Below are 55,090 nucleotides of genomic sequence, written 5' to 3' on the forward strand. Positions count from 1 at the left end.
TGCTGGCGGTCGCGTTCGTCGCCAAACTCTATCTTGCGGCGCGTGATGCGCGTGAGGCGATCGTCGAGGTTTCATGAAACTCAATGTGGCAGGCATCCTTCGCGATGCCTGGGCGATGGCCAAGCGGGATTCCGAACTGCTGCTCGGTATAGCGGGCGTCTTCTTGTTCATTCCCGATCTGGCAGGGGCCATTTATGTCGCTCCCGCGCCCGCTCCACCGGCGGTCGTGGATCAGACGTCGGCGGATCTCTGGCTCAAGCAACTTGGCGTATGGGGCCAGCAATATGAGTTGCTGGTGATCGTGCTCAGCCTGCTGTCGCTGTTCGGGGTGCTGGCGCTGTTCGTCGTGTATATCGACCGAGCGCGCCCGACCGTGAGCGGCGCGCTCGGCCAGGCGGGCGCGTTATTGCCGCACTATCTCTTGCTGGCGCTGGTTGTTAGCGTGCCGGTCAGCATCGGCTCGATCTTGGTCTTTCCAGGGCTGTATCTCAAGGGACGGTTGCTGCCGGTTTCGCCCGTCTTCGTCGGGGAGCGACCGATCGGCGTGTTCGCGGCGTGGCGGCGCAGCTTTGCGCTGACGCAGGGCAATGGCTTGGTGCTGATGGGCCTGGCGTTTGTACCGTTGCTGGGGGGGCGCTTGATCGCGCTGCCCTTCGAGCTGCTTGGCACTGCGCTCGATGGCGCGCCGATGGCCAATCCGGTGGTGGCTGCCGTGCTCGATGCAGGAATCGCCGGGGGGCATACGCTCGGCACCGTTGCGGCGGTGCTGATCGAGATCGCGCTTTATCGGCGGTTGAGCAGCGGAATCTGAGGCGCGCTATCGGGCGGCAGATGCCCAGTGATGCGGGGATCGGGAAAGGTCTCGATCGTCCGCTTGATCGCGACGAATCCTTGCGCGCGATAGAAGTTGAGCGCTGAGGGATGGTCGAGCGTGCAGGTGTGGACCCACACTCGATCGATCCCCTTGCGCCATCCGCGTGCCAGCGCTTCCGCCATCAGCCAGCGACCGAGCCCTTTGCCCGCCAGTTCGGGCACCAGCGCGAAATAGGAAATCTCGCATTGGCCGGCTTCGCGAAAATCGAGTTCGAGCATCCCGACCTCGATTCCGCTGCGGTCGACCACGGCATGGATCGCGACGTTGGGGTCGGCGAGAATCGCGCCGAGCGTCCGATCGTCCATCACCAGCCGCGAGAACCACAGCCACGGTGCCCCGACACGCCGGAACAACGTGCGATAGGCGTCTAAGCTCGGCGCTTCCCATGCGACCAGCCGCATCGGGGAGGCGGGCAGCGGGCGTAGCGGCGGGCGCTGCCGCATTTCCAGCGTGGTGACGATGGTCGCCACCTCATCGTCGCGAACCGCGATCAACCCCATCTTAGCGCCCCGTCATCAGGACCATGTCGCGAGCGGCGGCAAGCTCATCAGGATCGCATCGATATTGCCGCCGGTCTTCAGCCCGAACAGCGTGCCGCGATCGTACACCAGGTTGAACTCGGCATAACGCCCGCGCCATTCGAGCATTTGCGCGGTATCGGCGGCGTTGAAGGGCGTGTTCATCCGGCGTCGCACGATTTGCGGATATACGTCCAGAAAGGCGCGCCCAATGTCCTGGATAAAGGCGAAGTTCGCGGCGAAATCCCCCTCCAGATGGTCGCAGAAAATGCCGCCGACCCCGCGATGCACCTTGCGGTGCGGGATGTAGAAATACTCCTCGGCCCATTTCGAATAGCGCGCATAATAATCGTCGCCATGCGCATCGCACGCCGCGCGCATCGAGGCGTGGAATTCGGCGGTGTCCTCGGCATAGGGAATCGGCGGGTTGAGATCGGCTCCGCCGCCAAACCAGCGCTTGGTCGTGACCAGGAAGCGCGTGTTCATGTGGACGGCGGGCACGTGCGGGTTCGCCATGTGGGCGACCAGGCTGATCCCCGTGGCAAAGAAGCTCGGGTCTTCGGCGGCACCGTGGATCGATTTGGCGAACTCGCCCTCGAATGCTCCGCCCACGGTCGAGACGTTGACGCCGACCTTTTCGAACACCTTGCCCTTCATCACCCCGCGCACGCCGCCACCGCCATCGCCGCCATTGGGGTCGGCGCGGTCCCACTGGGTGTAGTCGAAGCTCGCCTCCGATCCGGCTTCCCGTTCGATCGCGACGAATTCCGCACAGATCAGGTCGCGCAAATGCTCGAACCAGTGGCGGGCGGCGGTTTGTTCTTGGTCCAGGTCCATGGGGGATGTTGTGGCGAGGGATGGCGGCCAAGTCGAGATGCGAAAATCCTCCCCGCGACGGGGAGGATCAAGCAGGCCAGCCGTTGGTCTGCCGTAGTGCCTCGGCCAGCGCGATGCCTGTCGCCACCGCAATGTTGAGCGACCGCATCCCCTCGGCCAAGGGGATGCGGACGGCCATGTCAGCGCGCGCATGCACCGCATCCGGCACGCCGCTGCCTTCGGACCCCATCAGCAAAACGTCGTTCGGCTGAAAAACGGCGGTGTCGAGGCGCACCCCGCCGCGCGTCGTCAGCAGCACGATTCGCCCGGGCACCTGGCGTTCGAACGTCGCCCAGTCGAGGTGGCGGTGGACGTCCACGACCCCGGCATAATCCATGCCCGAGCGGGCGAGGGCCTTCTCGCTCCAGGTAAAGCCGGTTGGCTCGATGACGTCGACCGGCGTTCCCAGACAGGCACCAAGGCGCAGAATGGCACCGACATTTCCGGCGATTTCGGGCTGGTAGAGAGCAATACGCATAACCAGCGTCCCTACTCCGAAAATGCTGTTGGCAAAACACCGTCGCGCCGTCTAACAGAACGCTCAAGCTTCCCCAGCAGAGGGAGGGCGTTCAGGCGTGACCCACACGTCGTTCTTGTGAGGGTGGCGTTGTCGGATTTTTCGTCGTGCCGTGTTTCGACACGGTGCGCGAAGTACAAGGGCAAGTGAATGGCAAGCGGAAACACCCTGGAAGTTCCCCGGCAGGATGAACCCCATCATGACGGCGAACCACGCCGCCGCGACTTTCTGAACATCGCGGCCGTTGCGGCTGCGGGTGTCGGCGGGATCGCGATCGTGGTGCCGCTGATCAACCAGATGAACCCCTCGGCCGACGTGCTGGCGCAATCCACCACCGACGTCGATCTGTCGAAGATCGAAGCGGGGCAGGGCATCGTTACCTCCTTCCGCAAGCAGCCGCTGTTCGTCCGCAACCTGACCCCGGCCGAAATCGCCGAGGCCGACAAGGTCGACATCAAGACGCTGCGCGACCCCGAAACGCTCGCACAACGCACGCGCGGCCAGAAGAACTGGCTGATCACGCTGGGCGTTTGCACGCATCTCGGCTGTATTCCGCAGGGCATTACCAGCGGCGAGGATCGCGGCCAGTTCGGTGGCTATTTCTGCCCCTGCCACGGTTCGCAATACGACACGGCGGCGCGCATCCGCAAAGGACCGGCACCGAAGAACCTGTTCGTGCCGGAGTATAAATTCACGTCGCCAACGACGGTTACGGTGGGTTGAGGATAGAGATATGAGCTTCCCCTGGGCCAAGCAGTACGAGCCGAAATCGGGCTTCACCAAGTGGATCGATGAGCGGCTGCCGCTTCCCCGGTTCGTTTATGGCGCGGTCGGCGCGGGCTATCCCGTGCCGCGCAACCTCAATTATTTCTGGAACTTCGGCGTGCTCGCGGGCGCGGCACTCGCCATCCAGATCGTCACCGGCATCGTGCTGGCGATGCACTATGCCGCCAATGGCGGCGTGGCGTTCGACTCGGTCGAACATATCATGCGCGACGTGAATGGCGGCTGGTTCCTGCGTTATGCGCATGCCAACGGCGCCTCGATGTTCTTCGTCGTGGTCTATATCCACATCTTCCGCGGGCTGTTCTACGGATCGTACAAGGCCCCGCGCGAGATGATCTGGTTGCTCGGCGTGGTCATTTTCCTGCTGATGATGGCGACGGCGTTCATGGGTTATGTGCTCCCCTGGGGGCAGATGAGCTTCTGGGGTGCGCAGGTTATCACCGGCTTCTTCTCGGCGATCCCGGTGGTGGGCGACACCATCCGCATCTGGCTTCTGGGGGGATATGCCCCCGATGACGCTGCGCTCAACCGCTTCTTCTCGCTGCATTACCTGCTGCCGTTCGTGATCGCTGCGGTCATCATCCTGCACATCTGGGCGCTGCACATTCCGGGTTCGAACAACCCGACCGGCGTCGACGTGAAGGGCGAACAGGACACCGTTCCGTTCCACCCTTATTACACCGCCAAGGACGGCTTCGGGCTCGGCGTGTTCCTGTTCATCTTTGCCGCACTCCTGTTCTTCGCGCCCAACAGCCTTGGCCACCCGGACAATTATATCCCGGCCAACGCGCTGCAGACCCCGGCGCACATCGTGCCCGAATGGTATTTCTGGCCGTTCTACGCGATCCTGCGCGCCTTCACGGTCGATTTCATCGGCATTCCGGCAAAGCTGCTCGGCGTGCTGGCGATGTTCGGGTCGATCCTGCTGCTGTTCTTCCTGCCCTGGCTGGATTCGTCGCCGGTGCGCTCGGCCAATTATCGTCCGCTCTATCGCATCTTCTTCTGGGTGCTGGTGGCCGATGTGCTGGTGCTCGGCTGGTGTGGCGGTTCGCCTGCGACGCCGCTTTATGTCATCATCAGCCAGATCAGCGCGGCCTATTATTTCGCGCACTTCCTGATCATCATCCCGATCATCTCGCGGGCAGAACGCCCGACGCCGCTGCCAAACTCGATCACCGAGGCGGTGCTGGCGAAGAAGGGTGGCACGTCACCGGCGCATACCGCACTCAGCGGTAGCGCGGTCCCGGCCGAATAAGGGGCATTACGAGCAATGGTTCGCGCAATCGCAATTCTCATCGGTGCCGGCTTCGTTGCCGTACTGTCCTGGGCGCTGTTCTGGTCGATCCAGGGGGTCGTCACCGATCCCCCGGCTCCGACGGCGGTCGACGAATTCCATCTCCACCCCAAGGAGGTCGAGCTCGCATCGAACGGCTTCTTTGGCACCTATGACCAGCGCCAGCTCCAGCGCGGGCTGCAGGTGTATAAGGAAGTCTGCGCCAACTGCCATTCGCTGAAACATGTCGCTTTCCGCGACCTGACTCAGCTCGGCTATACGCCCGCGCAAGTGAAGAAGTTCGCGGCGGACTGGTCGGTCAAGGCCAAGCAGTTCGATCCGAAATCGGGCGACACCACCGAGCGCCCGAACCTGCCATCGGATTATTTCCCGACCGTTTATTATCCCGGCACCGGCAATCCGCCAGATTTGTCGCTGATCACCAAGGCGCGGCATGACGGCCCGGCCTATGTCTATTCATTGCTGACCGGCTATGGACCGCAACCGGCCGCTTTGTTGAAGAAATTCCCCGATGCCAAGCTGCCGGACGGGCTGTACTTCAACCCGTATTTCGCGAACCTCAACATCGCGATGCCGCCGCCGCTGTCGCAGGATGGGCAAGTCACCTATCTCGACGGCACCAAATCGACCGTCGATCAGAATGCCAAGGACGTCGCGGCATTCCTGACCTGGGCTGCCGAGCCAAACCTGCCGACGCGGCACGCTTACGGTCTGGCGGTGCTCGGCTTCCTGCTGTTCTTCTGCATCCTGGCGTACGGCGCGTATCAAAACATCTGGCGCGATATCAAGCACTGAGCCATGGACGTCGCCCCGGCCCTGGTGTCGGGGCGGCTCCGCGCGGTGCGGGGCGGCGGTTCCCACCCGGGCCGAGCGGCTCCGGGGCGACGAGGATGCTATGGCCGAGAATGACGATCTGAAGGCGCTGATCCGCACCATCCCGGATTTCCCAAAGCCCGGCATCCAGTTTCGCGACATCACCACTTTGCTGCTTGATGCTGCGGGTTTTGCCAGCGCGATCACGCGGATGGCAGCGGCCACGCGCGGCCCGGTCGATCTGGTCGCCGGGATCGAGGCACGCGGCTTCATTTTTGCAGCAGCTCTCGCCGCGCCGCTGAACGCCGGCGTGCTGTTGATCCGTAAGGACGGCAAGCTGCCCGGCGCAACCATCGCCGAGGATTATGCGCTCGAATATGGCACCGATCGCATTGCCCTGCATGAAGACGCGCTCGTGCCGGGGCAGCGTGTATTGCTGGTCGATGACCTGATCGCCACCGGCGGAACTGCGCGTGCAGCGGTACGGCTATTGCGCAAGGCGGGCGCGGTGGTCGAGCAGACCCAGTTTCTGGTCGATCTGCCCGATCTGGGCGGTGCGGATGCGCTGCGCGGCGATGGGATCATGGTCGATTCGCTGATCGCCTTCCCCGGCCACTGAGCGCGGGCGAAAGGAACCAAAGGCGGGCGATCGGGTTGATTGGGTAACGCCGCGCCAGCCAGAAGGGCGCGTCCTCGATCAAGGACTCGCTTCCATGTCCCTCATGAAACTCTCGCTCGCCGCTGCCGCCCTCGTTTCGCTGGGGGGCCTTTCGGCCTGTGCCGATGATTACGGCTATTCGGGGGTCTCGGTCGGCTACGGCGCGAGCGCATGGGACCCCTATTATGGTGGTTATCGCGCCGATCCCTATTGGGGTTGGTATGGCGATTATTATTATCCGGGCTCGGGCTATTATGTCTACGATCGCCAGAATGTCCGCCATCGCTGGAACCCCGAGCAACGCGGTTATTGGCAAAGCCGCAATCAGCGTTGGCATAACGACCATCGCGAGATCCGTCCGATGTGGCGCGACTACGGGGTTCCGGGTCGTCCTGGCGGCGGTGGACGCGGCGGCCGTGGGGGACACGGCGGGCATCGCTGAACCCCGGCGCGTGATTGCGTGAACGCTATACAGTCGGACGCGTACGGATCAGCCCGATCGAAGTGAAGGTCATCACCGGCACGTCATGCTGGTTGAACACCGTCATCTTGCTGCGGAAGCTGCCCATTTCGGGGCGGCTTTGCGAGGCACGCTTGTCGATAATTTCGGTCTCGCAACGCAGCGTGTCGCCGGGATAGACCGGTTTCAGCCAGCGCAATTCGTCGATGCCGGGCGACCCCAGCCCGGCCTGATCGTTGGCCTTCAGGTTTTCGACGACCATCGCCATCGTCATCGCGCAGGTGTGCCAGCCGCTCGCCGACAACCGCCCGAAATGGGTTTGGGCAGCGGCCTCGTCGGACAAGTGGAACGGTTGCGGATCATAGGCCTTGGCAAAGGCCGTAACTTCGTCGCGCGTGACGTCGTACCGGCCGAACGACGCCTTGCTGCCGACGACAATGTCTTCAAAATATTGCATGCCGACAGTGTCTAGCGCGCCGCCGGAGATGGCAAGCCCTTACTTGGTGGCAGCGGTCTGCAACGCGGCATGGAACGGCGCGTCATCTCCGTCCAGGCCCGTGTCGGCCGGCAGCCCGAGCAAATCGCGCATGAGGGGCGCGATGTCGACATTGTCGAAGGCGGGCAAAGAGCCGAGCGGCCTGATCGCCGGTCCGCTCGCCACGAACAACGCCGCCATTTCAGGTGCTGCATTGTCATAGCCGTGCGTTCCGCCGTCGGGAGCGTCCTTGGTTGCCGCAGTCTTGTTGAGCAGCCAGCCGGTTTCCGCCAGGCAAAAATAGGGCGGGATGCGCGGGTTCGTGCCATAATGCAGCCGCGCCGGGATCTCGCTTTTGCGCCAGCAGTCATAATGCGCGTGGTGGCCGAGCAGCGCCTTTTCCAGTGCGACCTCATGGCCGGGCACGGGGTAGAAACTGGCGAACGGACCGGCCTCGAACTGGCGATAATCGGCGGGGTTGGCGACGGTGTCCATCGCGATGGTGCGTCTTGCACTGGTCCCGGCCATGCCATGGTCCGCGACGACGACGATGTTGGCAGGTTGGCCGAGGGTTTTCAGTCCGGAGACCAGCGCGCCGATCTGCGCATCGACCTTTGCGACCGCCGCAGTCGTTTCGGCGGCATCCGGACCATAAGTGTGCCCCGCACTGTCTACAGTATCGAAATAGAGCGTCAGGAAGCGCGGACGCGTTGCTGCGGGACGTCGAAGCCAGTCGAGCACGCCCGCGACGCGCTGCTCGCCAGGCACCGCCATGTCGAACGGCCACCAATCCTCAGGCCGGACGCCGCCGGTCGGGTCGCCATGGCCACCTTTCGTCGTGCCGCCCCAGGCGACGTTCGAACCCGGCCAGAACAGCGTCGCGCTGCGCACTCCGCTGCGCTCGGCTGTGACCCACAAGGGCTCGGCTTCGTTCCACCAGAACGGGTCCTTGGAATTTTCCATCGTGAAGGTCACGCCCGGCCGCGCGACATCCTCCATCGAATTCGACACGATGCCGTTGCGATCGGGCCGCAGCCCGGTGACGAGCGTCCAGTGATTGGGGAAAGTCTTGGACGGGAAGGACGGGCGCATCGCCGCGCTGATGCCGCTTGCCGCCAGCGCATCGAGATTGGGCGTCACCCCGCGCGCACGGTAATCGGGGCGGAAACCGTCGATCGAGATGAGAATGGTGACCGGCGCGCGCGTTTCCGTCTGCGCGACGGTCGCTGGCTTGGGGCCTGAAATGGGGGCCGTGACGCATGCCTGCAGGGCGGCGCACAAGGCGGCGGCGAAGATCCGGGTTGTCCAGCGCATGTGCATCCCCTGCGATAGAATTGCGTCGGCGCTATGACAGCACATAGCGCCTGGGCATAGGGTGGCCCTGCACCCCGCCCACGAGGCCCCGGACATGCTTTGTCACAATGCGGACAGCGGGTGGCAAGGTGGGTTCCCTAAATATTTCCTCATCCGCCTGACGCTTTGAGGAATTTGCCATGTCTTTGCTGAAATATGCCGCGCTTGCGATGACGCTTGCCGCTGCTCCCGCCGCCGCGCAGTCGCTTTCCGATACGCATGAAATGCGTTGGGCACCCGTGGGCAAAATCCCGGCGGTAACCTACCACCCGATCAAGCGCGGGTGCGAGCAGCGCACCGCCCCGATCCATCTCTCGGGCAAGACGCAACTGGCTCCGGCACCAGCGGCCGAAGGCTGCGTCCAGGTGATCGCCAGCGCCGACCGCCGCGACCAGCGCAAGGCGATCGACTGACCCACTTGCCTGCAGCAAGGGCGAAGTGGCGGCACCGGGGAGCAGGGCTCTCCGGTGCCGCTTTCGCATTCAATGCCCGAGCGAGACCTTGGCGAACAGGCTGAAGCTCAGCGGGAAGCGGCCATAAGCCGCGTCCAGAATGGCAGGCTTGTCATAGATGCCGACCGCGCCGCCGAGCGCGAGATCGAACGGCCCCACAAAGCGCAGGCGATAAGCATAGCCGCTCTCGAGCTTGCTCACCCTGACCTTGCGATCGTGCAGCGGATCGAGCGGGTTCGGGAACAGCTCGTCATTCGCCACATTTTCCGCGCGGGCGAACAGCGTGTGGTGGCGGTCAATGTCCCAATTGGCCTCGGCCAGCCATGCCGTCAGCACGCGCCCGGGCAATTTATGCTTGTTGGAGAAAGCGAGCAGGGCGGACACGCCGTGTGCGGCATATTGCACGCTCGCCGTGGTGCGCGCTTCGTTGCGAAAGGCTTCCAACTGTTCGGGGCTTTTCAGCCAGCCATGGCTGACTTGCACCGCCCAGGCGGGAGAGGGTGTCCAGGTCGCGCGCACGCTCCACGAATCGAGACCCGGCTGCTCGATATTCCAGCGATATTGGTCGGGCTCACGCCCCCGAAAGCCTGACGCCTCGATCTGCCAGCGCGCCGTGCCATAGCCCGCCGTCACCACGCCGTAGCTGATATGCGTGCTGTCGAACCAATGGTGCGTGATCGGGCTGAGCGGCTGATATTGCGCGGAGGTGCGGTGCATGAAGGCCGATGGCCCGAGCGCCGGCTCGGCCACAGGGCCGCCATAGAGGAACAGGCTGCCGCGCGCGGTATCGACATCGAGCCGCGCCGCCAGTTCCATGAACAGATCGTGCGGGTGCTGGCGATCGGTCAATTGCGTGGTGCCGTTGGCGGTTTCGCCGGTGGCGAAGAGGTTGGGATAGCCCTTCGCCCCCATTGCGGGCTCCAGACTCATCATCGACCGCAATTGCAACCGCACGCCGCCGAAATCGCGTGTGCCGGTGAGCATCGCCATCGAACCGACGAACGTCTCCTGATCGCCGCGCGGGCCACCCTGGTTGGTGTACACGCCGAACGCATAACCGTGCAGCATCACCATCCAGTCGCCCGTCGCGAGATGCAGACCCTTCATCGCGCCGTCATTGCCGGGATTGCGCGCGGTGTCCGAGCCATCGGCATAGCTGTGGTCGGCTGGGCCCATTGCCATGCCGGGCATGTCGGGCATGGAATGACCGTGATCCCCTTGGGGCTGCGGGGCGGGGGGCATGGCCATCGGGGGTGCTGGAACGCTGTCGTCCGTCTTCCCCGGCGCAGGCCGGGGCCCAGTCTCGGAGGTGGTCATAGGAGAGGACAGCGCTTCCTTATCGGCCGCCCGCTCCTGGGCCCCGGCCTGCGCCGGGGAAGGTAGTGGGGGAGAAGGGGGCGTGGATTGTGCGGTAGGCGTGCGCACCGCCGGGTGCGCGTGTTTCACCACCGGCTTGGGTTTCGCCTTGGGCTTTGGCTTGGCGGGCATCGGCATATCCATCTTCATGCCGGGCATCATTTGCGCAAAAGCAGGTGCGGGCAGCAGCGCGGACAGCGCGCAGCCCGCGATCAACATCGATCGGGTCATCGGAAAATCCTCAACGGGGAAAGCATGATGGCGGGCGCAGGGGCCCGCCGGGTCACGCGTTCCGACGCGGAGGAGGAAGTGCGGGGGGTGAGCCGCTTTCTGGAGCGAAAGCGGTCGCCACGATGCGGCGCGGAACCGCCGCCATCACGCCGGGCGCATCAACGCCGCGCGAGGCGAGGCTGGCGGGGGGAATGCAGCCGATGCAGATATGCGGAGCGGTTGCGGGATCGCTCTGGCGCGGCATGTGGTGTGCGCCGTGCACCACCGGCGCGGCCACGCTTGCCTCATGGCACGACTGCCCATGCGCCACCGCCGGTACGGCAAAGGCTGCCAGCAGCAGCGCGAGGAGCAGGCGGACGAACATCGCGGTGACCCTAGGCCGCACGCCCGCCGCCCACAAGATCAGACGTTGAAGCGGAAATTCAGCACGTCGCCGTCATGGACGACATACTCTTTGCCCTCCTGGCGCAGCTTGCCGGCGTCGCGCGCACCGGTTTCGCCGCCGAGCGTGACATAATCGTCATAGGCGATCGTCTCGGCGCGGATGAAGCCGCGCTCGAAATCGGTGTGGATCTCGCCCGCTGCCTGCGGGGCCTTGGCACCGGCATGGACGGTCCAGGCTCGCGCTTCCTTGGGGCCGACGGTGAAGAAGGTCAGCAGCTTGAGCAACCGGTACCCCGCGACGATCACGCGCGACAGGCCGGTTTCGGTCAGCCCGAGTTCGGCGAGGAATTCGCCGCGTTCATCGGCCTCCATTGTGGCGATCTCGGCCTCGATCGCGGCGGAGACGACGACGGCTTCTGCCCCCTCGGCCTTGGCCTTCTCGAACACGCGCGCCGATTGCGCATTGCCGTTGGCGGCGCTCGCTTCCTCGACATTGCAGACATAGAGCACCGGCTTGGCGGTCAGCAATTGCGCTTGTTTGAAGGCGCGGGCTTCGTCTTCGTCCTTGGGCACGGTCAGCCGCGCGGGCTTGCCTTCGCGCAGCAGGTCGAGCGCTTGGCCCAGCACCGAGGCGGCGACCTTGGCCTCCTTGTCGCCCTGCGTCGCCTTTTTCAGCAAATTGGGGACGCGCTTTTCAAGGCTCTCCAGGTCGGACAGCATCAATTCGGTCTCGACCGTCTCGGCATCGGCGATCGGATCGACCTTGCCCTCGACATGGGTGACGTCGTCATCCTCGAAGCAGCGCAGCACATGCACGATCGCATCGACTTCGCGGATGTTGCCGAGGAACTGGTTGCCGAGGCCCTCGCCCTTGGAGGCGCCGCGCACCAGCCCGGCAATGTCGACAAAGCCCAATTGCGTTTCGATGATCTTCTGCGATCCCGCGACCGCGGCGAGCTTGTCGAGCCGGGGGTCGGGCACCGCGACGTTGCCGACGTTCGGCTCGATCGTGCAGAACGGATAGTTCGCCGCCTGCGCCGCCGCGGTCTGCGTCAGCGCATTGAACAGGGTGGACTTGCCGACATTGGGCAGCCCGACGATTCCACAGCGAAAACCCATGATGATCCTTGAAGCACGATATGTGTGATGCGCCGCCGATACGGCGTCCGGCGCCGGAATGCCAGAGCGACGCCCTTACCAGCGATAGTTGAAGCTGACGCTCACCCGCTCGCTCTTGGCGGTGCCTGGCGCGACTTCGTGGCGCAGCCAGCTTTCCCACAGGAACACGCTGCCCGCCTGCGGCTCGACATAGACGAAGGGTTTCAGCATTTCGGGCGCATCGTCGCGCCGCGTTGGGGCCGCCATCATCATCGGCAGACGCGGGTCTTCCAGTTTGAGCGCACCCGCGCCCTCCGGCACGACGATATAGACCGTGCCCGAAATCACGCTGTGCGGGTGGACATGCCCCGAATGCATCCCGCCTGGTTTCAGGACGTTCACCCACAAGCTGTCGAGTTTCAATTTGCGGTCGTTCAGGTCGAACGCGCAGTCTTCGGCGAACTTGGCGACATGCTTGTTGAGCAGCTTGACCAGATCGGCAAAGGCCGGGTCGCGCATCGGCAAATCGTTGAGCGAGGCGTAGGAGGTGTAGCCGCGATAGCCATGCGCCTTGGACCAGGCGCGCCCGGCACGGTCATCCTCAGCCAGCGCCTGGCACGAGCGATCGAGATCGGCGACCAGCGCGGCGTTCTTCAACTTGCCTTCGTAGAATGGCGTCGCGAACAGCGTGCGCACGGTCATTTGGAATCTCCCAGTCGCAGCGCGACATCGCTCATGAAACGGCCATCATCGCCCTTGGCCAGCCACGGGGCCTCCGCGCCGATCGCGCCGAGCAGATCGGCGAGCGGCTCCATCTCGGCCTTGGCGTAATTGCCGAGCACATAGGGGCTGACCTTGTCCTTATGGCCGGGGTGGCCGATGCCGATGCGCACGCGGCGGAATTCGTTGCCGATATGCGCCTCGGTCGAGCGCAAACCATTGTGCCCGGCGGTGCCGCCGCCGGTCTTCACTTTCACGCGAAACGGATCGAGGTCGAGCTCGTCATGGAAGACGGTGACGTCGCCGGTATCGAGCTTGTAGAAGCGCATCGCTTCGCCGACGCTGCGGCCGCTATCGTTCATGAAGGTCGCGGGTTTGAGCAGCAGGATTTTCTCGGAGCCGATCCGGCCCTCCTGCGTCCAGCCCTGAAACGCCTTTTTGACGGGGCCGAAGCTGTGCAGTTCGGCGATGATATCCACCGCCATGAAGCCGACATTGTGGCGGTTGAGCGCATATTGCGCGCCGGGATTGCCCAGGCCGACCCAGATTTGCATTCAAGACTCCCTCTCCCCTCCGGGGAGAGGGTAGGGGAGAGGAGCCGTCATCCGCGCTTGCGCGCGGTTCAGCCCCTCTCCCAACCCTCTCCCCGCCAGCGGGGAGAGGGCTTTGTCCTCCATTACTCGGCGGTGTCGCTCTCGGCGGCCTGCGCCTCAGCAACAGCTGCGTCCGCTTCTTCGTCGGCAACCGTCGGCACCGTCGGCGGCACGATCGTCGCGATGGTGAAGTCGCGGTCGGTGATCGCCGGGGTCACGCCCTTGGGCAGCTTCACGTTCGAGATGTGGATCGAATCGCCGATCTCGCGGCCAGCCAGCGAGATGGTGATGTCGTCGGGGATCTCGGCTGCGTCGCACACCAGTTCCAGCTCGTGCTGGATGATGTTGAGCACGCCCTTGCCGGTCTTGATGCCGGGGGCTTCTTCCTCATCGGTGAACACGACGGGGACGCTGACGTGCACGGTAGTGTGCGCGCCGATGCGCAGGAAGTCGGCATGGACCGGACGCTCGGTGACGGCGTCGAAGGATACGTCCTTCGGCAGGGTACGAACCTGCTGGCCATCGACTTCGATCATCACAACCGAATTCATGAAGTGACCCGTCATCAGGAGACGCATCAGCGCCTTTTCCTCGACGTGGATCGACTGGGGATCTTGCTTGTTGCCGTAGATCACGGCGGGGACGCGGCCTTCGCGACGAAGCAAACGGGAGGCTCCCTTGCCAACCTGTTCGCGCGTCTCGGCTGCGAGCTCCAATTGGTCGCTCATTGCATTACTCCGATATGCGTGTGTGTGGTTTTCGGCCAGGCCTCCAGGGATGACCCTGACCGAAGCGCGGCGCTATAGGGGAGGGCGGGGTAAAGCGCAATATGCTGGATATCATCTCCCTCTCCCACCGGGAGAGGGAAGGGGCCCGCGCCGAAGGCGTGGGAAGGGTGAGGGTGAGGATGAGGCGCGCGTTCGCCAAGTCACCCTCATCCGGCGCTACGCGCCACCTTCTCCCAACGGGAGAAGGATTTACTCCACCCGCTCGACCTTCAGCCCGCGGTTGCGCAGCAATTCCACGACCGATCCCGGCCCGACCAGATGCCCGGCGCCGACCGCCACGAACACGCGGCCCGGCCGCGCCATCCGTCGCACGATCAAGGTCGCCCAGCGCGCATTGCGGTCGGCGAGCAGCGCCTTGCCGATCGCCGGATCGCGCCGCAACGGGGCGATGGTCGCGGCGAGCGCGGCTTCATCGCCCGCCGCCCACGCCTTGAACAAGTGCGCATAGCCGCGCGCGGCATCCTGCGCATCGATCGCGGCCTGCACCAGCAGCACGCGCTGCGCCGCGCCGGGCAGACGATCGAACAGCCGCAATTGCCCGTCGCGCGTCTCCAGCGCGCCGATCGCCTTGCCAGCGAAACGCCGCGTGAGCACGGGCTCGACACCCTCGGCTGCGCTTGCTTGCTCGGCATGCCCTGCGCCCGCGGTGATCGTGAGGGCTGCCGCCCAGGTCTTGAGTCCGTCGAGATCCGCCGCCGATTGGCCCGCGACCGCCATGCCGCGCGCGAGCGTCGCACGGTCGGCCACGGGAACGCGCGCAGCGATCGGCGGCAAGCCCGGCTGCTCGGCCAGCGCAACGAAGTGCGCGCGCGCCGCCGCCGGGTCGGCAGGCGGCACTTCCAGGATCAGCGTGTCCGCCGCATCGATCGCGCGCGCGACGGCGGGCGTCTGCCAGTCGACGCCGGGCGGCAGCGCGTGGATCGTCCCGAACAGCCAGATCGTGGTGTCGGCATCGCCCACGCGCCACAGCGCCGGATGCGCCTTGGTCTCGGGCGCTCGCGCGCAGGTGCAAAGCCCCAGCGCCAGCCCGAGACCAAGCCATCGCCGCTTCAATAGCGGACTCGCTCGGCCACCAGATGATGCTTGGCGAGATAGGCCTGCACGCTGTCCTTGCCCGCCAAATGCCCCGCGCCGACCGCGATGAACACGGTGCCCGGCGTCTTCAGCCGGTTGTCGATCCAGTCGGCCCAGCGCGCGTTGCGATCCGCCAGCAGCACTTTGTAGAGATTGGGCTGGCTGCTCAAATCCTCGTTCATCAGCGCGCTCAAGCCCTCGGCATCGCCCGCCTTCCAGCGATCGAGCATGGCGTTGATCGTCGCATCGAACTTGTCGATTTCCTTTGCGCTCGAGATGAGGAAGGCGATCTGGTCGGCTTGCGGCAGAGTGTGGAAAAAGCCGAGCTGCTGCTCCAGCGTCTCCAGCCCCGAGACCGGTTTGCCCGATGCCGTAGCTGCAGCATTCAGCGCGACTTCCACCCCCTCGGCGGCGTTGAACCCGGATTTCTGCAATTCGATCTGCGCCAGCGTAACCGCGGCAAACCACGGCTCGAACCGGTCGAACGCGGTTTCGGGGAAGCCGAGCTTGGCCATCGCCGCAGCATAGACCTTGCGGTCCTCGGCGCTCAGTTTCTGCGTCAGCGGCTTGCCGGTCGCGTCCATCGCCAGCGGCTCGATCACCGCCTTGGCCTGTTCGGGGCTGGGCAGTGGAATTTCGAGCACCAATTGCCCGCTCGCATCGAACGCCTTGCGCACCGCCGAATCGAACCAGCTAAGCTGCGGCTTCAGTGCGTGGATCGTGCCGAACAGATAGATCGTCGTGTCCTTGTCCTTCACCACCCACAGCGCCGGGTCGGCGGGGATGGTGGTGGCGGCGGGTGCCGGGGCGGGCACCTGCGCGATCGCGGGTGTCGCCAGCAGCAGCGCCAGCATGGCGGATACGGTCTTGATCGTCTTCATGCACATTCCCAAACAGTGTCGCTGAGCGTCAGGCACTCCCCATATCGTGATCGCAGCGTCGAGAGAATGGTTGCTTGGGCGGCGGCGTTGGGACCTGCTCGCAGCGCGCGGTTGAATTTCCCGCCGCGCTGCGCCAAAGCCCGCGGCGTGACCCAACCGCTCAGCTTCCAACGCATGATCCTTACGCTCCATGAGTATTGGAGCCAGCACGGCTGCCTGATTCTGCAGCCTTATGACATGGAGATGGGGGCGGGGACCTTTCACCCGGCGACGACGCTGCGCGCGCTCGGCCCCGAGACGTGGAACGCCGCCTTCGTCCAGCCGTGCCGCCGCCCGACCGATGGCCGCTATGGCGAGAACCCCAACCGGCTGCAGCATTATTACCAATATCAGGTGATCCTGAAGCCGAGCCCGCCCGATTTGCAGGCGCTCTATCTCGGCAGTCTCGCCGCGATCGGCATCGATCCGCTGGTCCACGATATCCGCTTCGTCGAGGATGATTGGGAGAGCCCGACGCTCGGTGCCTGGGGGCTGGGTTGGGAAGTGTGGTGCGACGGCATGGAAGTGACGCAGTTCACCTATTTTCAGCAAATGGGCGGCTATGACATGAAGCCCGTCGCGGGCGAGCTGACCTACGGGCTCGAACGCCTAGCCATGTATATCCAGAACAAGGACAGCGTGTACGATCTGGCGTTTAACGACGCCGGCGTCAGCTATGGCGACGTATTCCACGAGAATGAGGTCGAGATGTCGACCTGGAATTTCGAAGTGGCCGATACCGACAGCCTGTTCGACCAGTTCAAGAAGCATGTCGCCGAATGCGAGAATTGCCTCGGCAAGCAATTGCCGATCCCGGCCTATGAGCAGGCGATCAAGGCCAGCCACATCTTCAATCTGTTGCAGGCGCGCGGTGTCATCTCGGTGGCGGAGCGCCAGGCCTATATGGGCCGCGTCCGCGATCTGGCGAAGGGCGCATGCGGCGCGTGGATCGCGCACAACACCGCCAAATGGGAAGCGCGCTTCCCGGGATGGGCAGCATGAGCAGCGTAGTGCATTTCTCCCTCCTCCCGTGGGAGAGGGAAGGGGCCCGGTCGGCGCAGCCGAGTGGGAAGGGTGAGGGCGAGAGCGCTCACCGTATCACCCTCACCCTCCCACCGCTGCGCGGCGGGCCCCTCCCTCTCCCGATGGGAGAGGGACGATGACCGACTTTTTGCTTGAGCTGCGCTCCGAGGAAATTCCTGCGCGGATGCAGGATCGTGCGCGCGAGGATCTCGCCAAGCTGTTCACCGCCGAGATCGCCAAGAGCGGCCTCACTGCCAGCGAGATCGTCACCTACGCTACGCCCCGCCGCCTGACGCTGATCGCGCGCGGCTTGCCGCTCGAGACGGCGGCGGTGTCGGAAGAGACCAAGGGCCCCAAGGCCTCCGCCCCGCCGCAAGCGCTCGAAGGTTTCCTGCGCAAGACCGGCCTCACGCGCGAACAACTGGTCGAGCGCGACGGCGTGCTGTTCGCGATTGTCGACAAGCCCGGCCGTGCGACCAGCGCGGTGCTGGCCGAGGCGATCCCGGCGATCATCCGCGCCTTCCCATGGCCCAAGGCGATGCGCTGGGGTGCCAGTTCGACCACGATGGAATCGCTGCGCTGGGTGCGCCCGCTGCAAGGCATCGTCGCCTTGTTCGGGGAGGATGTAGTGCCGGTCGAGATCGCTGGCGTGCAGGCAGGTGCCGCCACGGTCGGCCATCGCTTCCACCATCCTGGCGTCATCACGATTGGTTCGGCCGACGATTACGTCGAGAAACTGCGCGCCTGCCATGTCATCGTCGACCAGGCCGAACGCCGCCAGATCATCGCGCTCGGCGCGACGATGGCCGCGCGCAAGGCGGGGCTGGAACTGGTGCAGGACGAAGGGCTGCTGACCGAGAATGCCGGCCTCACCGAATGGCCGGTGCCGTTGCTCGGGCGCTTCGAGGAGTCCTTCCTCGCCGTGCCGCCCGAAGTGATCCAGCTCACCGCGCGCGTGAACCAGAAGTATTTCGTGTGCCGCGATGCGTCGGGCGCACTGGCGAACGCCTTCGTCTGCACCGCCAATATCGATGCGGCGGATGGCGGCGCGAAGATCGTCGAGGGCAACCGCAAGGTGCTGGCCGCGCGCCTGTCCGACGCGAAATTCTTTTGGGAAGAAGATCAGTTCGTATTTGCTGATTCCGAGCGCAAGGTTGTCGAACGTCGCAAGAAGCTCGACGAACTGCTACCCAAGCTCGAGCAGATTGTGTTCCACGAAAAATTGGGCACGGTCGCGGATAAGGTCAAGCGTGTAGTAAAGTTGGCGCTGTGGCTTGTTGACGCGGATGTCGTGAAGCCGATCGAGGATTCGCCGCAGGCTAAGGTAGAATTGTACAATCTCGTTCAGATCGCGGCGACATTTGCAAAAGCCGATCTCGTCACCGGCATGGTCGGCGAGTTTCCCGAATTGCAGGGTCTGATGGGCGGCTATTACGCCGCCGCGCAAGGCGAAGACCCCCGCGTCGCCGCCGCGATCCGCGATCATTACAAGCCGGTCGGGCAGGGCGATGACGTGCCGACCGACCCGGTGACGGTGGCGGTGTCGCTGGCGGATAAGCTGGATACGATTGCTCAGTTCTTTTCTATTGATGCAGGCCCTACCGGATCAAGAGACCCTTTTGCTCTTCGGCGTGCTGCGCTTGGTATCATTGCTATTGTGAAGTTAAATGGCTTACGTTTAAGCCTATTTTTTGCAATTTTCGAAGTACTCGCAAAATCCGATATCGGTATCGCGGCGTTGGTAAAGCAACAAGAAAAGCGCGCTGACCTGCTCACCACTATTTTTGATCAATTTGGTATCGATGCTGCAGTGGCCGCTATTAAGGCTTTGTTGTCTTCGCTCGAGCATAACGGTTTTGAGAAACAGATCAGCCAAGCGGTTCGGATCGATATAGAGCGGGCAATGCCTGTTGCCGCCACAGTCCGCGATTTTATGATCGATCGGCTAGAAGTTGCAGAACGGGATGTCGGCGTTCGTGCTGACATTATTCGCGCGGCGAGAATCATAGACGGTACAGGTGCTAAGGAGGATGATCTCGTCCGCTTGCTCGCGCGCGTCCATGCGCTCCAGGCGTTTATCGGGACCGAGGATGGGGTGAACCTCCTCGCCGGGTACAAGCGTGCGGCGAATATTTTGAAGAAAGAGGGCGTTTCTCCCTCTCCCCTCCGGGGAGAGGGTCGGGGAGAGGGGGACGCTGCAACAGGCGGTTCGCTCGGTAACCTGGCACAGCCCCTCTCCCCGGCCCTCTCCCCTGAAGGGGAGAGGGAGAAGGTTGCGCTGTCCTACACGCCCGAACCGGCAGAGGCTGCGCTCGCGTTGGCGCTCGATTCGGCGGAGCCTGCCGCTGCCGCCGCCGTGGCGCGCGAGGATTTCGAAGCCGCGATGGCGGCGCTTGCCACGCTGCGTGCGCCGATCGATGCGTTTTTCGAAGGCGTGATCGTCAACGATTCCGATCCCGAAAAGCGCGCCGCCCGGCTCGCTTTGCTTGATCGGGTCCGTGCTGCGGTGCACAATGTCGCAGACTTCTCCAAGATCGAGGGCTGAACGGACGCGCACTTTGCCCTAATTTTAGCCTCACCTTCCAAACGCCTCCCCAGCGAATACAGGTACTTAGAGGGAAGACCCATGACGCAATACGTGTATCGGTTCGGCGGCGGTGTTTCGGACGGGGGCAAGGGGGACCGCAACCTGCTCGGCGGCAAGGGCGCGAACCTTGCCGAGATGGCGGCGATCGGCTTGCCGGTGCCGCCCGGCTTCACCATCTCGACCGAATTCTGCGCGGTCTATTATGACGAAGGCGGCCAGTTCCCGCAAAGCCTGCGCGACGAAGTCGCGACCGGCATCGCCCATATCGAAGGCGTGACCGGCAAGCGCTTCGGCAACCCGGCGGACCCGCTGCTCGTCTCGGTCCGCTCCGGTGCGCGCGCGTCGATGCCCGGCATGATGGACACGGTGCTCAACCTCGGCCTCAACGATCAGACGGTCGAGGGCCTCGCCGCCACCAGCGGCGACGCGCGCTTCGCGTGGGACAGCTATCGCCGCTTCATCCAGATGTATTCGGACGTGGTGCTCGAACTCGACCATGATGCGTTCGAGGAGGCCCTCGAAATCGCCAAGGAAGATCGCGGCTATTTCCTCGACACCGATCTCACCGCCGATGACCTGCGCGGCCTCGTCGCCGAATATAAGGGCCTGGTCGAGCAATTGTGGGGCAAGCCCTTCCCGCAGGACGTGCATGACCAATTATGGGGCGCGGTCGGCGCGGTGTTCGGATCGTGGCAGTCGGAACGCGCCAAGGTTTATCGCCGTCTCAACGACATTCCGGCAAGCTGGGGCACCGCCGTCAACGTACAGGCGATGGTGTTCGGCAATATGGGCGACACCTCGGCCACCGGCGTGGCGTTCACGCGCGATCCGGCGATCGGCACCAAGGCTTATTATGGCGAATTCCTGATCAACGCGCAGGGCGAGGACGTCGTCGCCGGCATCCGCACCCCGCAATATCTCACCACCGCCGCACGCGAGGCGGCAGGGGCCAAGCCGCTGTCGATGGAAGAGGCGATGCCGGTGGTGTTCGCCGAACTCGCCAAGGTGTTCGACCTGCTCGAAACGCATTATCGCGACATGCAGGACATCGAATTCACCGTGCAGCAGGGCAAGCTCTGGATGCTGCAGACCCGCAACGGCAAGCGCACCGCCAAGGCCGCGCTGAAGATCGCGGTCGACATGGCCGAGGAAGGCTTGATCACCCGCGAGGAAGCGGTCGCGCGTGTCGATCCGGCGGCGCTCGACCAGTTGCTGCATCCAACGCTCGACCCCAAGGCGGTGCGCGACGTGTTGACCAAGGGCCTGCCGGCCTCGCCCGGTGCGGCCTCGGGCTTCGCCGTGTTCGACAGCGACACCGCCGAGAAGCGCGCTGCGGCCGGCGAGGCGGTGATCCTGATCCGCACCGAAACCAGCCCCGAAGACATTCACGGCATGCATGCCGCCAAGGGCATCCTCACCGCGCGCGGCGGCATGACCAGCCACGCCGCCGTGGTGGCGCGCGGCATGGGGCGTCCGTGCGTTTCCGGTGCCGGCGGCATTGCGATCGATGCCAAGGCAGGCGTGATGCGCGTTGGTCTCGGGGCCGATGCGCGCACCGTCAACGCCGGCGACATCATCACCATCGACGGCACCACCGGCGAAGTGATGGCGGGCGAAGTGCCGACCGTGCAGCCCGAGCTTTCGGGCGATTTCGCGACGCTGATGGTGTGGGCCGATGGCGTGCGCCGCCTGCGCGTGCGCGCCAATGCCGAGACCCCGCTCGACGCCAAGGTCGCGCGCGACTTCGGTGCCGAGGGCATCGGCCTGTGCCGCACCGAACATATGTTCTTCGATGCCGAGCGCATCACCAATGTCCGCCAGATGATCCTGGCCGAGGATGAAGCGGGCCGCCGCGCCGCGCTCGACAAATTGCTGCCCGAACAGCGCAGCGACTTCGTGCAATTGTTCGAGGTGATGGCAGGCCTGCCGGTGACGATCCGCCTGCTCGATCCGCCGCTACACGAATTCCTGCCGCATGAGGAAAGCGAATTCGCCGATGTCGCGGCGGCGGCGGGTGTCGCGGTCGACGAGCTCAAGCGGCGCGCGGCCGACCTGCACGAATTCAACCCGATGCTGGGGCATCGCGGCTGCCGTTTGGGCGTCACCTATCCCGAAATCTACGAGATGCAGGCGCGCGCCATCTTCGAGGCGGCGGTGCTGGTTGCGCAGAAATCGGGCGCGGCACCGATCCCCGAAGTGATGATCCCGCTGGTTGGCACGCGCCGCGAGCTGGAATTGATGAAGACGGTGGTCGACAAGGCGGCGCAAGCGGTGTTCGCCGATACCGGCACGACGATCACCTATCATGTCGGCACGATGATCGAACTGCCGCGCGCCTGCCTGATGGCGGGCGAGATTGCCGAAGTGGGCGAATTCTTCTCCTTCGGCACCAACGACCTGACGCAGACCACGTTGGGCGTCAGCCGCGACGACGCCGCGCGCTTCCTGACGACCTATGTCGAGCGCGGCATCTATGCGCGCGATCCGTTCGTCAGCCTCGATGTCGAGGGCGTTGGGCAGTTGATCGGCATGGCGGCGGAGCGCGGTCGCGCGACGCGGCCTGATATCAAGCTCGGCATTTGCGGCGAACATGGCGGCGATCCCGCCTCGATCGCGTTCTGCGAGACGGTGGGGCTCGATTATGTCAGCGCCTCGCCCTATCGTGTGCCGATCGCACGACTGGCAGCGGCGCAGGCCGCGCTTGCAGCTAAGCCAGCGGCATGAGGTGAGGGGCATCGCAGGAGGCTTTGGGCATGAGGGGTTGGGCGCGCTATCTCGTCGGCACGGTAGCCGGGGTCGCGCTCGGGCTCGGCGGTGCGGTCTATGCCCTGCGCAGCGCGGCGCTCGGCAACAATGTGGTGATCGGGCCATGGGCGACCGGGCAGACCTTCGGCTCGGTCGCCGCCGACCCCTATACCCGCGCGGTGGTCGCGTTGAAGGGCCTGCTCGCTTTGCCCGCGCAGGAGGCGCGCTATTACACCGCAGCGCGCGACAGCGCGGGCGCGCCGCTGGAGGGGCGGTGCCGCTACCGCATCACCGGCGCGGCGCTGCCGGCGGCGTGGTGGAGCCTGACGGCGTATGACCCGGACGGCTATCTCGTCCCCAATGCCGCCGGACGGTATTCGGTTGCGGGGGCGGCGTTCCCCGATGGCGGCAAAGCAGGCTGGACGATCCTGCTCGCCCCGACCGCGCCGCCGCCGACAGAAACCGCGAAATGGTTGCCAAGCGGCGGGATCGCGCGCGTCGAACTGACCCTGCGCACCTATTTGCCGAGCGACGGGGGCCGGGGGAATCCAGGGGCAGACATCCTGCCCAAGATCACGCGGGAGGCGTGCTGATGGCGCGCTGGACCGGACCGCTTGTCACTGGCGCACTCGTCGCGGCGCTCACCGGCTATGGCGTGATCGCCTATACGCCCGATCTCTTGATGGCGGCGGCGGTCAATCGCGTGGCGGCGGGGGGCTTTAACCGCTTCACCCATGCTCCGCTTGCCACGGCGGCGAGTCGGCAAATTGTGCGTCCCAGCCCGGATCTCGCATATTCGGCCTGTCCTTTCGATCTTTCGAAGGGGGCGTTGCTGATTCATGCGGTGCCGGTGGCGGCCCCGTATTGGTCGCTGTCGATCTTTGATTCCCGTACCAATGCGGTGTTCGTGCGCAATGGCGGTCAGGCGCAGGGCAAACCGTTTGCAATCGCCGTCACCCACGCAGGCCGCTCGGTGCCGTCCGGCTATCGGCGCATCGAGGTTGCCGGGGATCGCGGGATTGCGCTGGTCCGGATCCTCGTGGCCGACCGTACCGCCTTCCCACGCCTTGATGCCGCGCGCCGCGCAACGGTGTGCGAACTGCGTTAAAGCGGCGCGGGCGCGGTTGCGGCGAAATGCGCCGCGTGATCGGCATTCTGGCCCGCACGCAGCAACGCCGCCTGCGGCCGCCATTGTTCGCGCGCGACATAGCCGACGGGCAACGAAAGCCGTTGCTCCAGGGCCATTTCGTCCTGGGCGGACAGCTTTTCCAAATCCTCGAAGCGAACAATCCCAACATCGGACAAGCGCGCTTGCAGCGCTTCATCAATACCGCGAATTCTCGTCAAGGCATCGTGGGGTGTGCCGACGAAATTGTCTTTGGACCCGGTGTCCGGGGTTGCCGCGGCGATCTCGGTCGGATCGCCAGTGGGTAGCGATATCGGCGGCTCGGCACCAGAATCGGGTGCGGCTGGCACTTCCGGCTGGTGCGCGGGTGACGGCTCGGTTGCGATCGCGCCTGGGGCTTCCGCAACGGCTGCGGGGGGCGGTGTCACCGGCGGCGTGTCTGTGGGGTCGATCGTCGCGGTTGGCTCCGTCGGCGGCGCAGGCGCGATCGCGTCAATCGGAAGGGAGGCCGCTACCACCGACTCCGGCAACGGGAGCGAAGCCACCGGGAGCGGTACCGTTGCGGCAGGAGCAATCGGGGGCGGTGCGGCCGCAGCGGCAGCGCTGCGGAGCCCAACGATCGTCCGTTCCGCTTCGGTATAATCTGCCCGGAGCGCCTCGAGATCGGCGGTGAGGTCAGCGGCGCGGCTATGTGATGCCCGCAACTGGTCCTGCGCCTGCTCATGATAGGCGGTGAAGCTTTCCGATTGCTCCCGCACCCGGCGCTTCCACTTTTTGGGGCTCGGTGCGCTTACGTAACCGAGCAACCACCCGCCGAGGAGCACCGCTGCAAGCACGATGAACTGTTCCGGTGTCGTGAACAGCATGACCTTTGCATCCCCCGCCCAAGATTCGTTTCCGCAACGATCCTGCCGTTAACCACGGCTGGGGGCAAGCGTCGTGACCGCCGGGTCTTAGTGCTTGAACGCGTCCGAAATCGAGCAGGCGGCAGGGCCCAGAATCACCACGAACAACGTCGGCAGAATGAACAGGATCAGCGGGATCGTCATGATCGCGGGCAGGCGTGCGGCCTTTTCTTCCGCCCGCATCATGCGTTCGTTACGGAACTCGGCCGAAAGCACACGCAGGGCGGATGCCAGCGGAGTCCCGTATTTCTCGGTCTGGACCATGGTGGTGACCACCCCCTTCACGGCATCGAGTTTCACGCGTTGCGCGAGGTTTTCGAAGGCCTGCCGTCGTTCGGAAAGGAAGCCGAGTTCGATCGCCGTCAGCGTGAATTCGTCGCCAAGCTCGGGATAGGCTTTCCCCAATTCGCGCGCGACGCGGTTGAAGGCGGCGTCGACGGTCAGTCCCGCTTCGGCACAGATCACCAGCAGATCGAGCGCGTCGGGCAAGCCCTTCTGGATCGCCAGCGACCGCTTGCTGATCTTGTTGTTCAGATAGAGGTCGGGCGCTTTGTACGACAGGATGAAGTTGGCGGCGACCAGGCCATAGGCTTTGATCGGCGTCCAATTCGCGAACATCTCGGTGCCGTAGACCACGTACAGGCCAAACACGCCCCAGGTCAGCGGCAGGACGAGGCGGCCGAAAATCACCGCCACCGCATATTCCTTGGAGCGGATGCCGGCTTGCATCAGCTTGATCTGCGCGGCCTTGACCTGGCTGTCCTGCAGCACTTTGAGCGAGGAGAGCAGCGCCTTGATGCGGTCGGTCGTCTCATTCTTGGTGACGAGCTTGGCGCGGCGCTTGGTCGAGGCGGTAATGCCCGCCTTCAACTGTTCGCGACGGTCGTTGAGCGCCTTGACGCGCTTGGTCATCGGGTCGCGCGACGTAGTGACCGCATAGATCGCCAGCAGCACCATGAAGGCAGCGACGCCGGCCAACAGCGTGGCAACGGTATAAACGTCGACGCCAAGGATGACGGGACCGGCGGGGGCGGTGGGGTTCATCGCATCAGATCTCGAAATTGACCATGCGGCTCATGATGAACGCGCCGATTCCCATCCAGATCAACCCGCCACCACCTGCCACCATCAGGCGTTGGTCGACGAAGAAGTTCTGCATGTAGCTGGCGTTGATCATCCAGATCAGGCCGAATACGATGAAGGGCAGCGACCCGACGATATAAGCGGACGCCTTCGATTCGGACGACATCGCCTTGATCTTCAGCTTCATCTGGCCGCGCATACGCAGCACGGTCGCCAGGTTGGACAGCGTCTCGGCCAGATTGCCGCCGGTTTCGCGCTGGATCGCGATGGTGATGCAGAAGAACTGGAATTCGGGCGTTCCCAGTCGGTCGGCGGTATCCTGAAGCGCTGCGTCCATCGTCCGCCCGATCTTCATCTTGTCGGTGATGTTCTTGAACTCGACGCCGACGGGCCCATCGACCTCCTGCGCGACGACGGCGATGGTCTCGGTGATGGGCAGGCCCGAGCGCAAGCCACGCACCAGCAGCTCGATGGCGTCGGGAAACTTGGCGGTGAATTTCGCGATCCGTCGCTTGATGAAATAGCCGACTACCATGTGCGGCAGGCCTGCGCCGACAACCAGCCCGAGCAGCAACGCGAGCAGGATCGGCAAGCCAAGAATGATCAGTGCCAACGCGACGGCGAGGATGATGCCCAAGGTGGCGATGCCATATTGCCCGACCGTCCAGGTCTTCCCCGTCATCGCCAAACGCTGTTTCAGCAGCGCCGGGCGTGGGATGAAGCGCATTGCCGCTGCATCCATCCGGTTGTTCCGCGCCGTCGCGATGCGGCGCATTTGCGCGTCGACCAGCACGTTGGCGGCATCGCTATGGCGCGCGCGCAGGGCGGCCATGCGTCGTGTGCGGGCACGCTCCGCATTGGGGCCCGCAAAGGCGAAAGCCATCAGCGCGAGCACGACCAGCGCACCTGCACCCAGCGAAAGGACCGGCATCAGTTCCATGAGGCCTATCAAGCGCTCCGCTTCGTTACCACGGCGTTTACGCCGCAGATTTTTGCCACGAGTTTTTTGGGGGTCACTTCTTCTTCGCGGGTCGGGAAATCAGCGATTTGAAATCGAATTTCCCCATCAGCGAAGGCCCCTTGGCCCCAACCTTCTTTTTGGTCGCGCTGTCGATCGGTTCGGCCGAGTCTCCAACCGCCATCAATTTCGTCGCAAGATCGACGATCGGGACAATCGTCTTCGAGCCCTTGCCGGCTTCGGTTAGCGGCTTGCCCAATTTGGCCGATTGCGCAGCCAGCTTCTGGTCGAAGGGCACCATGAAATCGATCTTGCGTTCGATCGACCCTTCGAAGTCCTTGCGGCTGATTTCCAGTTGCGCGGTCGGCTGGACGCGATTGGCGACCACCACCACCTGCGTCTGTGGCGCGTTGGACTTCATCCAGGACAGGATACGGATCGTGTCGCGCGCGGCGGCGAGCGTTAGCTCGGTCACGACCACTGCCACCTGGATGTCCGTCATCAAATGCGGATGCTGCACGAGCATGTTGCGCGGCAGGTCGACCACCGTGCATTCGAACGCCGAGCGCATCTCTTCCTGCAACTGATAAAACGCGCCCCCGTCGGTAAGGATCGGGGAGTTGATCGGTGCTTCTGCCGACAGCACGGATAGCATTTCGCTCGACTTGACCATCGCGCGTTCGATGAACAAGCCGTCGATCCGGCTGGGATTCTCGATCGCGTCGGTCAGACCGCGACCCGGTTCAAGGTCAAGCGACAATGCGCCGGTACCGAAATGCACGTCGAGATCGAGCAAAGCCGTCGTCCGCGCGCCCTTTTCACTCAGCACCCAGGCCACACCCGTGGCGAGGCTGGAAGCGCCGACGCCGCCGCGCGCGCCGATGAACGCGGTGGAGATGTGCGGACGTTCGGTGCCCGTGTCCGAAACCTTCGGCGCATTCAGCACCGTTTGGGCATGGGTGAACGCATCCCGCAGCATGTCGGGATTGAGCGGCTTGAGCAGATAGTCCTGGATGCCGCTCACGATAAGATCGCGGTACAGCCTGACGTCGTTGACCTGGCCGGCGGCGATGACGACGGTGCCCGGCTCGCACACTTCGGCCAGCGCATTGATGTCGTTGAGGGGATCGCCGCTTTCGGAGAGATCGACAAACAGGATTTGCGGGCTCGCGGAAACCGACAGCGACTGTACCGCGTTGCGCAGGCCGCCCTTGTTCACCTTCTCGGGTGCCCAGCCCATTTCCACCGCGATCGGACGCAGCGTCTCGGCGGCGGTTTCGTCGCAGACATAGGCGGCAAAGGGATCGCGCAAGCCGATACGAGCTGGGTTGAAGGGCGCATTCATTACTTGCCTCCGGTGCTTTCCGTCTTGACCGTCGTGCCACCGGCACCGGTCGGTGCCGCCTTGCGGTAGCTTTCGATTGCCTTGGCCGAGGCCAATTGGTCGGCGACCGCGCTGCCGCCTTGACCGCGCACGAGGTCCGCCGGGTTGGCGACCATCGCGGCGAGGTTGGCGTTCATCGCGCAGCCGTGGTTGGAGGAGGTATTGGCCTCATATTCGGTCGAGGTATCGCGGCTGTAATCGGGACAGCCCGGAACCGTCGCCTTTGTGCGGCTGACGATGACGCGCGCCATGCCGGGCGTAACGGCCGCACCGACCAGTGGTGCCTCGTCGGACACCAGCAGGCCGTAACGCGACGCTTCGCGGGCGATATCGTCCTTTACGCCGCCACTCGAAGGCGTGGAATTCTCGACCGCGACCTTGTCGCCATAGCCCACCCGCAACGACGCCATCCACCCGGCGAGGCGCTGTGCTTCGCCCGGGGCCAGGCCGTCGCCGCTCGTCGCGACATCAATGGCATAATCGGCGCGGCTGACGACCGGCTGATGCACCGATTCGAGTCCGCGATTTTCCGTGCCAACGCACGCAGACAGCGCCAACGCCGGAAGCAGGCCGGTCGTGATCGCACGCACATATTTGTTCATGATCATGTCCCTCGGCCCTTAATTGATGTCGAAACCGGGTGCGGCACTCGCGCCCTTTTTGGTTTGGCTGGGTGGTGGCGTGATAGCGGCGGGCGCATCGCGACGGCGATCGACCGGCGACCCCGGTGTGGGGTCCGGCGCGACCGGTGCCGGAGCCGCCGCCCCGAGCGAAGGCTGCGCACTGGCAGCCGGGGCCATGGTCGGCTTCGGGCGGTCGCCGCCGGTGGTGCCGCCGCCAAGCTGACCCATGAAGACACGACCAAGGTCGGTCGGGGCCTTATAGCCGTCGGTTGGCAGGACGATGTCGTTGGCGTTGACCGGCTTCACGAGATACGGCGTGATCACGATCACCAGCTCGGTTTCATTGCGCTGGAACGCATTGGAGCGGAACAACGCGCCGACGATGGGCATGTCGCCAAGCGCGGGTGCCTTGTCGATCGAGTTGTTATGATTGTTCGAAAGCAATCCCGCGATCATCATGCTCTGGCCTGAACCGAGCTCGACCGTCGTTTCGGCGCGCCGGGTGGTGAGCGCCGGGATACTCACGCCTTGCAGCGTAACGGCACCTTGCGATGATAGCTGGGAAACTTCGGGACGCACGTGGAGCGAGATCCGCCCGTCGCCCAGTACGGTCGGGGTGTAGGACAGGCTTACGCCATATTGCTTATACTCGACCGAGACGGCACCCAGCCCCTGCGAGATCGGGATCGGGAATTCACCGCCCGCGAGGAACGAACCGGTTTCGCCCGAGATCACGGTGATGTTGGGATTGGCGAGCGTCGAGACCTGTCCGTCGCGTTCCCCAAGGTCGAGCGATCCCAGCAGGTCCATGCCCAATGCGTGACCGGCGAGGCCAAGCGTGGTGCCCATGCCGGTCGCTGGCGGGAAGTTGAACAAGGTTGCGCCCGGCGTCAGCCCGTTGGCGTTGATGGTGGTGTCGCCCGGCGTACCGGGTACCGTTGTGATCGTGCCTTGGCGACCTTGCGAAACGTTGAACAGCGCGCCGCTACCAATTTGGCGGTTGGTCAGGTTCACGCCGATATTCTTGACGAAGCTGCGGCTGACCTCGGCGATGCGCACCTGCAAATTCACCTGTAGCGGGGTTGCCGCGCGCAAGCGGTTGATCACGCCGACCTTAAGCGCGGCGTCCGGGCCGACAGCGACGCCAGGATTGAGCAGCGCGGTAACAAGGCGCTGCGCTGCCGCGCTGTCCTCGGGAGATGACACCGTGCCGGTCAGCACTGCGATCTGCCCGACCGTCGTCACCTTGATGTCGCTGTCGGGCATGGCGAGCTTCACCATCCGGTCGATCGAGGACAGGTTCTGGCTGACGCGGATGTTGGCGGCGTAAATCACCGTGCCGCTCGCCGAGGTGGCGAAGATCGTCGATTCGCCGGAATCCTTGCCGAACAGATGGATCTGATGCGGATTGTTCACATAAACGTCGGCCACGCCGGGGTTCGAAACCCACACGTCGCTGACGTTGGCGGGCAGGTTGATCAATTCGCCTTGCCCGGTCGACAGCACCACCTCGGTCGTCGGACGCACGGTGCCCGTTGGCGCCGCACCGACATGGGTGACCGGACGTTGCCCGCTGCGCGCAGGCGCTGGCTTTGCTTGAAGTTTGGCACCGGCGGCGAGGGCGGTGACCGGCGCACTGCCGACCAGCGCGGTGATGACCGTCGCCGACAGGACGCGGTGCAGAGCGGTTGCGCTACGCATTATTTCTTCCCCCCAAGGGCGACATCGGTCACCGCATTGCCGCGTGCGACGCGGATCACGGGGCCGGTACCAGCCCCCGGAAACGTCCCGGTACCCGGCGCACCACCGGGTGCCGAGGTATCAGCAGGCTTGCCGGGAACCGTGCTGCGTTGAAAACGCGAGACGTCGGCTCCGGTCACCATCGTCCCGCCACCGGTCGCGGGCGTGCTGGCGATGCGGGTCAGCATCGCTTTTTCCGCTTTGGGGTCGTCGGGCATCGAGACATCGCCGCTGGCGATCGCCTGTTCGAGCTCGCTGCTATTGTCGGCGATCGAGCGCAGCGACAGCGAGAGCGAGCCCAGCGTTTGAGCCACGGCAATCTGTTCGGCAATCTTCGGGGTCGCTTCGATCGTCACGTTGGAAAAGGTACGGACCACGGCCTTGCCGTCTTCGCCGACACCATTGTCGGTGCGCTGGTCGGTGGCGAGCACGCGCAGGTTGCGCATGATCGTCTCGGCCGCCTTGAGCGGCGGGCCATCGCCGCCACCGGGGACGGTCTGCGTCAGGATCAGGTCGATGCGGTCGCCCGGGAAGACGAAACCGGCCACGCTGGTCTGCGTCTGTACCGGTACGGTTACGGCGCGCATGCCCGGGCCGAGGGCGGCGGCGAGGAAGCCACGGTCGCCTGGCTTGACCAGCGCGCCCTGGGTGATCGGCTGCCCGGCGGTGATCGCGTTGCGCACGACCGTGCCCATCAGCGAGCGCGGATCGAAGCCGCCCTTCTTGATGTAATAGGCGTTCTCAACCAGCTCCTTCGGCCATGGCTGGTATTTCAGCGAGGTCGCGTCGAGGATGGTGCCGACAGGGAGCGCCTTGGTTGCGACCAGCACTTCCGGGCCGTTTGCGACCGGAGCCATCGCCACCGCATTGGCTTGCGGTGCCGGACTGCCAATGATCAGCGATCGTGCCATGAACGCCGTGATCGCGGCAACGATCAGCGCACCCACCAGCAGAATGACCTTGCGACTATCCATCTTAGACCTTTCGGACGCGGGCAATTGAGCCCGCGTTAAGCATTCACACCAAAGTGGTTAAAAAGCGGTTCACGCAGTGTAATCAGCGCGGCAATTGCGATGGCAACGCCGTAGGGAACCTCGATTTGCGCGGTGCGATGGCGCAGCGCGCGCTCGATCAGCAGGATCACGGTCAGTGCGCCGCCGAGCAGCGACATGACGATCAACATCCAGGTCAAAGCGACGGGATCGAGCAGCCACAGCGCCAGCGCGCCGATCATCTTGACGTCGCCGCCGCCCATCCAGCCGAAATGAAATGCGGCGACGAAAACCGCGAACACCAGCAGCGCAATGCCAACCTGCTCCGCAATCGCCATCCAGCCCAGGGCATTCGCCCACCACCATAAGGGCGCGAGCAGCGCGATCGCGGCGTTTTTCCAATTGGCGATCTCGCGCGTGCGTGCGTCCTGAATCCCGGCCGAAACCAGGAGCGCCGCCAGCACCAGCAGCAACATCGTCGACAGATTGATCCCACCCATGAGGAAAGGTGTAGACGGCGGGCCTTTCAAAACCGTAACCATCGTCCATGGTTTCCCCTCAGCTTTATCGTCGCGCGATTCCTGCGGCTGCGCGGATCACCCAATGGTCCGCTCCCGATGGCTGGGCGCTGCGGCGCTTTGACTGGGGCGTCGAGGGACGCCCGCGCGGGCGCATGCTGTTCCAGGGCGGGCGCGGCGATATCTTCGAAAAATATCTTGAGGCGTTCGCGCACTGGCATGCGCTTGGTTGGTCGATCACTTCGTTCGACTGGCGCGGGCAGGGCGGATCGGGGCGGCTGTCGCCCGATCCGCATGTTGGCCATGTCGACGATTTTCAGCAGTATATCGATGATTTCCGTGCCTTTTGGGCGGATTGGGTTGCAGAGGATGCCGGGCGCGACGGCGGACCGCATGTTGCGCTTGGCCATTCGATGGGCGGGCATTTGCTGTTGCGCGCGCTGGCCGAGGGCGCGGCGCAGCCCGATGCCGCCGTTCTGATCGCCCCGATGCTGGGGCTGCACAGCCCGGTTGGCGCGACGCTTGGCGAACGGCTCGCACGGATGCTTGGCGGTGTGGGCAATACGGCCCGTCCGGCCTGGCGCGGGAATGAGCGGCCCGCCACCACCGAAACGCGCCAGGCCCTGCTCACCAAGGACACCGATCGCTATGAAGACGAAATCTTCTGGCAATCGAGCAAGCCCGAATTGCTGCTTGGGCCGCCGAGCTGGCGCTGGGTGATCGAGGCGTTTGCCTCGACCCGGCGGCTGAGCGTCGATCCGCGTTTGAAGACGCTCGGCGTGCCGCTGCTGTTCGTCATTGCCGATGACGATAAACTGGTCGATCCCAAGGCCGCGCTGAAGATCGCGGCAAAGGTGCCGGATGCGCGGGTGGTGCGCTTCGGCAAGGAATCGGCGCATGAGATTCTGCGCGAGGCGGATCCGGTGCGCAATCGTGCGATTGGCGAGATCGACATCTTCCTGTCCTCGCGGGCGCAGAGGTAACACCGTGACGCATTATGACGTGGCCATTGTTGGTGCCGGGATTGCGGGCGCAAGCCTTGCCGCCGCGATTGCGCCTTACGCTTCGGTGGTGATGCTCGAGGCGGAGGATCTGCCCGGCTACCATGCGACCGGACGATCGGCAGCGTTCTGGTCGGAAACCTATGGCGGCCCCGATGTGCAGCCGCTGACCACCGCATCGGGCGCTGCGTTGCGGGGTGGCGGGTTCCTCGCCGATCTCGGCTCGCTCCATATCGGGCGCGCGTCGGATGCGGACCGGATCGACGGCTTTCTGGAGGAATTTGCGGGCAGCAGCGTGGCGCTGCAGCGGGTGGATCCGCGCGCCTACATTCCGGGTTTGCGCGCCGACTGGACGCTGGGCGTGCTGGAGGCGAGCAGCACCTATATCGATGTCGCGGTGCTGCATGCGCACTATCTGGCACAAGCGCGGCAGGGCGGGGTGACGCTGTTGCTGTCCGCGCCGTTGCAGCGGGCGCGCCACACCGGTGGCCGCTGGAAAATGGAGACGGGCGCGGGGCCGGTGTCGGCGACGATTGTCGTCAACGCCGCCGGTGCCTGGGCCGATGCGGTTGCAGAAATGGCGGGGGTCGCGCCGATCGGCATCGCCGCGTATCGCCGCACCGTCGTGCAATTGGCGACCAGCCCGGCGGCCCCCGACGCGCTGCCGCATATCGCGGACATTTCGGGGCAATTCTATTTCAAGCCCGAGGCTGGGGGCCGGCTGTGGCTCAGCCCGCACGATGAGACTCCGGCCACGCCCGGCGACGTCCAGCCCGAGGAGATCGACGTCGCCATCGCGATCGACCGGTTCGAACACGTCGTCGATTGGCAGATCACCCGCGTCGAACGGCGTTGGGCGGGCCTGCGCAGCTTCGCGCCGGATCGCTTGCCGGTCTACGGCTTCGCCCCCGATTCGCCCGGTTTCTTCTGGTGCGCGGGGCAGGGCGGTTTCGGCATCCAGACGGCACCGGCGGCGGCCGCGCTGGCCGCAGCACTCCTTTTGGGCCGCGCGCCCGATCCCAGCGTCGCTGCGATCGATCCTACCCGCTATGCACCGGGCCGCTTCGCGGTGCTGGCGTAACGATATCGCCGTCGCTATCCTTCCCGAACCGACAAACCGGGGAGGTTCGCATGGCACACAAATTCGTGATCGAGCAGAACAAGGCGGGCGAGTATGTCGCCAAGTTCAAATATAACAGCGAACTGATTTGGTGGACCGAGGGCTATTCGAGCAAGGCAGGGGCCAAGAATGCGATCGAATCGGTGCTGAAGAACGGTCCGGGCGCGCCGGTCGAAGAGGCTTAAGCGCGCCTTCCAGCGGCCACCGCGGCATCGCTCGCCAGCCGGTCTGCGCGTTCGTTGTCGGGGTGGCCGGCATGGCCTTTGACCCAGGTCCATTCGACACGGTGCGGTTTCGCCGCGTCCAGCAGTGCCTGCCACAGATCGGCATTCTTCACCGGCTGGCGCGCGGCGGTCTTCCAGCCGTTCTTCTGCCAGCCTTTGATCCACTTGGTCAGCCCGTCCATCACATAGCGGCTGTCGGTCGATAGCATCACATGGCAGGGGCGTTTCAGCGCGTTCAGCCCCTCAATCGCGGCCATCAATTCCATGCGGTTGTTGGTGGTCAGCGCTTCGCCGCCCGACAATTCCTTTTCGGTGCCGCCTGCGCGAATCAGTGCGCCCCAGCCACCCGGGCCGGGATTGCCCTTGCAGGCTCCATCGGTGGCGATTTCGACTTTGGTAAGCTCTTTTACGGTCGCGGTCATCGCGTCCGCTTAACCAGCTCCGGCGCATAATGCGAGAGTCGCCGGACATAAGCGAGCGGGTCCTTGCGCGTGACGAGCGCGTCGGCGGGGGTGTTGAGCCAGTCCCACGCCCGCGACAGCGCGAAGCGGATGCAGGCCCCGCTGGCCAGCGTCGGGAACGCCGCCTGTTCGAACGACGATAGCGGAAAGCGCTGCTCATACCCTGCCGTCAACGCATCACCGATGGCGGCGTCATAGTGCGCCCCCGTGGCATCAAAGGCCCAGGCGCTGTGCATGATCGCCAGATCGTAGACGCGCAGATCGGTGCAGGCGAAATAGAAATCGATCAGCCCGGATACAGCGTCGCCCCGCATCAGCACATTGTCGGGGAAGAGATCGGCGTGGATGGTCACCGTGTCGAGCGTCGCCTGCGGCCATGCGCCGACGACCCGATCGATCGCGAAGCCGAGATCATCATACAGGCCGGGCGCGATGGCATCGAGACTGCGCCCGCAGCGCTCGAACAAGGGGGGCCAGGTCTCGACCCCCATCGAATTGGCGCGGGTCTCGGGAAAATCGGCCAAGGCGGCGTGCATATCCGCCATCGCCACACCCGCAGCGCGCGCCTGTGCTGCGGTCGGATGCGATACCGACACGCCGGACAGAAACTTGATGAGGCAGGCTGGACGTCCCTCCAGCGTCTGAATCGCGGTGCCGTCGCGGTCCTTGATCGCTGGCGGCACAGGGTTGCCGCGCGCTGCGAGATGATCGAGCAGCGCCATGAAATAGGGCAGGTCGCCGCCATCGACGCGCTTTTCATACAGCGTCAGGATGAAGCGGCCGGTGGTGGTGTCGACCAGGTAATTGGTGTTCTCGACACCCTCGGCGATTCCCTTGGCGGACACCAACTCGCCGACGTCGTAGCGCGCGAGGAAACCGGCCAGGACCTCGGCCGATACAGGCGTATACACGGCCATCGCTCAGGCCGTTGCTTCAAGCCCGCGGGGCAGCTTGAACGAGACTGTCTCGCGCTTCGTCTCCACTTCGCGCTCGGTGACCGTAAACCGTTCAGCCAGCCGATCGACCAGTTCGCGCACCAGCACCTCCGGTGCGGATGCTCCGGCCGTAATGCCCAGTCTACTAATGCCGTCGACGAAGCTCCAGTCGAGGTCCGCCGCGCGCTGAATCAGGCGAGCAGGGGTACCTTCGCGCTCGGCGACTTCGACCAGACGCACCGAGTTTGAAGAGTTCGGCGCGCCAATCACCAACATCGCATCACACGCATGGGCAATCGCCTTGACTGCGCCCTGGCGGTTGGCGGTGGCGTAGCAGATGTCCTCGCCGCGCGGCCCCTGGATCGAGGGGAAGCGCCGTTGCAGCGTGGCGACCACATCGGCGGTGTCATCCATCGACAAGGTCGTCTGCGTCAGGAAGGCCAGATTGTCGGGGTCAGCGGGCGTATAGCTTTCGGCATCCGCCACGGTTTCGACCAGCGACATCGCGCCTTCGGGCACCTGGCCGAACGTACCGACCACTTCGGGATGTCCGGCATGGCCGATGAACACGATGTGCCGCCCGAGTTGGACCATGCGTTCGGCCTGGCGGTGAACCTTGGACACGAGCGGGCAGGTCGCGTCGAAAAAGGCGAGGCCGCGTTCGGCCGCCTTGTTCGGCACGGCCTTCGGAACGCCGTGCGCGGAGAAGACGACGGGAACGCCGTCGGGCACCTCGTCCAGTTCCTCCACAAACACCGCGCCTTTGTCGCGCAGCATGTCGACGACGAAGCGATTGTGGACGATTTCGTGCCGAACATAGACCGGTGCGCCATATTTGGCGATCGCCAGTTCCACGATCTGGATGGCACGGTCGACTCCGGCGCAGAAGCCGCGCGGTGCGGCGATAATGAGCTCGAGTTTTGGCTTTGAAGCGGTGAACATCTCGCAGGAAGCCTACGCGATTGCTTGCGCGGGCGATAGCCGGTTCCTATGGTGCGGCCGTGTCTGCGCGATAAATCCTAACGCAGGCGATCCCTTTTGCATGATAAGGTGCGTGACCCCGTGACATTCCGGAAATCAGCCATCGCCGCTCTCTCGCTTCCCGTGTTCGCGGCGGTCTTGCTCGGCGGATGTCGGCACACGGGCGACCTTGACGAGACGGGCGGCATCACCGCCGTCCGCACCGCCTGCCCCAGCGTAGCGGTCCCCGCCGGGACTGGCGACATCACGCTGTTCGATCCCGCAACCAGCCACGATGCGACGGCGCTCGACCTCACGGCGGTGCTGACCAACGTGCGCTCGACCTGCACCGATGCAGGCGACGACATTCTGACCACGGTGACCTTCTCGGTCGAAGGGCGGCGGCTGCACACCGATGGCGCGCGCGACGTGACCTTGCCGTATTTCATCACCGTGGTGCAGGGCGGCAGCGCCGTCGTTGCCAAGCGCCTGGGCCATGCCACGCTGCATTTCGAGCCGGGCCAGCCGCGCGCATCGGTACAGGGCACGGGCACCGCGACGGTGTCGCGCGCCGCCGCCACGTTGCCCAACGATGTCCGCAAGAAGCTGCTCGAAAAGCGCAAGGCGGGCGGCGAGGATGCCGCGGTCGATCCGTTGACGCGTCCGGAAGTGCGTCAGGCGGTGCTGCGCGCCACCTTCGAGGCTTTGGTTGGCTTCCAGCTGACCAACGACCAGCTGAAATATAACGCGACACGCTGATTGTTGACGCGGTTGTGGCAAAGGGTCGTTGACTCGCTTGCTGCGCCGCGTCAAACCGACGGCGTCGATCTCGGGCAACCGGGATAGGCACGCGCGGGAGAGTGTCCCGGTCCTCCGGTAGCGGATGGCCGGGGCCGCCGAAGGAGCAACCGCCCCGGAATCTCTCAGGCAACCGGACCGCGCGGGCCATCGACACTCTGGAAAGCGCACTCGCCTTGGGCGATGTGCCACCGAAGGGGTAAGCTTGCGGCACGTGCGGCAAGTCAAAGCTCTCAGGTATCCGTGACAGAGGGGGCGGCGGATCATGGACGCTACGGCGTCATGCTACGCCGTAGACCTCGCACGGAAGGCCTTTATGACCGACGCTGAAATTCCCGACGAAATCGCGATCGAGACCTTGCCGCTCGACGCTTGGCATCGCGCCCGTGGTGGCCGCATGGTGCCCTTCGCGGGCTATGAGATGCCGGTGCAATATGAAGGCATCATGGCCGAGCATCTGTGGGTGCGCGAATCGGCTGGCCTGTTCGATGTCAGCCATATGGGACAGTTGCTGTTCCGCTCCGATGAAGGCGCCGATCTGATTGCAGCCCTCGAAGCCGTGCTGCCCGCCGACATTGCCGGGCTGGGCGAGGGCAAGCAGCGGTATTCGCTGCTTCTGGCCGAAGACGGCGGCATCCTCGACGATTTGATGGTCACGCGTCTGCCGGAAGCCAACCCGTTCGACATTCAGGGCTTTTACATGGTCGTCAACGGCGCGACCAAGATCGACGATATCGCGCATTTGCTCGAATATCTGCCCGACGACATCGCACTCAACCATATGGAAGACCAGGCGCTGCTGGCGTTGCAGGGTCCCAAGGCGGTCGATGCGCTGGCGCGGCTGGTGCCGGGCGTCGAAGCGCTGGTGTTCATGACCGCTGCCGGCTTCGAGTGGAACGGCATCCCGCTGTGGATCAGCCGCTCCGGCTATACCGGTGAGGATGGCTTTGAGATTTCGGTTGCGGCGGAGTCGGTAGAGGCGCTCGCGACCGCGCTTGCGGCCGAGCCCGAAGTCAAGCCGATCGGCCTTGGCGCGCGCGATTCGCTGCGGCTTGAGGCTGGCTTGCCGCTGTACGGGCATGATCTCGATCCCGAGACGACCCCGGTCCAGGCCGATCTCGGCTTCGCCTTGTCGAAGCGCCGCCGCGAGGCGGGTGATTTCATGGGCGCGGCGCGCATTCTGGCCGAGCGGGAGACCGGCGCGATCGTCAAGCGCGTCGGCTTGCTCGTCGCCGGGCGCCAGCCCGTGCGCGAAGGGGCTGCGGTGCTCGATGCGCAGGGCTCCGACGTCGGCCGCGTGACCTCGGGAGGCTTCGCCCCCAGCGTCGGCGCGCCGATCGCCATGGCCTATGTGCCGACCGCGCTTGCGGTTCCCGGTACGACAATCCAATTGGCGCAGCGCGGCAAGGTCCATCAAGCGACCGTGACGACAATGCCCTTTATTCCCCACCGCTACGTCCGCGCAGGAGGCAAGTGATGAGCCGTTATTTTACTGAAGATCATGAATGGGTTGATGTCGATGGTGACATCGGCATCGTTGGCATTACCGAATATGCGCAGAGCCAGCTCGGCGACATCGTGTTCGTCGACGTGCCCGAAGAGGGCAAGGAATTGGCCAAGGGCGATGAAGCCGCGGTCGTCGAATCGGTCAAGGCCGCGTCGGACGTCTATTCGCCGGTGTCCGGCACGGTGATCGACGGCAACGCCGCGCTCGCCGACACGCCCGGCCTCGTCAATGAGGATCCCGAAGGCGATGGCTGGTTCTTCAAGCTGACGCTGAGCGACGCCGATGAGCTGAACGAGCTGATGGATGAAGTCGCCTATCAGGCATTCGTCGCGAAGCTCTGAGTCTTCCTCCCCTCCCTGGAAGGGAGGGGATCGAGGGGTGGGTCGCTCTCAATGGGAACGTCACGCCAGCCTCATACCAACCCACCCCCAGCCCCTCCCTTCCAGGGAGGGGAGAGGACTGTTTGATGCGTTACCTACCCCTGACTCAGTCCGATCGCGAGGCGATGCTCGGCGTCATCGGTGCCGCTTCGATCGACGATCTGTTCGTCGACGTGCCCGAAGCCGCCCGGCTCGACGGCCCGATCCACGATCTGCCGATGCACGCCAGCGAAATGGCGGTCGAGCGCCATATGAGCGCGCTGGCGCGCAAGAATCTGACGGCGGGGGAAGCGCCCTTTTTCCTCGGCTGCGGTGCTTATCGCCACCATGTGCCGGCCTCGGTCGATCACCTGATCCAGCGCGGGGAATTCCTGACGGCCTACACGCCGTATCAGCCCGAAATCGCGCAGGGCACGCTGCAAATGCTGTTCGAGTTCCAGACGCAGGTCGCGCGGCTGCTCGGCACCGATGTCGCCAACGCGTCGATGTATGACGGCTCGACCGCCTGCTGGGAAGCGATCGGCATGGCGCGCCGCATCACCAAGCGTGGCAAGGCGATCCTGTCCTCGGGCCTGCACCCGCATTATGTCTCGGTCGCCAAGACGATGGCGAAGTTCACCGGCGACGTGCTCGAAACCGCGACGCCGACCCTGAGCGCAGACACCGATCTGGAAACGCTGATCGGCGCGATTGACAAGGATACGTCGTGCGTCGTCGTGCAATATCCCGACATTCTGGGCCGCATCGCCGACCTCACGCCGCTCGCCGACGCCTGCCACGCCAACAAGGCGCTGCTGATCGCGGTGGTGACCGAGCCGGTTGCCTTGGGCGCAATCAAGTCGCCCGGTGAGATGGACGCAGACATCGTGGTTGGCGAAGGCCAGTCGCTCGGCGTCGGCCTGCAATTCGGCGGCCCCTATGTCGGCCTGTTCGGCTGCAAGGAAAAATACGTCCGCCAGATGCCGGGTCGCTTGTGCGGCGAAACGCTCGATGCTGACGGCCGCCGCGGCTTCGTGCTGACGCTGTCGACGCGCGAGCAGCATATCCGCCGCGAAAAGGCGACCTCGAACATCTGCACAAACTCCGGCCTGTGTGCGCTCGCTTTCTCGATCCACATGACGCTGCTGGGCGAAAAGGGCCTGCGCACGCTGGCAGAGATCAACCATCACGGAGCGGTGGCGGCGGCGGCGCGGCTGGCGCAGGTGCCGGGGGTCGAATTGGTCACGACCACCTTCTTCAACGAATTCACGCTGAAGCTGCCGCAGGAAGCGCGGCCGGTGGTGCGCGCCCTGGCCGAACGCGGCATCCTGGCAGGTGTGTCGCTCGGGCGGCTCTATCCGGGTGAGGCGAGCCTCGCCAACGGCCTGGTCGTCGCGGTGACCGAGACGACCTCGGCAGAAGATGTAGAAACGCTGGCCGCCGCGCTTGAGGAGATTCTGGCATGAGCATCAATGCAAGCGGATGGCGCCCCGAAGCGCCCGTCGCCGGTGGCAAGGCGTCCCCGACGGTAACCGGCAATAAGGGCCTGATGCTGGAAGAAGCGCTGATCTTCGAGATCGGCGATTCGGAGACCACAGGCGTCGATTTCGCATCTTCTCCCTCTCCCCTCCGGGGAGAGGGGCCGTCAGGCACCAGCCTCGGCAGCCTCGCGCGCACCACGCCGATCGGCCTTCCCGGCCTGTCGGAACCGGAAGCGGTGCGCCATTACACGCGCCTCAGCCGCCAGAATTACGGCATCGACCTCGGCTTCTTCCCGCTCGGATCGTGCACGATGAAGCACAATCCGCGCCTCAATGAGAAGGTCGCGCGTCTGCCCGGTTTCGCCGACATCCATCCGCTCCAGCCGGTCGATACCGTGCAGGGCGCGCTTGGCGTCATCAACGAACTGGCGGTGTGGCTGATCAAGCTGACCGGCATGTACGGCGTCGCGATGAGCCCCAAGGCGGGCGCGCATGGCGAATTGTGCGGCATCCTGTGCATCAAGGCGGCGCTGGAAGCGCGCGGCGAGGGCCACCGCAAGGTCGTGCTCGTGCCCGAGAGCGCGCATGGCACCAACCCCGCGACCGCCGCGTTTGCGGGCTTCACGGTCGAGGATATCCCCGCCACCGCCGAAGGGCGTGTCGATACCGCAGCGCTCAAGGCGCGCCTCGGGCCGGACGTGGCGGCGGTGATGATCACCAACCCCAATACCTGCGGCCTGTTCGAGCGCGACATGAAGGCGATCTCGGACGCGGTCCATGCGGTCGGCGCCTATGTCTATTGCGACGGTGCGAACTTCAACGCGATCGTCGGCCGCGTGCGCCCGGGCGACCTCGGCATCGATGCGATGCACATCAATTTGCACAAGACCTTCTCCACCCCGCATGGCGGTGGCGGCCCCGGCTCGGGCCCGGTCGTGCTGTCGGAAGCACTCGCGCCGTTCGGCCCGCTGCCCTTCACCGCGCGCTACGAAGACGGCCATATCGCGCTGATCGAGGAAGAAACGGCGGGCGACGAACACCCGCACACCTTCGGCCGCATGACTGCCTTCCACGGCCAGATGGGCATGTTCACCCGCGCGCTGACCTATATCCTCAGCCACGGAGCGGATGGCCTGCGCCAGGTTTCGGAAGACGCAGTGCTCAACGCCAATTACATCCTGCGCAGCCTGGAAAAGATGCTCGACGCGCCGTTCGCCGCATCGGGCCCGTGCATGCACGAGGCGCTGTTCTCGGATAATGGCCTCGCCGACGGTTTCTCGACGATCGACGTCGCCAAGGGGCTGATCGACGAGGGCTTCCACCCGATGACGATGTACTTCCCGCTGGTCGTCCACGGCGCGATGCTGATCGAGCCGACCGAGACCGAATCGAAGGCCGCGCTCGACCAGTTCATCGGCGCTTTGCGCTCGGTCGCCGAGCGCGCCAAGGCGGGCGATATCAGCCTGAAGAGCGCCCCGCATTTCGCGCCGCGCAGCCGCCTCGATGAAACACTGGCGGCACGCAAGCCAGTGCTGGTATGGAAGGACCCGGGTCTGGCCCAAGCGGCCGAATAACAGGGGGAAATGCATGCCGGTCCACGCTGCGCCGCCGGGGATTTTGCAATATGCAATCCCGATCGCGATCTTCCTTGCGGTGTTCGCGCTGCGTGCACGGCGGTTGACCCGGCTCAGGCCGCTCAAGGTCGAGCAATTGTGGATCGTACCGGCTCTTTATACCGCCGTCGTCGCCGTGATCTTCTATCGCAGCCCGCCCACGCTGGCTGGGTGGGGGATCGCGGTGGCGGCGTTGCTGGTCGGGGCGGCACTCGGCTGGCAGCGCGGCAAGACCATGCAAATCCATGTCGACCCCGAAACCCACGAATTGCGCCAGCGCGCCTCGCTCTGGGCGCTTGCCTTCATCGTGGTGCTGATCGCGATCAAATCGGTCGCGCAGGCCGAAGGGGCGGCGTTGCACTTCAACGTGGCGGTGCTGATCGATACGCTGGCAGCGCTCTCGCTCGGCGTGTTCGCGGCGCAGCGGCTGGAAATGTATTTGCGCGCGAATCGCCTGCTCGCCGAAGCCCGCGCGTGACGGCACCTGCCCCCTGGATTCCGGGGGAGGCGGGAGAAGAAGCGCGGCGCCATGCCCCGGCGACGCTGCGCAACCGCATGGCGATTGCCGATGTGCTGCGCGAAATGCTGCCGCGCAGCGGCGTCGTGCTGGAGGTCGCCAGCGGGTCGGGCGAGCATGCCGCGTATTTCGCGCAGGAGTTTCCGGCGCTGGACTGGCAGCCGAGCGACCCGGACCCGGATGCGCGCCGCTCGATCGGCGCGTGGTGCGAGGGGATAGCCAATGTTCTGCCACCGCTCGATCTCGATGCGGCTGCAAGCCAATGGTCGATCCGCCGTGCCGACGCGGTGCTATGCATCAACATGGCCCATATCAGCCCGTGGGAAGCGACGCTCGGTTTGCTCTCGGGGGCTGGGTCGGTCCTGCCGCCCGACGCACCGTTGATCCTGTATGGCCCGTTTCTGCAAGCGGGCGTCCCGACCGCACCGAGCAACCTCGCGTTCGACGATTCCCTGCGCGCGCGCGATTCGCGCTGGGGGTTGCGTTCCGTTGAGGCGGTAACGGCTGCGGCGACATCCTTCTCGCTCGACCAATGCCTCGCAATGCCTGCCAACAACCTGCTATTGGTGTTTCGTCGCCGTTAGGGGCTTACGGCTTCGGTCACGGGGCGTCGCCGGACCTGCTCCCGCCAGACAATGTAGAGCCCGCTCGCCACGATGATCGGCGCGCCGAGGACAGTGCCCCAGCCGGGTAACGTGCCGAACAGCAGCCAGCCATAGAGCGTGCCCCAGAACAGGCTCGAATAGTCCATCGGGATCACGGTCGAGACCGGCGCGTGGCGCACGGCTGCGGTCAACGCCAGTTGCGCGAGCCCGCCAATCAGGCCGACGCCCACCAGAATCGCCCAGGTCAAGGCGTCATGCTGCTGAAGGTTGAGCGCATAGGCAATGCCGAGCGGCGGTATCGAAAGCGCCGAGAACCAGAAGACCGTCGTCAGCGCGCTTTCGGTGCGCCCGATCTGGCGCAGCAGGATCGCGACCAATGCCACGAACATCGCCGCGACAAGGCCGACCGCCGCCCCGCCCAATGGCAACGCGCCGGTCCCCGGTTGGGTCACGATCAATACGCCGATAAAGCCGACGACGACCGCGGCCCAGCGGTGGATGCCGACCTGTTCGCCGAGGATGAGCGCCCCCAGCAGCGTGCCGAAGATCGGCACGGTAAACTGCAAGGTGGTCGCGTCTGCCAACGGCAACAGCAACACCGCGCCGAAAGTGGTCACCATGCCGATCAGGCCAACGGCGGTGCGCCGGACATGTGCGCCGAATCGCTGGGTCCGGAGCGACGAAAGGCCGGGACCGGTCACCACGATTCCCAAAATCAGCATCGCCGCGAAGGCCTGACGGAAGAACATCGTCTCGGCGAGGTTCGCCCCACGATTTTCCGCGAGTTTGATCAGCGCGCTCATCGTTGCCAGGCCAGCGACGGCGAGCAGGCGCAAGGCCAGCCCCAGCATGACGCGGTCGGGGGTATAGCGCGGCGCCGTTTCGACGGAGGGTAGGGCGGGGGCGTCGATCGAGTGTCTCCAGAGTATGCATTGGTCCATGACGCCGCGCGGCGCGCGATACAAGCGCGGGGGTGACGCGCGCGTCGCCAGTCGCTATCCGCACCGCCATGATCAAACGCGCACTCCCCGTCACCCGCGAGGCCGATTTCTCGGCCTGGTATCAATCCGTCATTGCAGAAGCCGACCTTGCCGAGGAATCGGGCGTGCGCGGCTGCATGGTCATACGGCCGTGGGGCTATGGCATTTGGGAGCGGATCCAGCGTTTGCTCGACGACCGCATCAAGGCGACGGGCCATGAAAATTGCTATTTCCCGCTGTTCATCCCGCTCTCCTATTTCGAGAAAGAAGCCGAGCATGTCGAAGGCTTCGCCAAGGAGATGGCGGTCGTCACGCATCACCGGCTGAAGGCGGACGGCAAAGGCGGGCTGATCCCCGATCCCGAGGCCAAGCTGGAGGAACCGCTCGTCGTGCGCCCGACCTCGGAGATGGTGATTGGGGCTGCCTTCGCCCGGTGGGTGCAGTCGTGGCGCGATTTGCCGGTGCTGATCAACCAATGGGCGAACGTCGTCCGCTGGGAAATGCGCACGCGCATGTTCCTGCGCACCAGCGAGTTTCTGTGGCAGGAGGGGCATACTGCGCACGCTTCGGCCGAGGAAGCACGCGAGGAAACGCTCAAGATGCTGGAGGTCTATCGTTCGTTTTCCGAGGATTGCCTCGCGCTGCCGGTGGTCGCGGGCGAGAAGCCCGAGAACGAACGCTTTCCGGGTGCCGTCGCGACCTACAGCATCGAAGCGATGATGCAGGACGGCAAGGCGCTGCAGGCCGGCACCAGCCATTTCCTGGGCACCAATTTCGCGAGCGCGCAGAACATCCGCTTTCAGAACGACCAGGGCGAATTCGTCCTTGCCAATACGACGAGCTGGGGCGTTTCGACGCGGATGATCGGCGGTGTCATCATGGTTCACGGCGATGACGACGGCTTGCGCGTACCGCCGCGCATTGCGCCGTGGCAGATTGTGATCGTGCCGATGTTGCGCGACCAGCCCGAGGACGCCGCGATCGTCGATTATTGCAAGGCGTTGCAGGCTGAGTTGGCCAATCAATCGGCGCTGGGCGAGCCGGTGCGCGCGCTGCTCGACCTCAAATTCGGCAAGGCCGCGACCAAGCGCTGGGGCTGGGTGAAGAAGGGCGCGCCGATCGTGATCGAAGTGGGCGGGCGCGATGTTGCCGGCGGCAACGTCTCGGTGATCCGGCGTGACCGGCTCTACCGCGAAGACGGTAAGCTCGACAGCGCCGTCGTCACGCGGGGCGATTTCGTCGGCCAGGCGGCCGGTTTGCTGGAGGAAATCCAGGCCGGACTGCACGCAGAAGCGCGCCAGCGGCTGCAGGCGAATATTGTTGCCGCCGCCGACTTCGCCGCGATCGAAGCGCATTTTGCCGAGGGCGTGAAGAACCCGGGCTGGCTGGAAGTCCAATGGTCACGGCCCACCGGCGCTGCGCTGGATGCGGTGGTCGAGCGGCTCAAGGCGTTGAAGCTCACCATCCGTAACGCACCGATGCAACAGGCCGCACCGGAGGGGGCCTGCGTGTTCACCGGAAATCCGGCGGTTGAGCGCGTGCTGATCGGGCGCGCTTATTGAGCGGGGGCATGATGGACGTTCACGGCAGCTATGCGCGCGATGGCTATGCACTGATCAAAGGGCTGCTGCCGCGCGACGTCGCGACGGCGTTCCTGCGGCAAATGAAGGCCGATCTTGCGCAGGGTGGGGCTCCGATCGAGCGCCACACTCGAGCGTCGCCGCTGCTGAAAGGCGATGCGGTCGAGGTTTATGGCTATCATTACCCGCCCATGCTGGGGATGCTGTGGGGGCTCACGCCGACGGTCCGCGCGCTGACTGGTCGCGACTTGCTGCCGACCTATGATTATTTTCGGATCTACCGCGAGGGCGACATCCTGCGCGTGCATAGTGATCGGCAGGCGTGCGAGCACAGCCTGTCGCTGACGCTCGATTATAGCGACGGCGTGCCGTGGGATCTGGAGGTCGGCACCGACCGGCTCGATGGCCCGAGTGCGGCGGTTGGACCCGACTTTGGCGGCAAGCGCTATGTCTCGCTGACGATGGAGCCGGGCGATGCGGTGCTCTATCGCGGCGTCGAGCATCGGCACGGGCGGATGACGCCCAATGCCAATGGCTGGTCGGCGCATCTCTTCCTGCACTGGGTTGAGCGCGACGGCCCCTATGCGAGCTTTGCGTTCGACGGGAACGCCGACACCACGAAGCCGGTGAATTTCAGCTTTTCGTAAGATCGGGCGTGAAGCGCGCGCCGACATGCGCTTCGCCGCGCGCCTCGGCGAGTCTTACCTGGCGGTGGCGCTCGGCATAGCTCGCGCGCGCCTGCGCATCGCGCGTGGCGTGGCAAGCGGGGCAGGCGACGCCTTCCTCATACAGCGGCGAAGCACGGTCGGCGGGGCTCACCGGCATACGGCAGGCGCGGCACAGTTCGTGGGTGCCGAGCGCCAGGCCGTGGCCGACCGCAACGCGCTCGTCGAACACGAAGCATTCGCCGTGCCAGCGGCTTTCGGTTTCCGGCACCTCTTCGAGATATTTCAGGATGCCGCCTTCGAGATGGAAGACGTCGTCCAGCCCCTCAGCCTTGAGGAAAGCGGTCGACTTCTCACAGCGGATGCCGCCGGTGCAGAACATCGCGACTTTCTTGCCCTCCAACTCCGTGCGGTGGTCGCGCACCCAGGCGGGAAAGTCGCGGAAGCTCTCGGTCGCCGGGTCGATCGCGCGGGCGAAGGTGCCGACCTTCACCTCATAGGCATTGCGCGTGTCGATCACGATTGTGTCGGGATCGTCGATCAGCGCATTCCAGTCGGCGGGTTTGACATAATGACCGACACCTTGCAGCGGATCGATATCGGGCTCCCCCATCGTCACGATCTCGCGCTTGAGACGGACCTTGAGGCGATGGAACGGCATCGTCGCGGCATGGCTGTATTTGACCACGATGCCTGAGCAGTCGGGCAGGGTGCGGATGTGCGCAATGACAGCGGCGATGCCCGCGTCCGACCCGGCGATCGTACCGTTAATGCCCTCGCGCGCGAGCAGCAGAGTGCCCTTGATACCCTGCGCTTCGCAGAGCGCCAGCAGCGGCGCGCGGATGGCGGCGGGATCGGGGAAGCGGGCGAAGCGATAGAGCGCGGCGACTGTGATGGGGGCAGGGTGAACCATAAGGCAAAGCGCTGTAGGCTTCCCCGACCCCCGAGGCAATTACGCCTGCTTCAGCGACTGCATGTCGATGACGAAGCGGTATTTCACGTCGCTCTTCACCATCCGGTCATAAGCGGCGTCGATATCCTGGATGCGGATCATCTCGATATCGGCGGTCAGGCCATGTTCGCGGCAGAAATCGAGCATGTCCTGGGTCTCCTTGATCCCGCCGATCAACGATCCGGCAAGCGCGCGGCGTTTGAACACGAGATGGCCGACATCGGGCGCGGGATGCGGCGATTCGGGCACGCCGACCAGCGTCATCGTCCCGTCGCGCTTGAGCAGCGCGAGGAACGGGTTGAGATCGTGCGCGGCAGCAACGGTGTTGAGGATGAAGTCGAAGCTGTTGACATGGGCGGCCATCGCTTCCGAGTCCTTGGACACGATCAGGTCGGTCGCGCCGAGCCGCTTGGCATCGTCGCGCTTGCTGGGGGAGGTGCTGAACACATAGACCTCGGCCCCCATCGCGGCGGCGATCTTGACGCCCATATGGCCGAGCCCGCCCAGCCCAACCACGCCGACCTTCTGCCCCGGCCCGACTTTCCAGTGGTGCAGCGGCGAATAGGTGGTGATCCCGGCGCACAGCAACGGCGCGACGGCGGCGAGATCGGCCTCGTCATGCGTCACCTTCAGCACGAAATCCTGCTTCACCACGATATGGTCGGAATAGCCGCCCATGGTGTGGCCGCCCATCACCGGATCGGGCCCGTTATAGGTGCCGACAAAGCCGGTCGTCTCGCAATATTGCTCCTCGCCGTCGGTGCAGGACGGGCAGTGGCCGCAGCTGTCGACCATGCAGCCGACCCCGGCGATGTCGCCGACCGCGAATTTGGTGACGTTGCTGCCGACCGCAGTAACGCGACCGACGATCTCATGCCCCGGCACGCATGGGTATAGCGTGCCGCCCCATTCGCCGCGCACGGTGTGCAGGTCGGAATGGCAGACGCCGCAGAACAGGATGTCGATCGCTACGTCGTCGGGCTGAGGATCGCGGCGTTCGAACGAGAAGGGCGCGAGCGGCGCGTCGGCGGCATGCGCGGCAAAGGCGTGGGTGGTGGTGGTCATGCGAAATCCTTTCGCCGCCGCTACGCGCGGGCACGGAGCGGCTGTGCTTGGATGGTGGTGTGACTAGGCTGCGGTAACTCGCCCGTGATCGACATCGTTCCCGCCTGCGGTCGGGAAAGTTTCCGTCCACCAGCGCTCGACCTGCGTGCGCTCGGCCGCGCTCAGATGCAGCCCCAATTTGGTGCGGCGGAGCAGGACGTCGTCGGTGCTGCGCGCCCATTCGCGATCGTGCAGCCAGCGCGCCTCGAGCTCGGTCAAGCCCCCGCCGAGATCTGCTCCGAGCGCGGCTTCATTGTCGATGCCGTCGAGCATTTCTGCGAGGCGCGAGCCGTAAGCATGCGCCATGCGCTCCGACTGCGCATCGCCCAGAAAAGGCCACCGCGCGCGGACCTGGGCCAGGAACTGCGCGAAATCGGGAATCGCGCCGCCGGGAAACACTCGCGCCCGCGTCACCGGATGCGCGGTGAAGCCCATCGGGCCAGACAGTTTGCCCAACGCCTCTTCGGCGAGATGCCGTGCCGTCGTGATCTTGCCGCCGAAGATGGAGAGCAAGGTCGGGCCGTTGGTATCGAGCTCCAGCACGTAATCGCGCGTGACCGCTTTGGCTTCGCTCGCGCCATCGTCATAGAGCGGGCGCACGCCCGACCACGTCGAGGTGACGTCGGCGGGGCTGATCTGCCGGACGAAATGGCGGTTCACCGCCTCGCAGAGATAAGCGATTTCACCGGCGTCGATCTGCGCGTCTTCGGGGGCATCGACCGGAATGTCGGTGGTGCCGATCTCGGTAAAGGCCCCCTGATAGGGGATGGCGAAGACGATGCGGCCATCGGGCTGCTGCAGGATATAAGCGTGGTCGCCCTCATACAGGCGCGGCACGACGATGTGGCTGCCCTTGACCAGCCGCACGCCCGAGGCGGCGTTGACGCCGAGCCGCCCGAGCAACTGATGCACCCACGGCCCGGCGGCATTGACCAGCGCACGGGCGGTGACGGTGCGGCCATCGGACAGCGTCGCACGCCAGACATCGCCCTCGCGCCGCGCCGAATCGAGGGCGGTGCCAACCGCAATTTCGGCCCCGTTGGCGGCGGCATCGACGGCGTTGAGCACGGTCAGCCGCGAATCATCGACGAACGCGTCGGAATAGACGAAGCCCTTGCCCGCACCCTTGAGCGGCGCGGTGAAGGCGGTGTCGCTCCGCCGCAGCCCGCGCGAGCGCGCCAGCGTCATCTTGCCGCCCAGAAAATCATAGAGATAGAGGCCGAGCCGCACCATCCACCACGGCCGCAGCGTGTTTTCATGCGGCAGGACGAAGCGCAGTGGATGGATGATGTGCGGCGCGGCCTTCACCAGCCGCTCGCGCTCGCGCAGCGCCTCGGCGACGAGCTTGAACTCATAATATTCGAGATAGCGCAGGCCGCCATGGATCAGCTTGGTCGAGGCCGAGGAGGTGTGCGCGGCGAGATCGTCGCGTTCCACCAGGAGGACCTTGAGGCCAAGCAGGCTGGCTTCGCGCGCGATCGCACAGCCGTTGATACCGCCGCCGACGATGAGGAGATCGTATGTCACCGCTGTCCTGTATCGCACTCGTGCGGCGGATGCGACCATGTCTACACTATGGCGCGGGATAGACGCGGCTACTGTGCGGCGGATGCTCCTCGGCAAAGACGACGAGTCCGTCGTAAATGTCTGCCCAGCGCGCCGCACGATAGGTGTGATAGTCAGGCGCGGCGGGCGCGATGCCTCGGGCGCGCAAGGTTGCGCTGTTGAGATAGGCGGTCTGATGGTCGCCTGGCGATGCCAGTTCCAGCGCGTCTGGCGGCGGTGCCGGGACTGGTCGGTTTTCCTCGCGGCTCCAGCGATACGATCCGCCCCGCGCTGAAAAAGCGAGCGCGAAGGCGCGGCTCCCGTACGCTTGATGGAGGAGCGTTCCGAAGGTGGGGGCACCGTTCAGATCGGGTCGGATCGCCGGGCTCTTTGCGGCATGGAAGCTGTGCGTCCAAACGATGATACGGGTGCGTTTGGGCAGGTTGGCGGAAAAGCGAGCGAACGCGTAATACATCGCCCGATCCCGATCCTTCGCATAGTCCTCGGATGACAGGCGATCGCGCGCGAGTTGACGATCGATGCCGTCGAGCATTTGGATCCGCTCGGCGGTTTCTCCCTCGGCAAGGTTCTGCTTGGAGAGCGCGCTGCGCATATCCATGGCACATGCATCGATGCGGTTCTTAAAGTCTGGAGAATTTGGATGGTCATCATCAAAAGCGAGGTACGTGCGTCGATGGAAAGCCTCGACACAGGCCGTCCTGCGATCCACCGGGAACCCTTGGGTCAGCAGCGCCGCCATCGTCTCGTTCGCGAACGGCTGCTCAAAACCGCCCAATTGGTCGTCCATCCCGCCAAGCGTGATCCGGCCAGCCATCGCCTCGGTGTACAGGAAATGCGTCAGCGGCTTGATCTCGGCCTCGAACTTCCAGAGTCCGCCGATCGCGTTGCCGACCATCGCTTCGGTCGCCCGGCCATCGCGCCTCGCGCGGTTGAAACCCAGGAACTCGTAGAGGCTGCCCTCGAACACGACGGCGCGAAATCCGCATTGTGTGACCAGTCGTTCGACGAGCGCCACCTTGAAGGCTTCGGTATGCCCATCTGCGTGCGTGGCTTCCCCCAGAACCGCGACGTCGCGATGACAGAGATCTCGCATCACCGCATGCATTGCCGGTCGGTCGGTGCGCTCTACCGGCGCAAGTGCGGACGCAAACGCAGCGGGTATGACAGAGGGGACGAGCACGAGCAGCGTCACGAACGCCAGCATTGCCAAATGCGTCCGGCGCAGCCACCGCATCGCCATTCTCCCAAAGATGCGGAGAGGCTAGGGTCAGAGCGGGCGATTGTCGACAGGGCGCGCTGGTGCGCCGCTCACCGCGAGCGACTCAGTTGACCCCGCCCCCAAGGCGCTGTATGCGCACCTCCGCTTGACCGGGGCTTGCTCCGGGACAGTGCTTGAACATTGCTGGATGCATTCCAGGGCCCAGGGGGTGGTTTCACGCCCAATGGCCCTTTTTGTATTCCCCATTTTGTTCGGGGGGGCGTGATGGCTCCAGCAAAGTAACCAACAGTCAAGGTGAAGAGATTCAATGCCGACGATCAACCAGTTGGTCCGCAAGGGCCGCGATCCGCAGAAGGCCAAGTCCAAGGTCCCTGCCATGGAGCAGAACCCGCAGAAGCGTGGCGTTTGCACCCGCGTCTATACGACGACCCCGAAGAAGCCGAACTCCGCGCTGCGCAAGGTGGCCAAGGTCCGCCTGACCAACAGTCGCGAAGTCATCAGCTACATCCCCGGTGAGGGCCACAACCTGCAGGAGCACTCGGTCGTGCTGATCCGCGGCGGTCGCGTTCGCGATCTTCCCGGTGTGCGCTACCACGTTCTGCGCGGCGTGCTCGATACACAGGGTGTGAAGGATCGTCGCCAGTCGCGTTCCAAGTACGGCGCCAAGCGTCCGAAGTAAGCCGGTCGGCCTGCCAACCGACGCAAGTCGGACACTGGCTCGTTCCGATCCCAGATGGCTGAAGTTTAGAAGGAAGAATTGAAATGGCACGTCGTCGTCGCCCAGAAAAGCGTATCATCCTCCCCGATCCTAAGTACGGTGATGAGGTTCTCTCGAAGTTCATGAATTCGGTGATGCTTGACGGCAAGAAGTCCGTCGCGGAACTGATCGTGTACGGCGCGATGGAAACCGTCGAAGCCCGCGCGAAGAAGGATCCCGTCGCGGTGTTCCATGACGCGCTCACCAATGTGAAGCCCGGCATCGAAGTCCGCAGCCGCCGCGTCGGCGGTGCGACCTATCAGGTCCCGGTCGAAGTGCGCCCCGAGCGCGCCCAGGCCCTGGCGATCCGCTGGCTGATCGCCGCTGCGCGTGCGCGCAGCGAGAACACCATGTCGGCACGCCTGTCGGGCGAGCTGATGGATGCCGCCAATAACCGTGGCAATGCCGTCAAGAAGCGCGAAGATACGCACCGCATGGCCGAGGCCAACCGCGCCTTCTCGCATTACCGCTGGTAAGCTGGCGCTCGCTGCAATCGTAACCTATATCGTGGGGAGCCGGACCATCCGGCTCCCCACATCGCTAAGGAAGCACTGACATGGCCCGCAGCCATCCGCTCGAACGCTATCGCAACATCGGCATTATGGCGCACATCGACGCCGGTAAGACGACGACGACCGAGCGCATTCTTTATTACACCGGAAAGTCCTACAAGATCGGCGAAGTGCATGAAGGCACCGCGACGATGGACTGGATGGAGCAGGAGCAGGAGCGCGGGATCACGATCACGTCGGCTGCTACGACGTGCAAGTGGTGCGCCAGCGAAGGCAAGGGCGAAGAGCACCTGATCAACATCATCGACACCCCCGGACACGTCGACTTCACGATCGAAGTCGAGCGTTCGCTGCGCGTGCTCGATGGCGCGGTTGCCTGCTTCGACGGCGTTGCCGGCGTTGAGCCGCAGTCGGAAACCGTGTGGCGCCAGGCTGAAAAGTACAAAGTGCCGCGCATGTGCTTCGTCAACAAGCTCGACCGCACCGGCGCCGATTTCTATTTCTGCGTTCAGTCGATCATCGATCGTCTGGGCGCGCGTCCGGCCGTGCTGTATTTGCCGATCGGCATGGAAGGCGATTTCAAGGGCCTCGTCGACCTGGTCGAGAACCGCGCGATCATCTGGCTCGAAGAGAGCCTGGGCGCGAAGTTCACCTATACCGACATCCCGGCTGACCTCGCCGAGAAGGCCGCCAAGTATCGCAGCGACCTGATCGAAATGGCGGTCGAGCAGGACGACGCCCTGATGGAGGCGTATCTCGAGGGCAACGAGCCGAGCACGGCCGACCTCAAGAAGCTGATCCGCAAGGGGACGCTCAACTTCTCGTTCGTGCCGGTCGTTTGCGGTTCGGCGTTCAAGAACAAGGGCGTTCAGCCCCTGCTCGACGCCGTGGTCGACTATCTGCCGTCGCCGCTCGACGTTCCCGCCATTCAGGGCCTCAAGATCGACGGCGTGACCCCGGACGAGCGTCCTTCGTCGGACGAGGCACCGTTCTCGGCGCTGGCGTTCAAGATCATGAACGATCCGTTCGTCGGCACGCTGACCTTCGCGCGCATCTATTCGGGCAAGCTCGAAACCGCGTCGCAGGTCACGAACTCGGTCAAGGACAAGAAGGAAAAGGTCGGTCGCATGCTGCTGATGCATGCGAACGAGCGCGAGGACATCCAGGTGGCCTATGCTGGCGACATCGTCGCTCTCGCAGGTCTCAAGGACACGACGACCGGCGACACGCTGTGCGCGATGAACGCACCGATCATCCTCGAGCGGATGGAATTCCCCGAGCCCGTGATCGAGCTGTCGGTGGAGCCCAAGACCAAGGCGGACCAGGAAAAGATGGGCGTCGCGCTCAATCGTCTTGCTCGCGAAGATCCGTCGTTCCGCGTCTCGTCCGATTCGGAAAGCGGCCAGACCATCATCAAGGGCATGGGCGAGCTCCATCTCGAAATCCTGGTCGACCGCATGAAGCGCGAGTTCAAGGTCGAGGCCAATGTCGGCGCGCCGCAGGTGGCGTATCGCGAATATCTCGCGAAGCCGGTCGATATCGACTACACGCACAAGAAGCAGTCGGGCGGCACCGGTCAGTTCGGTCGCGTCAAGGTCAAGCTGACGCCGGGCGAGCGTGGTTCGGGCTTCGTCTTCAAGGACGAGATCAAGGGCGGTAACATTCCGAAGGAATATATTCCCGCGATCGAAAAGGGCTTCCGCGAGACGGCCGCTACGGGCTCGCTGGTCGGCTTCCCGATCATCGACTTCGAAGTGCTGCTCTATGACGGTGCGTATCACGACGTCGACTCGTCGGCTTTGGCGTTCGAAATCACCGCCCGTGCAGCGATGCGCGAAGCGGCGCAGAAGTCCGGCATCAAGCTGCTCGAGCCGATCATGAAGGTCGAAGTCATTACGCCTGAGGATTATCTGGGCGACGTGATCGGCGACATGAACAGCCGTCGTGGCCAGATCCAGGGCACCGATACGCGCGGCAACGCGCAGTCGGTGGACGCAATGGTCCCGCTGGCGAACATGTTCGGCTATGTGAACGCGCTGCGCTCGTTCACGCAGGGCCGTGCGAACTACTCGATGCAGTTCTCGCATTACGAAGAAGTGCCTGCCAACGTTGCCGACGAAGTGAAGGCGAAGCTGGCCTAAGACGCTAAACCTCGCGTCGGTGATCGGCGCTAGGGCTGGCGTAACCTGAAAACTACCGCTATGGGGCCCCCTTCGCGTGGCGCTGTGGCGAACCGAAAACGATCAATAA

General features: G+C 64.6%; 57 protein-coding genes and 1 riboswitch (1 of these 58 running past the window's edge). Of the genes, 28 read left to right on the forward strand and 29 right to left on the reverse strand.

Translation table 11 applies throughout. From position 1 onward, the window contains the following. On the forward strand, positions 1-77 hold the end of the coding sequence (locus EJC47_RS09160; protein WP_171010582.1) for a hypothetical protein. 763 nt of this gene lie to the left of the window's left edge; only the last 77 of its 840 coding nucleotides appear in the window; its start codon lies beyond the left edge, outside the window; it ends in the stop codon at positions 75-77. Continuing rightward, the gene (locus EJC47_RS09165; protein WP_126847038.1) at positions 74-811 is read left to right on the forward strand and encodes a hypothetical protein; all 738 of its coding nucleotides are present in this window, start codon (positions 74-76) and stop codon (positions 809-811) included. Before EJC47_RS09160 ends, EJC47_RS09165 begins: the two co-directional genes overlap by 4 nt. On the opposite strand, the gene EJC47_RS09170 is transcribed toward EJC47_RS09165, so the two are convergent. The 3 genes from EJC47_RS09170 to EJC47_RS09180 all read right to left on the reverse strand — a co-directional run bounded on the left by EJC47_RS09170 (position 784) and on the right by EJC47_RS09180 (position 2,746). Next, positions 784-1,374, reverse strand: a complete 591-nt coding sequence (locus EJC47_RS09170) for a GNAT family N-acetyltransferase (protein WP_126847040.1) — start codon at positions 1,372-1,374, stop codon at positions 784-786. The two genes, EJC47_RS09165 and EJC47_RS09170, sit on opposite strands and share 28 nt — an antisense overlap. A 15-nt stretch (positions 1,375-1,389) precedes the next feature. Then, positions 1,390-2,229, reverse strand: a complete 840-nt coding sequence (gene hemF, locus EJC47_RS09175) for an oxygen-dependent coproporphyrinogen oxidase (RefSeq protein ID WP_126847042.1) — start codon at positions 2,227-2,229, stop codon at positions 1,390-1,392. A 67-nt stretch (positions 2,230-2,296) separates the two neighbouring features. Next, positions 2,297-2,746 carry a tRNA (cytidine(34)-2'-O)-methyltransferase gene (locus tag EJC47_RS09180; RefSeq protein WP_126847044.1) on the reverse strand — a complete coding sequence of 150 codons (450 nt, stop codon included), beginning with the start codon at positions 2,744-2,746 and terminating at the stop codon, positions 2,297-2,299. Between the two features lie 189 nt (positions 2,747-2,935). Here EJC47_RS09180 and petA point away from each other — a divergent pair, with 189 nt between their 5' ends. The 5 genes from petA (at position 2,936) to EJC47_RS09205 (ending at position 6,778) form a co-directional block, all read left to right on the forward strand. Further along, positions 2,936-3,508: a ubiquinol-cytochrome c reductase iron-sulfur subunit gene (gene petA / locus EJC47_RS09185; protein WP_126847046.1), complete on the forward strand. Its 573-nt coding sequence runs from the start codon at positions 2,936-2,938 to the stop codon at positions 3,506-3,508. Between the two features lie 10 nt (positions 3,509-3,518). Next, positions 3,519-4,826 carry a cytochrome b gene (locus tag EJC47_RS09190; RefSeq protein WP_126847049.1) on the forward strand — a complete coding sequence of 436 codons (1,308 nt, stop codon included), beginning with the start codon at positions 3,519-3,521 and terminating at the stop codon, positions 4,824-4,826. A 15-nt stretch (positions 4,827-4,841) separates the two neighbouring features. Beyond that, on the forward strand, positions 4,842-5,660 hold the full coding sequence (locus tag EJC47_RS09195; RefSeq protein ID WP_126847051.1) for a cytochrome c1: 819 nt from the start codon (positions 4,842-4,844) through the stop codon (positions 5,658-5,660). A 100-nt stretch (positions 5,661-5,760) separates the two neighbouring features. Continuing rightward, positions 5,761-6,297, forward strand: a complete 537-nt coding sequence (locus tag EJC47_RS09200; protein ID WP_126847053.1) for an adenine phosphoribosyltransferase — start codon at positions 5,761-5,763, stop codon at positions 6,295-6,297. A gap of 94 nt (positions 6,298-6,391) precedes the next feature. Next, positions 6,392-6,778 (forward strand): hypothetical protein, encoded by a 387-nt coding sequence (locus EJC47_RS09205; RefSeq protein WP_126847055.1) that lies wholly within the window; start codon positions 6,392-6,394, stop codon positions 6,776-6,778. A gap of 25 nt (positions 6,779-6,803) precedes the next feature. Here EJC47_RS09205 and EJC47_RS09210 read toward each other — a convergent pair whose 3' ends face one another. Both EJC47_RS09210 and EJC47_RS09215 read right to left on the reverse strand, forming a co-directional pair. Then, positions 6,804-7,253 carry a MaoC family dehydratase gene (locus tag EJC47_RS09210; protein WP_126847057.1) on the reverse strand — a complete coding sequence of 150 codons (450 nt, stop codon included), beginning with the start codon at positions 7,251-7,253 and terminating at the stop codon, positions 6,804-6,806. A 39-nt stretch (positions 7,254-7,292) separates the two neighbouring features. After that, positions 7,293-8,585, reverse strand: a complete 1,293-nt coding sequence (locus EJC47_RS09215) for an alkaline phosphatase family protein (protein ID WP_126847059.1) — start codon at positions 8,583-8,585, stop codon at positions 7,293-7,295. 179 nt (positions 8,586-8,764) lie between these two features. Here EJC47_RS09215 and EJC47_RS09220 point away from each other — a divergent pair, with 179 nt between their 5' ends. Beyond that, the gene (locus EJC47_RS09220; protein WP_126847061.1) at positions 8,765-9,037 is read left to right on the forward strand and encodes a hypothetical protein; all 273 of its coding nucleotides are present in this window, start codon (positions 8,765-8,767) and stop codon (positions 9,035-9,037) included. A 69-nt stretch (positions 9,038-9,106) separates the two neighbouring features. Here EJC47_RS09220 and EJC47_RS09225 read toward each other — a convergent pair whose 3' ends face one another. From EJC47_RS09225 to EJC47_RS09260, 8 genes are all read right to left on the reverse strand, one after another. Then, positions 9,107-10,663, reverse strand: a complete 1,557-nt coding sequence (locus tag EJC47_RS09225) for a hypothetical protein (protein WP_126847063.1) — start codon at positions 10,661-10,663, stop codon at positions 9,107-9,109. Positions 10,664-10,715: 52 nt separating this feature from the next. After that, positions 10,716-11,048, reverse strand: coding sequence for a hypothetical protein (locus EJC47_RS09230; RefSeq protein WP_260591528.1), 333 nt, complete (start codon positions 11,046-11,048; stop codon positions 10,716-10,718). Positions 11,049-11,065: 17 nt separating this feature from the next. Further along, positions 11,066-12,166: a redox-regulated ATPase YchF gene (ychF, locus tag EJC47_RS09235; RefSeq protein WP_126847065.1), complete on the reverse strand. Its 1,101-nt coding sequence runs from the start codon at positions 12,164-12,166 to the stop codon at positions 11,066-11,068. A gap of 75 nt (positions 12,167-12,241) precedes the next feature. Continuing rightward, complete coding sequence (locus EJC47_RS09240; protein ID WP_010403813.1) at positions 12,242-12,847, reverse strand: TIGR02466 family protein; 606 nt, start codon at positions 12,845-12,847, stop codon at positions 12,242-12,244. Further along, on the reverse strand, positions 12,844-13,419 hold the full coding sequence (gene pth / locus EJC47_RS09245; protein ID WP_126847067.1) for an aminoacyl-tRNA hydrolase: 576 nt from the start codon (positions 13,417-13,419) through the stop codon (positions 12,844-12,846). The genes EJC47_RS09240 and pth overlap by 4 nt, the downstream gene beginning before the upstream one ends. A 122-nt stretch (positions 13,420-13,541) precedes the next feature. Beyond that, positions 13,542-14,186: a 50S ribosomal protein L25/general stress protein Ctc gene (locus tag EJC47_RS09250; RefSeq protein WP_126847069.1), complete on the reverse strand. Its 645-nt coding sequence runs from the start codon at positions 14,184-14,186 to the stop codon at positions 13,542-13,544. Positions 14,187-14,435: 249 nt separating this feature from the next. Further along, positions 14,436-15,299 carry a TraB/GumN family protein gene (locus EJC47_RS09255; protein ID WP_126847071.1) on the reverse strand — a complete coding sequence of 288 codons (864 nt, stop codon included), beginning with the start codon at positions 15,297-15,299 and terminating at the stop codon, positions 14,436-14,438. Beyond that, a complete protein-coding gene (locus EJC47_RS09260) occupies positions 15,296-16,201 on the reverse strand; it encodes a TraB/GumN family protein (RefSeq protein WP_126847073.1) in 906 nt (301 codons plus the stop codon). The genes EJC47_RS09255 and EJC47_RS09260 overlap by 4 nt, the downstream gene beginning before the upstream one ends. 174 nt (positions 16,202-16,375) lie before the next feature. Between EJC47_RS09260 and EJC47_RS09265 the strand changes: the two genes are divergently transcribed. From EJC47_RS09265 to EJC47_RS09285, 5 genes are all read left to right on the forward strand, one after another. Continuing rightward, a complete protein-coding gene (locus tag EJC47_RS09265) occupies positions 16,376-17,242 on the forward strand; it encodes a glycine--tRNA ligase subunit alpha (RefSeq protein WP_040601902.1) in 867 nt (288 codons plus the stop codon). A gap of 157 nt (positions 17,243-17,399) precedes the next feature. Further along, the gene (gene glyS, locus EJC47_RS09270) at positions 17,400-19,808 is read left to right on the forward strand and encodes a glycine--tRNA ligase subunit beta (RefSeq protein ID WP_126847075.1); all 2,409 of its coding nucleotides are present in this window, start codon (positions 17,400-17,402) and stop codon (positions 19,806-19,808) included. An 81-nt stretch (positions 19,809-19,889) separates the two neighbouring features. Beyond that, positions 19,890-22,574: a pyruvate, phosphate dikinase gene (gene ppdK, locus EJC47_RS09275; protein ID WP_126847077.1), complete on the forward strand. Its 2,685-nt coding sequence runs from the start codon at positions 19,890-19,892 to the stop codon at positions 22,572-22,574. A 29-nt stretch (positions 22,575-22,603) separates the two neighbouring features. After that, on the forward strand, positions 22,604-23,188 hold the full coding sequence (locus tag EJC47_RS09280) for a DUF1214 domain-containing protein (RefSeq protein WP_126847079.1): 585 nt from the start codon (positions 22,604-22,606) through the stop codon (positions 23,186-23,188). Further along, positions 23,188-23,703, forward strand: coding sequence for a DUF1254 domain-containing protein (locus EJC47_RS09285; protein WP_185867618.1), 516 nt, complete (start codon positions 23,188-23,190; stop codon positions 23,701-23,703). Before EJC47_RS09280 ends, EJC47_RS09285 begins: the two co-directional genes overlap by 1 nt. On the opposite strand, the gene EJC47_RS21010 is transcribed toward EJC47_RS09285, so the two are convergent. From EJC47_RS21010 to EJC47_RS09325, 8 genes are all read right to left on the reverse strand, one after another. Then, complete coding sequence (locus tag EJC47_RS21010; protein WP_185867619.1) at positions 23,700-24,587, reverse strand: hypothetical protein; 888 nt, start codon at positions 24,585-24,587, stop codon at positions 23,700-23,702. The two genes, EJC47_RS09285 and EJC47_RS21010, sit on opposite strands and share 4 nt — an antisense overlap. Positions 24,588-24,674: 87 nt before the next feature. Continuing rightward, positions 24,675-25,670: a type II secretion system F family protein gene (locus tag EJC47_RS09295; protein ID WP_126847083.1), complete on the reverse strand. Its 996-nt coding sequence runs from the start codon at positions 25,668-25,670 to the stop codon at positions 24,675-24,677. 4 nt (positions 25,671-25,674) lie between these two features. Then, a complete protein-coding gene (locus EJC47_RS09300; protein ID WP_033964967.1) occupies positions 25,675-26,649 on the reverse strand; it encodes a type II secretion system F family protein in 975 nt (324 codons plus the stop codon). 73 nt (positions 26,650-26,722) lie between these two features. Further along, positions 26,723-28,012 carry an AAA family ATPase gene (locus tag EJC47_RS09305; protein ID WP_126847085.1) on the reverse strand — a complete coding sequence of 430 codons (1,290 nt, stop codon included), beginning with the start codon at positions 28,010-28,012 and terminating at the stop codon, positions 26,723-26,725. Then, positions 28,012-28,653: a CpaD family pilus assembly protein gene (locus EJC47_RS09310; protein WP_245535533.1), complete on the reverse strand. Its 642-nt coding sequence runs from the start codon at positions 28,651-28,653 to the stop codon at positions 28,012-28,014. Before EJC47_RS09310 ends, EJC47_RS09305 begins: the two co-directional genes overlap by 1 nt. An 18-nt stretch (positions 28,654-28,671) precedes the next feature. Then, positions 28,672-30,375 (reverse strand): type II and III secretion system protein family protein, encoded by a 1,704-nt coding sequence (locus EJC47_RS09315; protein WP_126847087.1) that lies wholly within the window; start codon positions 30,373-30,375, stop codon positions 28,672-28,674. Beyond that, entirely contained in the window at positions 30,375-31,388 is a 1,014-nt protein-coding gene (gene cpaB, locus EJC47_RS09320; RefSeq protein ID WP_126847089.1) for a Flp pilus assembly protein CpaB, read from the reverse strand. The genes EJC47_RS09315 and cpaB overlap by 1 nt, the downstream gene beginning before the upstream one ends. Before the next feature lie 35 nt (positions 31,389-31,423). Further along, entirely contained in the window at positions 31,424-31,882 is a 459-nt protein-coding gene (locus tag EJC47_RS09325; protein WP_260591531.1) for an A24 family peptidase, read from the reverse strand. 71 nt (positions 31,883-31,953) lie between these two features. On the opposite strand from EJC47_RS09325, the gene EJC47_RS09330 reads away from it, so the two are divergent. The 3 genes from EJC47_RS09330 to EJC47_RS09340 are packed head-to-tail and all read left to right on the forward strand — an operon-like array spanning position 31,954 to position 34,230. Continuing rightward, on the forward strand, positions 31,954-32,907 hold the full coding sequence (locus EJC47_RS09330) for an alpha/beta fold hydrolase (protein WP_010403781.1): 954 nt from the start codon (positions 31,954-31,956) through the stop codon (positions 32,905-32,907). 4 nt (positions 32,908-32,911) lie between these two features. Continuing rightward, complete coding sequence (locus EJC47_RS09335) at positions 32,912-34,006, forward strand: NAD(P)/FAD-dependent oxidoreductase (RefSeq protein ID WP_126847091.1); 1,095 nt, start codon at positions 32,912-32,914, stop codon at positions 34,004-34,006. A gap of 50 nt (positions 34,007-34,056) precedes the next feature. Then, complete coding sequence (locus tag EJC47_RS09340) at positions 34,057-34,230, forward strand: YegP family protein (protein ID WP_010403777.1); 174 nt, start codon at positions 34,057-34,059, stop codon at positions 34,228-34,230. Here the strand turns inward: EJC47_RS09340 and rnhA are convergent. Genes rnhA through ispH form a run of 3 tightly spaced genes read right to left on the reverse strand, consistent with a single transcriptional unit; the run spans position 34,227 to position 36,607 of the window. Next, positions 34,227-34,691 carry a ribonuclease HI gene (gene rnhA, locus EJC47_RS09345; RefSeq protein ID WP_010403775.1) on the reverse strand — a complete coding sequence of 155 codons (465 nt, stop codon included), beginning with the start codon at positions 34,689-34,691 and terminating at the stop codon, positions 34,227-34,229. The two genes, EJC47_RS09340 and rnhA, sit on opposite strands and share 4 nt — an antisense overlap. Beyond that, positions 34,688-35,647 carry a homoserine kinase gene (thrB, locus tag EJC47_RS09350; protein ID WP_126847093.1) on the reverse strand — a complete coding sequence of 320 codons (960 nt, stop codon included), beginning with the start codon at positions 35,645-35,647 and terminating at the stop codon, positions 34,688-34,690. Before thrB ends, rnhA begins: the two co-directional genes overlap by 4 nt. A gap of 3 nt (positions 35,648-35,650) precedes the next feature. After that, positions 35,651-36,607 carry a 4-hydroxy-3-methylbut-2-enyl diphosphate reductase gene (gene ispH, locus EJC47_RS09355; protein WP_126847095.1) on the reverse strand — a complete coding sequence of 319 codons (957 nt, stop codon included), beginning with the start codon at positions 36,605-36,607 and terminating at the stop codon, positions 35,651-35,653. A 120-nt stretch (positions 36,608-36,727) separates the two neighbouring features. Here ispH and EJC47_RS09360 point away from each other — a divergent pair, with 120 nt between their 5' ends. The 7 genes from EJC47_RS09360 to EJC47_RS09390 all read left to right on the forward strand — a co-directional run bounded on the left by EJC47_RS09360 (position 36,728) and on the right by EJC47_RS09390 (position 43,484). After that, complete coding sequence (locus tag EJC47_RS09360; RefSeq protein ID WP_185867621.1) at positions 36,728-37,384, forward strand: hypothetical protein; 657 nt, start codon at positions 36,728-36,730, stop codon at positions 37,382-37,384. Between the two features lie 84 nt (positions 37,385-37,468). Next, a riboswitch (glycine riboswitch) is annotated at positions 37,469-37,574 on the forward strand. A 165-nt stretch (positions 37,575-37,739) separates the two neighbouring features. Further along, on the forward strand, positions 37,740-38,900 hold the full coding sequence (gcvT, locus tag EJC47_RS09365; protein ID WP_126847097.1) for a glycine cleavage system aminomethyltransferase GcvT: 1,161 nt from the start codon (positions 37,740-37,742) through the stop codon (positions 38,898-38,900). After that, positions 38,900-39,271 (forward strand): glycine cleavage system protein GcvH, encoded by a 372-nt coding sequence (gcvH, locus tag EJC47_RS09370; RefSeq protein ID WP_033964955.1) that lies wholly within the window; start codon positions 38,900-38,902, stop codon positions 39,269-39,271. Before gcvT ends, gcvH begins: the two co-directional genes overlap by 1 nt. A gap of 125 nt (positions 39,272-39,396) precedes the next feature. Continuing rightward, positions 39,397-40,755 carry an aminomethyl-transferring glycine dehydrogenase subunit GcvPA gene (gene gcvPA, locus EJC47_RS09375; protein WP_126847099.1) on the forward strand — a complete coding sequence of 453 codons (1,359 nt, stop codon included), beginning with the start codon at positions 39,397-39,399 and terminating at the stop codon, positions 40,753-40,755. Continuing rightward, the gene (gcvPB, locus tag EJC47_RS09380; protein WP_126847101.1) at positions 40,752-42,344 is read left to right on the forward strand and encodes an aminomethyl-transferring glycine dehydrogenase subunit GcvPB; all 1,593 of its coding nucleotides are present in this window, start codon (positions 40,752-40,754) and stop codon (positions 42,342-42,344) included. The genes gcvPA and gcvPB overlap by 4 nt, the downstream gene beginning before the upstream one ends. 13 nt (positions 42,345-42,357) lie before the next feature. Next, complete coding sequence (locus tag EJC47_RS09385) at positions 42,358-42,861, forward strand: CcdC protein domain-containing protein (RefSeq protein WP_126847103.1); 504 nt, start codon at positions 42,358-42,360, stop codon at positions 42,859-42,861. After that, entirely contained in the window at positions 42,858-43,484 is a 627-nt protein-coding gene (locus EJC47_RS09390; protein ID WP_185867622.1) for a DUF938 domain-containing protein, read from the forward strand. The genes EJC47_RS09385 and EJC47_RS09390 overlap by 4 nt, the downstream gene beginning before the upstream one ends. Here the strand turns inward: EJC47_RS09390 and EJC47_RS09395 are convergent. After that, positions 43,481-44,356 carry a DMT family transporter gene (locus EJC47_RS09395; RefSeq protein ID WP_126847180.1) on the reverse strand — a complete coding sequence of 292 codons (876 nt, stop codon included), beginning with the start codon at positions 44,354-44,356 and terminating at the stop codon, positions 43,481-43,483. The genes EJC47_RS09390 and EJC47_RS09395 overlap by 4 nt on opposite strands. A 158-nt stretch (positions 44,357-44,514) precedes the next feature. On the opposite strand from EJC47_RS09395, the gene EJC47_RS09400 reads away from it, so the two are divergent. Both EJC47_RS09400 and EJC47_RS09405 read left to right on the forward strand, forming a co-directional pair. Next, a complete protein-coding gene (locus tag EJC47_RS09400) occupies positions 44,515-46,047 on the forward strand; it encodes an aminoacyl--tRNA ligase-related protein (protein ID WP_126847105.1) in 1,533 nt (510 codons plus the stop codon). A gap of 8 nt (positions 46,048-46,055) precedes the next feature. After that, positions 46,056-46,712 (forward strand): hypothetical protein, encoded by a 657-nt coding sequence (locus tag EJC47_RS09405; protein WP_260591529.1) that lies wholly within the window; start codon positions 46,056-46,058, stop codon positions 46,710-46,712. Here EJC47_RS09405 and trhO read toward each other — a convergent pair. From trhO to EJC47_RS09425, 4 genes are all read right to left on the reverse strand, one after another. Further along, complete coding sequence (gene trhO / locus EJC47_RS09410; protein ID WP_126847107.1) at positions 46,699-47,643, reverse strand: oxygen-dependent tRNA uridine(34) hydroxylase TrhO; 945 nt, start codon at positions 47,641-47,643, stop codon at positions 46,699-46,701. The genes EJC47_RS09405 and trhO overlap by 14 nt on opposite strands. A gap of 39 nt (positions 47,644-47,682) precedes the next feature. After that, positions 47,683-48,747 carry an NAD(P)-dependent alcohol dehydrogenase gene (locus EJC47_RS09415; RefSeq protein ID WP_126847109.1) on the reverse strand — a complete coding sequence of 355 codons (1,065 nt, stop codon included), beginning with the start codon at positions 48,745-48,747 and terminating at the stop codon, positions 47,683-47,685. A 63-nt stretch (positions 48,748-48,810) separates the two neighbouring features. Continuing rightward, the gene (gene glpD / locus EJC47_RS09420; protein ID WP_126847111.1) at positions 48,811-50,313 is read right to left on the reverse strand and encodes a glycerol-3-phosphate dehydrogenase; all 1,503 of its coding nucleotides are present in this window, start codon (positions 50,311-50,313) and stop codon (positions 48,811-48,813) included. A gap of 46 nt (positions 50,314-50,359) precedes the next feature. Continuing rightward, positions 50,360-51,586 (reverse strand): erythromycin esterase family protein, encoded by a 1,227-nt coding sequence (locus EJC47_RS09425; protein ID WP_185867623.1) that lies wholly within the window; start codon positions 51,584-51,586, stop codon positions 50,360-50,362. 292 nt (positions 51,587-51,878) lie between these two features. Here EJC47_RS09425 and rpsL point away from each other — a divergent pair, with 292 nt between their 5' ends. From rpsL to fusA, 3 genes are all read left to right on the forward strand, one after another. After that, positions 51,879-52,250, forward strand: a complete 372-nt coding sequence (rpsL, locus tag EJC47_RS09430; RefSeq protein WP_010185487.1) for a 30S ribosomal protein S12 — start codon at positions 51,879-51,881, stop codon at positions 52,248-52,250. Positions 52,251-52,333: 83 nt separating this feature from the next. Next, positions 52,334-52,804 carry a 30S ribosomal protein S7 gene (gene rpsG / locus EJC47_RS09435; RefSeq protein ID WP_010403744.1) on the forward strand — a complete coding sequence of 157 codons (471 nt, stop codon included), beginning with the start codon at positions 52,334-52,336 and terminating at the stop codon, positions 52,802-52,804. A gap of 80 nt (positions 52,805-52,884) precedes the next feature. Further along, positions 52,885-54,981 (forward strand): elongation factor G, encoded by a 2,097-nt coding sequence (gene fusA / locus EJC47_RS09440; protein WP_126847116.1) that lies wholly within the window; start codon positions 52,885-52,887, stop codon positions 54,979-54,981. The last annotated feature ends 109 nt before the right edge of the window (positions 54,982-55,090 follow it).

It is taken from the genome of Sphingomonas sp. TF3 (assembly GCF_003985085.1).
Lineage (GTDB): Bacteria > Pseudomonadota > Alphaproteobacteria > Sphingomonadales > Sphingomonadaceae > Sphingomonas.

What these genes read in the sequence shown, in the direction of transcription:
- EJC47_RS09165 (WP_126847038.1), top strand. Translation starts at nt 74, where the DNA reads ATGAAACTCAATGTGGCAGGCATCCTTCGCGATGCCTGGGCGATGGCC.
- EJC47_RS09170 (WP_126847040.1), bottom strand. Translation starts at nt 1,374, where the DNA reads ATGGGGTTGATCGCGGTTCGCGACGATGAGGTGGCGACCATCGTCACC.
- hemF (WP_126847042.1), bottom strand. Translation starts at nt 2,229, where the DNA reads ATGGACCTGGACCAAGAACAAACCGCCGCCCGCCACTGGTTCGAGCAT.
- EJC47_RS09180 (WP_126847044.1), bottom strand. Translation starts at nt 2,746, where the DNA reads ATGCGTATTGCTCTCTACCAGCCCGAAATCGCCGGAAATGTCGGTGCC.
- petA (WP_126847046.1), top strand. Translation starts at nt 2,936, where the DNA reads ATGGCAAGCGGAAACACCCTGGAAGTTCCCCGGCAGGATGAACCCCAT.
- EJC47_RS09190 (WP_126847049.1), top strand. Translation starts at nt 3,519, where the DNA reads ATGAGCTTCCCCTGGGCCAAGCAGTACGAGCCGAAATCGGGCTTCACC.
- EJC47_RS09195 (WP_126847051.1), top strand. Translation starts at nt 4,842, where the DNA reads ATGGTTCGCGCAATCGCAATTCTCATCGGTGCCGGCTTCGTTGCCGTA.
- EJC47_RS09200 (WP_126847053.1), top strand. Translation starts at nt 5,761, where the DNA reads ATGGCCGAGAATGACGATCTGAAGGCGCTGATCCGCACCATCCCGGAT.
- EJC47_RS09205 (WP_126847055.1), top strand. Translation starts at nt 6,392, where the DNA reads ATGTCCCTCATGAAACTCTCGCTCGCCGCTGCCGCCCTCGTTTCGCTG.
- EJC47_RS09210 (WP_126847057.1), bottom strand. Translation starts at nt 7,253, where the DNA reads ATGCAATATTTTGAAGACATTGTCGTCGGCAGCAAGGCGTCGTTCGGC.
- EJC47_RS09215 (WP_126847059.1), bottom strand. Translation starts at nt 8,585, where the DNA reads ATGCGCTGGACAACCCGGATCTTCGCCGCCGCCTTGTGCGCCGCCCTG.
- EJC47_RS09220 (WP_126847061.1), top strand. Translation starts at nt 8,765, where the DNA reads ATGTCTTTGCTGAAATATGCCGCGCTTGCGATGACGCTTGCCGCTGCT.
- EJC47_RS09225 (WP_126847063.1), bottom strand. Translation starts at nt 10,663, where the DNA reads ATGACCCGATCGATGTTGATCGCGGGCTGCGCGCTGTCCGCGCTGCTG.
- ychF (WP_126847065.1), bottom strand. Translation starts at nt 12,166, where the DNA reads ATGGGTTTTCGCTGTGGAATCGTCGGGCTGCCCAATGTCGGCAAGTCC.
- EJC47_RS09240 (WP_010403813.1), bottom strand. Translation starts at nt 12,847, where the DNA reads ATGACCGTGCGCACGCTGTTCGCGACGCCATTCTACGAAGGCAAGTTG.
- pth (WP_126847067.1), bottom strand. Translation starts at nt 13,419, where the DNA reads ATGCAAATCTGGGTCGGCCTGGGCAATCCCGGCGCGCAATATGCGCTC.
- EJC47_RS09250 (WP_126847069.1), bottom strand. Translation starts at nt 14,186, where the DNA reads ATGAGCGACCAATTGGAGCTCGCAGCCGAGACGCGCGAACAGGTTGGC.
- EJC47_RS09260 (WP_126847073.1), bottom strand. Translation starts at nt 16,201, where the DNA reads ATGAAGACGATCAAGACCGTATCCGCCATGCTGGCGCTGCTGCTGGCG.
- EJC47_RS09265 (WP_040601902.1), top strand. Translation starts at nt 16,376, where the DNA reads ATGATCCTTACGCTCCATGAGTATTGGAGCCAGCACGGCTGCCTGATT.
- glyS (WP_126847075.1), top strand. Translation starts at nt 17,400, where the DNA reads ATGACCGACTTTTTGCTTGAGCTGCGCTCCGAGGAAATTCCTGCGCGG.
- ppdK (WP_126847077.1), top strand. Translation starts at nt 19,890, where the DNA reads ATGACGCAATACGTGTATCGGTTCGGCGGCGGTGTTTCGGACGGGGGC.
- EJC47_RS09280 (WP_126847079.1), top strand. Translation starts at nt 22,604, where the DNA reads ATGAGGGGTTGGGCGCGCTATCTCGTCGGCACGGTAGCCGGGGTCGCG.
- EJC47_RS09285 (WP_185867618.1), top strand. Translation starts at nt 23,188, where the DNA reads ATGGCGCGCTGGACCGGACCGCTTGTCACTGGCGCACTCGTCGCGGCG.
- EJC47_RS21010 (WP_185867619.1), bottom strand. Translation starts at nt 24,587, where the DNA reads ATGCTGTTCACGACACCGGAACAGTTCATCGTGCTTGCAGCGGTGCTC.
- EJC47_RS09295 (WP_126847083.1), bottom strand. Translation starts at nt 25,670, where the DNA reads ATGAACCCCACCGCCCCCGCCGGTCCCGTCATCCTTGGCGTCGACGTT.
- EJC47_RS09300 (WP_033964967.1), bottom strand. Translation starts at nt 26,649, where the DNA reads ATGGAACTGATGCCGGTCCTTTCGCTGGGTGCAGGTGCGCTGGTCGTG.
- EJC47_RS09305 (WP_126847085.1), bottom strand. Translation starts at nt 28,012, where the DNA reads ATGAATGCGCCCTTCAACCCAGCTCGTATCGGCTTGCGCGATCCCTTT.
- EJC47_RS09310 (WP_245535533.1), bottom strand. Translation starts at nt 28,653, where the DNA reads ATGAACAAATATGTGCGTGCGATCACGACCGGCCTGCTTCCGGCGTTG.
- EJC47_RS09315 (WP_126847087.1), bottom strand. Translation starts at nt 30,375, where the DNA reads ATGCGTAGCGCAACCGCTCTGCACCGCGTCCTGTCGGCGACGGTCATC.
- cpaB (WP_126847089.1), bottom strand. Translation starts at nt 31,388, where the DNA reads ATGGATAGTCGCAAGGTCATTCTGCTGGTGGGTGCGCTGATCGTTGCC.
- EJC47_RS09325 (WP_260591531.1), bottom strand. Translation starts at nt 31,882, where the DNA reads ATGTTGCTGCTGGTGCTGGCGGCGCTCCTGGTTTCGGCCGGGATTCAG.
- EJC47_RS09330 (WP_010403781.1), top strand. Translation starts at nt 31,954, where the DNA reads ATGGTTTCCCCTCAGCTTTATCGTCGCGCGATTCCTGCGGCTGCGCGG.
- EJC47_RS09340 (WP_010403777.1), top strand. Translation starts at nt 34,057, where the DNA reads ATGGCACACAAATTCGTGATCGAGCAGAACAAGGCGGGCGAGTATGTC.
- rnhA (WP_010403775.1), bottom strand. Translation starts at nt 34,691, where the DNA reads ATGACCGCGACCGTAAAAGAGCTTACCAAAGTCGAAATCGCCACCGAT.
- thrB (WP_126847093.1), bottom strand. Translation starts at nt 35,647, where the DNA reads ATGGCCGTGTATACGCCTGTATCGGCCGAGGTCCTGGCCGGTTTCCTC.
- ispH (WP_126847095.1), bottom strand. Translation starts at nt 36,607, where the DNA reads ATGTTCACCGCTTCAAAGCCAAAACTCGAGCTCATTATCGCCGCACCG.
- gcvT (WP_126847097.1), top strand. Translation starts at nt 37,740, where the DNA reads ATGACCGACGCTGAAATTCCCGACGAAATCGCGATCGAGACCTTGCCG.
- gcvH (WP_033964955.1), top strand. Translation starts at nt 38,900, where the DNA reads ATGAGCCGTTATTTTACTGAAGATCATGAATGGGTTGATGTCGATGGT.
- gcvPA (WP_126847099.1), top strand. Translation starts at nt 39,397, where the DNA reads ATGCGTTACCTACCCCTGACTCAGTCCGATCGCGAGGCGATGCTCGGC.
- gcvPB (WP_126847101.1), top strand. Translation starts at nt 40,752, where the DNA reads ATGAGCATCAATGCAAGCGGATGGCGCCCCGAAGCGCCCGTCGCCGGT.
- EJC47_RS09385 (WP_126847103.1), top strand. Translation starts at nt 42,358, where the DNA reads ATGCCGGTCCACGCTGCGCCGCCGGGGATTTTGCAATATGCAATCCCG.
- EJC47_RS09395 (WP_126847180.1), bottom strand. Translation starts at nt 44,356, where the DNA reads ATGCTGGGGCTGGCCTTGCGCCTGCTCGCCGTCGCTGGCCTGGCAACG.
- EJC47_RS09400 (WP_126847105.1), top strand. Translation starts at nt 44,515, where the DNA reads ATGATCAAACGCGCACTCCCCGTCACCCGCGAGGCCGATTTCTCGGCC.
- EJC47_RS09405 (WP_260591529.1), top strand. Translation starts at nt 46,056, where the DNA reads ATGATGGACGTTCACGGCAGCTATGCGCGCGATGGCTATGCACTGATC.
- trhO (WP_126847107.1), bottom strand. Translation starts at nt 47,643, where the DNA reads ATGGTTCACCCTGCCCCCATCACAGTCGCCGCGCTCTATCGCTTCGCC.
- EJC47_RS09415 (WP_126847109.1), bottom strand. Translation starts at nt 48,747, where the DNA reads ATGACCACCACCACCCACGCCTTTGCCGCGCATGCCGCCGACGCGCCG.
- EJC47_RS09425 (WP_185867623.1), bottom strand. Translation starts at nt 51,586, where the DNA reads ATGCGGTGGCTGCGCCGGACGCATTTGGCAATGCTGGCGTTCGTGACG.
- rpsL (WP_010185487.1), top strand. Translation starts at nt 51,879, where the DNA reads ATGCCGACGATCAACCAGTTGGTCCGCAAGGGCCGCGATCCGCAGAAG.
- rpsG (WP_010403744.1), top strand. Translation starts at nt 52,334, where the DNA reads ATGGCACGTCGTCGTCGCCCAGAAAAGCGTATCATCCTCCCCGATCCT.
- fusA (WP_126847116.1), top strand. Translation starts at nt 52,885, where the DNA reads ATGGCCCGCAGCCATCCGCTCGAACGCTATCGCAACATCGGCATTATG.